General features: G+C 50.5%; 50 protein-coding genes (2 of these 50 only partly in view). 18 read left to right on the top strand and 32 right to left on the bottom strand.

Features of this window, described 5'->3' with window-relative positions:
* The 11 genes from B5D63_RS28545 to B5D63_RS28495 all read right to left on the bottom strand — a co-directional run.
* On the bottom strand, nucleotides 1–468 hold the 5' portion of the coding sequence (locus tag B5D63_RS28545; RefSeq protein ID WP_078672271.1) for a TonB-dependent siderophore receptor. Its footprint begins 1,818 nt before the window's first position; only the first 468 of its 2,286 coding nucleotides appear in the window; its start codon is at nucleotides 466–468; its stop codon lies beyond the left edge, outside the window.
* A gap of 16 nt (nucleotides 469–484) precedes the next feature.
* Entirely contained in the window at nucleotides 485–1,180 is a 696-nt protein-coding gene (locus B5D63_RS28540) for an ABC transporter ATP-binding protein (protein WP_078672270.1), read from the bottom strand.
* A 57-nt stretch (nucleotides 1,181–1,237) separates the two neighbouring features.
* Nucleotides 1,238–1,582, bottom strand: coding sequence for a hypothetical protein (locus B5D63_RS28535; protein ID WP_143313145.1), 345 nt, complete (start codon nucleotides 1,580–1,582; stop codon nucleotides 1,238–1,240).
* 92 nt (nucleotides 1,583–1,674) lie between these two features.
* Nucleotides 1,675–3,516, bottom strand: a complete 1,842-nt coding sequence (locus tag B5D63_RS28530) for a carbon starvation CstA family protein (RefSeq protein WP_078672268.1) — start codon at nucleotides 3,514–3,516, stop codon at nucleotides 1,675–1,677.
* A gap of 164 nt (nucleotides 3,517–3,680) precedes the next feature.
* Complete coding sequence (locus B5D63_RS28525; protein ID WP_200817116.1) at nucleotides 3,681–4,304, bottom strand: AAA family ATPase; 624 nt, start codon at nucleotides 4,302–4,304, stop codon at nucleotides 3,681–3,683.
* A complete protein-coding gene (locus B5D63_RS28520) occupies nucleotides 4,264–5,169 on the bottom strand; it encodes an ATP cone domain-containing protein (protein ID WP_078672266.1) in 906 nt (301 codons plus the stop codon). The genes B5D63_RS28525 and B5D63_RS28520 overlap by 41 nt, the downstream gene beginning before the upstream one ends.
* A gap of 118 nt (nucleotides 5,170–5,287) precedes the next feature.
* A complete protein-coding gene (locus B5D63_RS28515; protein WP_078672265.1) occupies nucleotides 5,288–5,959 on the bottom strand; it encodes a GDSL-type esterase/lipase family protein in 672 nt (223 codons plus the stop codon).
* 19 nt (nucleotides 5,960–5,978) lie between these two features.
* Nucleotides 5,979–7,382, bottom strand: coding sequence for a family 10 glycosylhydrolase (locus B5D63_RS28510; protein WP_078672264.1), 1,404 nt, complete (start codon nucleotides 7,380–7,382; stop codon nucleotides 5,979–5,981).
* Nucleotides 7,383–7,437: 55 nt separating this feature from the next.
* Nucleotides 7,438–9,114 carry a DUF5018 domain-containing protein gene (locus tag B5D63_RS28505; RefSeq protein ID WP_078672263.1) on the bottom strand — a complete coding sequence of 559 codons (1,677 nt, stop codon included), beginning with the start codon at nucleotides 9,112–9,114 and terminating at the stop codon, nucleotides 7,438–7,440.
* Nucleotides 9,115–9,144: 30 nt separating this feature from the next.
* Nucleotides 9,145–10,833, bottom strand: coding sequence for a RagB/SusD family nutrient uptake outer membrane protein (locus tag B5D63_RS28500; protein ID WP_078672262.1), 1,689 nt, complete (start codon nucleotides 10,831–10,833; stop codon nucleotides 9,145–9,147).
* A gap of 18 nt (nucleotides 10,834–10,851) precedes the next feature.
* Nucleotides 10,852–14,037, bottom strand: a complete 3,186-nt coding sequence (locus B5D63_RS28495; RefSeq protein ID WP_078672261.1) for a SusC/RagA family TonB-linked outer membrane protein — start codon at nucleotides 14,035–14,037, stop codon at nucleotides 10,852–10,854.
* Between the two features lie 590 nt (nucleotides 14,038–14,627).
* Here B5D63_RS28495 and B5D63_RS28490 point away from each other — a divergent pair.
* Nucleotides 14,628–15,821 (top strand): copper amine oxidase, encoded by a 1,194-nt coding sequence (locus B5D63_RS28490; RefSeq protein WP_078672260.1) that lies wholly within the window; start codon nucleotides 14,628–14,630, stop codon nucleotides 15,819–15,821.
* Nucleotides 15,822–15,949: 128 nt separating this feature from the next.
* Here the strand turns inward: B5D63_RS28490 and B5D63_RS28485 are convergent, their stop codons facing one another.
* From B5D63_RS28485 to B5D63_RS28460, 6 genes are all read right to left on the bottom strand, one after another.
* Nucleotides 15,950–17,650, bottom strand: coding sequence for a GMC oxidoreductase (locus B5D63_RS28485; protein WP_078672259.1), 1,701 nt, complete (start codon nucleotides 17,648–17,650; stop codon nucleotides 15,950–15,952).
* 30 nt (nucleotides 17,651–17,680) lie between these two features.
* Nucleotides 17,681–18,412 (bottom strand): glucosamine-6-phosphate deaminase, encoded by a 732-nt coding sequence (locus B5D63_RS28480; protein ID WP_159456201.1) that lies wholly within the window; start codon nucleotides 18,410–18,412, stop codon nucleotides 17,681–17,683.
* Nucleotides 18,413–18,436: 24 nt separating this feature from the next.
* The gene (locus B5D63_RS28475) at nucleotides 18,437–19,519 is read right to left on the bottom strand and encodes a Gfo/Idh/MocA family protein (protein ID WP_078672257.1); all 1,083 of its coding nucleotides are present in this window, start codon (nucleotides 19,517–19,519) and stop codon (nucleotides 18,437–18,439) included.
* A 98-nt stretch (nucleotides 19,520–19,617) separates the two neighbouring features.
* A complete protein-coding gene (locus tag B5D63_RS28470) occupies nucleotides 19,618–20,433 on the bottom strand; it encodes a glycoside hydrolase family 16 protein (RefSeq protein ID WP_078672256.1) in 816 nt (271 codons plus the stop codon).
* 39 nt (nucleotides 20,434–20,472) lie between these two features.
* Nucleotides 20,473–22,008 (bottom strand): RagB/SusD family nutrient uptake outer membrane protein, encoded by a 1,536-nt coding sequence (locus B5D63_RS28465; RefSeq protein ID WP_078672255.1) that lies wholly within the window; start codon nucleotides 22,006–22,008, stop codon nucleotides 20,473–20,475.
* 32 nt (nucleotides 22,009–22,040) lie between these two features.
* On the bottom strand, nucleotides 22,041–25,118 hold the full coding sequence (locus tag B5D63_RS28460; protein ID WP_078672254.1) for a SusC/RagA family TonB-linked outer membrane protein: 3,078 nt from the start codon (nucleotides 25,116–25,118) through the stop codon (nucleotides 22,041–22,043).
* A 184-nt stretch (nucleotides 25,119–25,302) separates the two neighbouring features.
* Here B5D63_RS28460 and B5D63_RS28455 point away from each other — a divergent pair, with 184 nt between their 5' ends.
* On the top strand, nucleotides 25,303–28,176 hold the full coding sequence (locus B5D63_RS28455; RefSeq protein WP_143313143.1) for a ligand-binding sensor domain-containing protein: 2,874 nt from the start codon (nucleotides 25,303–25,305) through the stop codon (nucleotides 28,174–28,176).
* Here the strand turns inward: B5D63_RS28455 and B5D63_RS28450 are convergent.
* From B5D63_RS28450 to B5D63_RS28440, 3 genes are all read right to left on the bottom strand, one after another.
* Entirely contained in the window at nucleotides 28,162–32,946 is a 4,785-nt protein-coding gene (locus B5D63_RS28450) for a RecQ family ATP-dependent DNA helicase (protein WP_078672252.1), read from the bottom strand. The genes B5D63_RS28455 and B5D63_RS28450 overlap by 15 nt on opposite strands.
* A 136-nt stretch (nucleotides 32,947–33,082) precedes the next feature.
* Nucleotides 33,083–34,462, bottom strand: a complete 1,380-nt coding sequence (locus B5D63_RS28445; RefSeq protein WP_078672251.1) for a SpoIID/LytB domain-containing protein — start codon at nucleotides 34,460–34,462, stop codon at nucleotides 33,083–33,085.
* A gap of 186 nt (nucleotides 34,463–34,648) precedes the next feature.
* Nucleotides 34,649–35,872, bottom strand: a complete 1,224-nt coding sequence (locus B5D63_RS28440) for a thioredoxin family protein (protein WP_078672250.1) — start codon at nucleotides 35,870–35,872, stop codon at nucleotides 34,649–34,651.
* A 396-nt stretch (nucleotides 35,873–36,268) separates the two neighbouring features.
* On the opposite strand from B5D63_RS28440, the gene B5D63_RS28435 reads away from it, so the two are divergent.
* Complete coding sequence (locus B5D63_RS28435; protein ID WP_078672249.1) at nucleotides 36,269–36,853, top strand: hypothetical protein; 585 nt, start codon at nucleotides 36,269–36,271, stop codon at nucleotides 36,851–36,853.
* Between the two features lie 66 nt (nucleotides 36,854–36,919).
* Here the strand turns inward: B5D63_RS28435 and B5D63_RS28430 are convergent, their stop codons facing one another.
* A complete protein-coding gene (locus B5D63_RS28430; protein ID WP_200817115.1) occupies nucleotides 36,920–37,546 on the bottom strand; it encodes a GrpB family protein in 627 nt (208 codons plus the stop codon).
* Between the two features lie 75 nt (nucleotides 37,547–37,621).
* A complete protein-coding gene (locus B5D63_RS28425) occupies nucleotides 37,622–38,488 on the bottom strand; it encodes a helix-turn-helix domain-containing protein (protein WP_078672247.1) in 867 nt (288 codons plus the stop codon).
* 97 nt (nucleotides 38,489–38,585) lie between these two features.
* On the opposite strand from B5D63_RS28425, the gene B5D63_RS28420 reads away from it, so the two are divergent.
* The 3 genes from B5D63_RS28420 (at nucleotide 38,586) to B5D63_RS28410 (ending at nucleotide 40,337) form a co-directional block, all read left to right on the top strand.
* On the top strand, nucleotides 38,586–39,413 hold the full coding sequence (locus B5D63_RS28420; RefSeq protein ID WP_078672246.1) for an alpha/beta fold hydrolase: 828 nt from the start codon (nucleotides 38,586–38,588) through the stop codon (nucleotides 39,411–39,413).
* Nucleotides 39,414–39,536: 123 nt separating this feature from the next.
* Nucleotides 39,537–39,833 (top strand): hypothetical protein, encoded by a 297-nt coding sequence (locus tag B5D63_RS28415; protein WP_078672245.1) that lies wholly within the window; start codon nucleotides 39,537–39,539, stop codon nucleotides 39,831–39,833.
* Between the two features lie 6 nt (nucleotides 39,834–39,839).
* Nucleotides 39,840–40,337, top strand: coding sequence for a YdeI/OmpD-associated family protein (locus B5D63_RS28410; protein WP_078672244.1), 498 nt, complete (start codon nucleotides 39,840–39,842; stop codon nucleotides 40,335–40,337).
* Between the two features lie 56 nt (nucleotides 40,338–40,393).
* On the opposite strand, the gene B5D63_RS28405 is transcribed toward B5D63_RS28410, so the two are convergent.
* The 4 genes from B5D63_RS28405 to B5D63_RS28390 form a co-directional block, all read right to left on the bottom strand.
* Nucleotides 40,394–40,966, bottom strand: coding sequence for a DUF4142 domain-containing protein (locus tag B5D63_RS28405; protein WP_078672243.1), 573 nt, complete (start codon nucleotides 40,964–40,966; stop codon nucleotides 40,394–40,396).
* A 64-nt stretch (nucleotides 40,967–41,030) separates the two neighbouring features.
* Nucleotides 41,031–41,741 (bottom strand): LytR/AlgR family response regulator transcription factor, encoded by a 711-nt coding sequence (locus B5D63_RS28400; protein WP_078672242.1) that lies wholly within the window; start codon nucleotides 41,739–41,741, stop codon nucleotides 41,031–41,033.
* Nucleotides 41,738–42,772 carry a sensor histidine kinase gene (locus B5D63_RS28395; RefSeq protein WP_159456200.1) on the bottom strand — a complete coding sequence of 345 codons (1,035 nt, stop codon included), beginning with the start codon at nucleotides 42,770–42,772 and terminating at the stop codon, nucleotides 41,738–41,740. Before B5D63_RS28395 ends, B5D63_RS28400 begins: the two co-directional genes overlap by 4 nt.
* Before the next feature lie 8 nt (nucleotides 42,773–42,780).
* Nucleotides 42,781–43,989 carry an acyltransferase family protein gene (locus tag B5D63_RS28390; RefSeq protein WP_078672240.1) on the bottom strand — a complete coding sequence of 403 codons (1,209 nt, stop codon included), beginning with the start codon at nucleotides 43,987–43,989 and terminating at the stop codon, nucleotides 42,781–42,783.
* Nucleotides 43,990–44,263: 274 nt separating this feature from the next.
* Between B5D63_RS28390 and B5D63_RS28385 the strand changes: the two genes are divergently transcribed.
* The 5 genes from B5D63_RS28385 to ric all read left to right on the top strand — a co-directional run bounded on the left by B5D63_RS28385 (nucleotide 44,264) and on the right by ric (nucleotide 48,481).
* Nucleotides 44,264–44,896: a DUF6000 family protein gene (locus B5D63_RS28385; RefSeq protein ID WP_078672239.1), complete on the top strand. Its 633-nt coding sequence runs from the start codon at nucleotides 44,264–44,266 to the stop codon at nucleotides 44,894–44,896.
* A 125-nt stretch (nucleotides 44,897–45,021) separates the two neighbouring features.
* Nucleotides 45,022–45,717 carry a GDSL-type esterase/lipase family protein gene (locus B5D63_RS28380; protein WP_078672238.1) on the top strand — a complete coding sequence of 232 codons (696 nt, stop codon included), beginning with the start codon at nucleotides 45,022–45,024 and terminating at the stop codon, nucleotides 45,715–45,717.
* 147 nt (nucleotides 45,718–45,864) lie between these two features.
* Nucleotides 45,865–47,163 (top strand): hypothetical protein, encoded by a 1,299-nt coding sequence (locus B5D63_RS28375; RefSeq protein ID WP_143313141.1) that lies wholly within the window; start codon nucleotides 45,865–45,867, stop codon nucleotides 47,161–47,163.
* A gap of 153 nt (nucleotides 47,164–47,316) precedes the next feature.
* Nucleotides 47,317–47,706, top strand: coding sequence for a group III truncated hemoglobin (locus tag B5D63_RS28370; RefSeq protein WP_078672236.1), 390 nt, complete (start codon nucleotides 47,317–47,319; stop codon nucleotides 47,704–47,706).
* 37 nt (nucleotides 47,707–47,743) lie between these two features.
* The gene (ric, locus tag B5D63_RS28365; RefSeq protein ID WP_078672235.1) at nucleotides 47,744–48,481 is read left to right on the top strand and encodes an iron-sulfur cluster repair di-iron protein; all 738 of its coding nucleotides are present in this window, start codon (nucleotides 47,744–47,746) and stop codon (nucleotides 48,479–48,481) included.
* A 100-nt stretch (nucleotides 48,482–48,581) separates the two neighbouring features.
* Here ric and B5D63_RS28360 read toward each other — a convergent pair whose 3' ends face one another.
* Nucleotides 48,582–49,118: a hypothetical protein gene (locus B5D63_RS28360; protein WP_078672234.1), complete on the bottom strand. Its 537-nt coding sequence runs from the start codon at nucleotides 49,116–49,118 to the stop codon at nucleotides 48,582–48,584.
* 59 nt (nucleotides 49,119–49,177) lie between these two features.
* On the opposite strand from B5D63_RS28360, the gene B5D63_RS35170 reads away from it, so the two are divergent.
* From B5D63_RS35170 to B5D63_RS28350, 3 genes are all read left to right on the top strand, one after another.
* A complete protein-coding gene (locus tag B5D63_RS35170) occupies nucleotides 49,178–49,339 on the top strand; it encodes a hypothetical protein (protein WP_159456199.1) in 162 nt (53 codons plus the stop codon).
* 104 nt (nucleotides 49,340–49,443) lie between these two features.
* On the top strand, nucleotides 49,444–50,307 hold the full coding sequence (locus B5D63_RS28355; RefSeq protein ID WP_078672372.1) for a ThuA domain-containing protein: 864 nt from the start codon (nucleotides 49,444–49,446) through the stop codon (nucleotides 50,305–50,307).
* A gap of 80 nt (nucleotides 50,308–50,387) precedes the next feature.
* Nucleotides 50,388–50,813: a response regulator gene (locus tag B5D63_RS28350; RefSeq protein WP_078672233.1), complete on the top strand. Its 426-nt coding sequence runs from the start codon at nucleotides 50,388–50,390 to the stop codon at nucleotides 50,811–50,813.
* On the opposite strand, the gene B5D63_RS28345 is transcribed toward B5D63_RS28350, so the two are convergent.
* Entirely contained in the window at nucleotides 50,814–51,668 is an 855-nt protein-coding gene (locus B5D63_RS28345; protein ID WP_078672232.1) for an AraC family transcriptional regulator, read from the bottom strand.
* Between the two features lie 107 nt (nucleotides 51,669–51,775).
* On the opposite strand from B5D63_RS28345, the gene B5D63_RS28340 reads away from it, so the two are divergent.
* The gene (locus B5D63_RS28340; protein ID WP_078672231.1) at nucleotides 51,776–52,525 is read left to right on the top strand and encodes an NAD(P)H-dependent oxidoreductase; all 750 of its coding nucleotides are present in this window, start codon (nucleotides 51,776–51,778) and stop codon (nucleotides 52,523–52,525) included.
* Between the two features lie 48 nt (nucleotides 52,526–52,573).
* Here the strand turns inward: B5D63_RS28340 and B5D63_RS28335 are convergent, their stop codons facing one another.
* The 3 genes from B5D63_RS28335 to B5D63_RS28325 all read right to left on the bottom strand — a co-directional run bounded on the left by B5D63_RS28335 (nucleotide 52,574) and on the right by B5D63_RS28325 (nucleotide 54,532).
* Nucleotides 52,574–53,323 (bottom strand): HvfC/BufC N-terminal domain-containing protein, encoded by a 750-nt coding sequence (locus B5D63_RS28335; protein ID WP_078672230.1) that lies wholly within the window; start codon nucleotides 53,321–53,323, stop codon nucleotides 52,574–52,576.
* On the bottom strand, nucleotides 53,307–54,131 hold the full coding sequence (locus B5D63_RS28330; protein WP_078672229.1) for an HvfB family MNIO-type RiPP peptide maturase: 825 nt from the start codon (nucleotides 54,129–54,131) through the stop codon (nucleotides 53,307–53,309). Before B5D63_RS28330 ends, B5D63_RS28335 begins: the two co-directional genes overlap by 17 nt.
* A gap of 65 nt (nucleotides 54,132–54,196) precedes the next feature.
* Nucleotides 54,197–54,532 carry a hypothetical protein gene (locus tag B5D63_RS28325; protein WP_078672228.1) on the bottom strand — a complete coding sequence of 112 codons (336 nt, stop codon included), beginning with the start codon at nucleotides 54,530–54,532 and terminating at the stop codon, nucleotides 54,197–54,199.
* A gap of 340 nt (nucleotides 54,533–54,872) precedes the next feature.
* On the opposite strand from B5D63_RS28325, the gene B5D63_RS28320 reads away from it, so the two are divergent.
* Nucleotides 54,873–55,598 (top strand): hypothetical protein, encoded by a 726-nt coding sequence (locus tag B5D63_RS28320; RefSeq protein WP_078672227.1) that lies wholly within the window; start codon nucleotides 54,873–54,875, stop codon nucleotides 55,596–55,598.
* Between the two features lie 119 nt (nucleotides 55,599–55,717).
* On the opposite strand, the gene B5D63_RS28315 is transcribed toward B5D63_RS28320, so the two are convergent.
* Nucleotides 55,718–56,701 (bottom strand): LuxE/PaaK family acyltransferase, encoded by a 984-nt coding sequence (locus tag B5D63_RS28315; protein WP_078672226.1) that lies wholly within the window; start codon nucleotides 56,699–56,701, stop codon nucleotides 55,718–55,720.
* Between the two features lie 149 nt (nucleotides 56,702–56,850).
* On the opposite strand from B5D63_RS28315, the gene B5D63_RS28310 reads away from it, so the two are divergent.
* Together B5D63_RS28310 and B5D63_RS28305 are read left to right on the top strand one after the other, a co-directional pair.
* On the top strand, nucleotides 56,851–57,300 hold the full coding sequence (locus B5D63_RS28310; protein WP_078672225.1) for a hypothetical protein: 450 nt from the start codon (nucleotides 56,851–56,853) through the stop codon (nucleotides 57,298–57,300).
* Nucleotides 57,301–57,390: 90 nt separating this feature from the next.
* Nucleotides 57,391–57,671: the beginning of an acyl-CoA carboxylase subunit beta gene (locus B5D63_RS28305; protein WP_078672224.1), read on the top strand. The gene runs 1,258 nt beyond the window's last position; 281 of the gene's 1,539 nt are visible here — the first part of the coding sequence; its start codon is at nucleotides 57,391–57,393; its stop codon lies off the right edge, out of view.

The raw sequence follows: 57,671 nt of genomic DNA, 5'->3' as shown, positions 1-57,671 counted from the left end.
AGCGCTGGCGGGGCCTTTGATAACTTCCACGCGTTCCAGGTGATTGGTCAGCGGCTGGGTAAAAAAGTACTGGCGGGTACGCATCCCGTTGATGATGGTACCTTCTTCGTTCTGACTGATGCCGCGGATGGCAAACTGGTTATAGAAGCTGCTCTGTGAAACGCCCGTTACCGTTTTAACGGCATCCGTCAGCGTAAAGGCCTGCCGGTCGGCCATCAATTCCTTCGACACCGTCGAGATGGCCTGTGGGATGTTCTTATTTAATGTGGCAATCTTGGTAGCAGAAAAAGAATAGTCGCTGAAATATTTACGGGTGCGGGTGCCCATCACTTCTACTGTTTGCAGTGCTTCTTTTGAAGTGGTGACAATAGTGGTGTCCGCCGGTTGCTGCGCATAGGCAGACAGTACGGACAAAAATCCCGCGCAGCATAAACCGGTCAGTTTATACTGGTATGGCAGTGTGAACATCTTCACGGAAAAGTGTTTAAATAGTTTGCAGATACAGTTGTTGCAGGTCGTTAGCGTTGATGTCGGCGGCTTTTACAGTGTATACCAGTTGTCCCTGGCGCATGATGCCAATGTGCGTTCCTAAAGTGACCGCGTTAAATATATCGTGCGTAGCCATGAGTACCGATTTCCCCTGTTTTCCCAACTGCAGCACCAACGTGGTAAACTCGTCCGTCGCTCTCGGATCGAGGCCACTGGTGGGCTCGTCCATCAGAATGGCTTTTGCGTTTTTGGCCAGGGCGATGGCGATGCCTACCTTCTGGCGCATGCCTTTACTGAATCCGCCCAGCGGCCGGTGATGGGCGTCTGCCTGTAAGCCGCATTGGGAAAGGAAAGCGGCGAGTTCATCTTTATGGCAGGTAACTCCCGCCAGCCGGCTGAAATAATCCAGGTTTTCCATGGCAGTCATCTGGCCATACAGCATCACCACCTCCGGGATATAGGCTATGTCCCTGCGGGTGGTTACAGCTCCGGGAACGACTTCCCTGCCGTTAACCAACGCGCGGCCGGAGGTGGGGGCGGTGAACCCCAGGAACAGGTTGATAGTGGTAGTTTTGCCGGCGCCATTCTGGCCGAGTAAACAAAAAACCTCTCCGGGCTTTACTTCGAGGTCCAGGTTTTGCAGCGCCTTAAAGGAATTATATTCTTTTGATAATGAAATAGCTTGCAGCATAAGTCTTGTTATGACACAGGTGAGTACATGCCCCATAGCGGTACAGGGCCGGTGTTGTCAATGAAATAAGGAGGATGGTACAAAGGTAGCTGCAAGGCCGGGGGGACCTTTGTTCGTATAGGCTAATGCGTAAGTAGTATACAACGGTGTGCAGAGACACTCAAAGGGAATAAAGTGGATGGTATTCAGCAGGGCCGGGAGCTGCCCCGGTAAGAGGAACGGCTCGTGGCCGTGGTGGTTGACAAGTTCGCAGATATGACATGCCTTTACGGAGGCATACACTTTTGCCGTCCCGTTCGTAATGGTGCAGTCATTCACCTTCCGGTAATGATGATGATGCAGCAGTCCCACTGCCTGCGGCGCTATAAATAATAGCAACAGCAGGAGCGCTCTTATTCTCATCAGCGATATGTCCCGGTTCCGGCGCATTCTGTGTAAACAGCCCGCAAATTATACAATAATTTTTAAATCGCAACATAGTTGCAATTTTAAAATTACCGTTCCACCAGTTCCTTCACCTGATCTCCATAGAAATCAGTTTGCACGGTATCTATTTTCAACAGCTTAAACCAGCGTTTAAAAGTATTGATGAAAACCAGCAGCATCAGCAGCATGGCCAGTATGGCCAGGACAGCCAGCAGATACTGCCCTTTGGGCAGATACACATGTTTTACCTGTTCATATCCTGCCCAGAAGGTAATGATGGCCATAAACACGCCTGGTATGGCGGCGCACAGGGCATACTTCTTTCTGTTCATGCGGATCAGCATGGTGGTACATACGATCAATCCGCAGGCGGCCAGCAACTGATTGCTGATACCGAACAAAGGCCAGATACTGCTGACGTTTCCAGTATATACCAGGTATCCCCAGGAAAAAGTAAACAACAGGCTGCTGATGATGATACCCGGCATCCAGTTTTTATCGTTGAACTTCGGGACCACACTGCCCAGCATTTCCTGCAGGAAAAACCTGCCCACCCTGGTACCGGCATCTATCGCCGTGAGGATAAATACCGCTTCAAACATGATGGCGAAATTGTACCAATACGCCATCACATTTTCCATGAAAGGAATCTTGTTAAAAATATGGGCCATTCCGACCGCCAGCGATACTGCGCCGCCGGTCCGGCCCTGCAGCTCCACGCCTATTTTCTGGCTGAAATAGTCCAGCTCTACCGCATGTAAGGCAGGGTTGTTGGCCAGGAAACCGGCATAAGCGTCAGCAGGGGTATTGATCGCAAAATAATCGCCCGGCGCCAGCGTGCAGGCGGCTATCAACGCCATCAGCGCCACAAAGCCTTCCACCAGCATTGCGCCGTAGCCCACAAAGAGTATTTCTCTTTCGTTGTTCAGCATTTTCGGGGTAGTACCTGTAGCAATCACCGCGTGAAAGCCGGAGATAGCGCCGCAGGCGATAACGATAAAGATAAAAGGCAGTACCGGTCCGCCGATCACGGGACCGCCGCCGTTCACAAAACTGGTGATGGCCGGCATCTGGATGGTGGGATGTACCAATATTACTCCTATCGCCAGCATAACGATCGTTCCTATTTTAAGGTAGGTAGATAAATAATCCCTTGGCACCAGCAGCAACCATACCGGCAGTATAGACGCGAGAAATCCGTATACCGTAATAGCGATGGAGATGGTCCCTACTTTCCAGTGAAACAGGCTGTTCAACGCTTCAAATTTCATCAGCTCATGTCCACCCACAATAGCAGCGATGAGCAGCACGCCTCCCAGGATGCTGGCGAAGGTCACGCTGTTTTTGCGGTAACGCATGATCAGGCCCATGATAACGGCGATAGGCATGGTGGCGATAACGGTGAACAAAGACCAGGAAGCCTCGTGCATGGCGCTGATACAGGCCAGCGACAGCCCGGCCAGCGTAAGGATCAGGATGAAGAGCACTGCCACGCCGGCTATCAGCCCGGTACCCTTACCAATTTCTTTTCCGGCAATGGTGGCCAGGCTCTGCCCTTTATGCCGCACGGAAGCAAACAGCACCACCATATCATGTACCCCACCCGCCAGCACGCAGCCGATTAAAATCCATAAAGTGCCCGGCAGGTAGCCAAACTGGGCAGCCAATACCGGCCCTACCAATGGCCCCGCTGCCGCGATTGCCGCAAAGTGGTGCCCGAACAGTACATTCTTGTTCGTCGCCACATAGTCTTTTCCGTCTGCAAACTCAACAGCGGGTGTCAGGTGTGCATTATTAAGCTGCAACACCTTATTGGCCATGAAGATGCCGTAGAACCGGTAAGCAATCGCAAAAATGAGCAGCGCCGCAAAGACAAGGGTGAGCGCATTGGCGCCGTTTAAAAAATCCATTGGTGTTCTAAAGTTTTCTTGATTGATCAACAGGTATTGACAAAGGCCGCATAAGCCTGTCATCTGACAGGACTTTAAGATAATACCGATTTTTTAAATCTAAAACAAAATCTCCTGCGGTAGCGCGATTTCCTGCTAACGCCAAGTGAAGCTGTACCTTCTATTTATTGTGGAATATTGTCCTGACTTTTTATCTCATGGCCTCCTTCATCGGAGCTGATATTTTTCAGAATAAAATCCACACGTTCTTCCGGCGGCATAACCGGTACCTGTACTACAGGGAAAGGCAGCGATGAATAAACGTCGATCAGGAGCTGGTGTATTCTCTTTTGGGCCTCAGCATCTTCACTGCGGGCATAATCATTCACTAACGGCAGAATATCGAGGATAAACACCTTCTTATAAGAGACGGTTTTTAAAGCATTCATTAGTTTTTCGTCAGGCTCCAGCCCCATGAAGCGATAGTAAGCCAGCGAATCAGGAACGGCCCTGTCAAGGAAAACGGTGTCGGCCGGAGACATCGACCGCTCCTGTTCAAGCTGCATGGCAAGCACTTTCTGTTGAAATTCCCGTTGGTTGCTCCTGATCTTACTGACCGACTTTCCACCAATGCGTTGTGTGTCTATATAGTGTCGGGCATGTTCAACGGTAACATGGTAATTTCTCCCGGCCAGGATATTGATAGTCGTGGTTTTACCGGAACCCGGACCGCCGGTAACCACATACCAGTTGGTTGATGACTGTCGATTACTCATGGATGCGATCTTTTGGAGTCTTTCTTTCATCATGCATGGTCATGTTTTCCCGGCAGATATTCACCGCCTCCTCTGTTATTCTTTGGGCCCGGGATGCTGAGACACCTATTTTCCCAAGCACTTCCGGAGCCTTAGCGAGTTCCTTGCACAATACAACATCTGCCGCCAGCAATTTTTCTTTTTCATCACGGCTGAGGGAAGTGATACACGTTACCGGATAAAGACCATTGGCATCGATCCTTTCCCGCAAGCTTTGCCCGGCCGGGAAGTTCCAGCTCATCAATGACAACCCTGAACAAGTGCCGTATTGCTCAGCGTCAGTAGTAAGGCGGGTATTGGTTACCAGCCACCCTTTAAACAATTGCACGTCCGTACCCTGCTGTGCCGGTAGTTTTTCCTCAATATCCCAAAAACGGGCACGCACATACAAAGCAGTTTTAACATCGCAAACCGTACCCGAACTACTGTGAAACTTGCATTCCATCATAAACAGGTCCTTTCCGTTTTCTGCTATCACGTCAACCTCATGTTTGACGCAATGCCCCTCCACCATTTGTCCGGTTACGACCTGATAACCAGCTGCCCTGAACAACGAAGCGATAAAACTTTCAAAAGGGAAGCCGGTAGGGCCAAGTTCCATAATGGCATTCTTGAGATGGTACTTACCCGCCGCAGGGCGTCTGCGCTTCTGCAGTTCATTAAAAACTATTTTATATAGTTTTTTGGTGGTGATGTTATCATACACCTTCTTCCCCACCTCTCCGATGATAGTATCCACCATGTCCGGAGCCGTCCCGGACCTTATTAAAGAGCGACGGATTTTATCTTCATCAAAGGGTTCGGTATCGCCATTGGCTTTGATGACCGAAATTATTTTGCGATCCTTCCGTTTCCGCATATTGATCTGCCTTCGTTTCTATATTAAATTTAATAAATATAGTTCAACGGGCCGGTAAGAAAGAATGACGGCAGTCAGGGAACCGGAATGATTGTCATCATCCTGCCACACCGCGGCATTAAATGAACCGCCCTTGCTTCAGCACCTGTACCCATTTCAGATAACCTTCCCCGGAAAGATGCAGCCCATCGTAGGTATAGCGTGCATCCATCTGCCCGGTGTTATCCAGCAGCGACGTATACACATCCACAAAGGTCACATGCTCCTCCGCCGCCATGGATTTGAGCAGGGTATTCAGCGCTATGATCTGTTCATTCGTACCGCTGTAATATTGCCGCCCGATAAGCTGGTTATTAATCGGCAACACACTCTGTACATAAATACGTGTATGGGGCGATGCCTGCTGCACTGCGCCGATGATGCGCCGATAGTTTGCTGCAATAGAAACTGCCGGCATCTGTTTGTTGAGATCATTGGTGCCCACGAGTATAAACAGTCTCGCCGGCCGATGCCGGGCCACCTCTTCTACCCGCGCCAGCAGGCCGTTGGTATTATCGCCGGCAATGCCCCGGTTCAGTATATTCGCTTTTCCAAGAAACTCACACCAGTCGCCCCATTGCGTAATGCTATCCCCAAAAAAGACGACCGGATTCCTGGCTACCGGTAGCTGCCGGAAATAAGCAGTACGGCTGTCATACAAATAATTATGATAGCTGGAATCCTGCGCCTGCAGCGAAATAATACTACCCAGGCATCCCAGCAACAGCAAAGGAATATTTTTAAATGTCATGGTGCAATATTTTACAGATCTATGGTTGCAGTCCGGCCTTTACCTCATCCCACAACGGCACACCGAGACGATTATATTGGGGCGCATACAGGTGCACGACATCAAAAATCATCACACCGGAGGTTTTGGATAAAATAAGCTTTATGGCTTTACGGATATCTGACTTATTGTTCCAGGGCGTGTTACCGGCATCAATACTGCCTACCAGCGGTACCCTGTTTTTGGTCACATAACGGCCGCCGTTCAGAGAGCCTTCCAGGCTCCACCAGTTGTAGGTCAATCCTGCTGTAGCCGGATTGTCGGCCAACATAATCTGTGCAAAGTAATTGCCTGTCATCAGCAGCCCCAGCTCTTCGGCATAACCATAGTCTTTCGTTTGAGGATAGGCCCAATCCATACGGATAACCGGATCATTGAACGGATCATATTGCTGGCTGGCCCAGTTAACCCCCACGGGATAATAATCGCCATACCAGCCCCCCACATAAGCACCGAACAGGGCATCGGCGCGGGTAGCCTTTATGGCGGCATGTGCTTTCTTCACAAAGTTGTAGATAACGCTCATGCGCCAGGCCAGCCAGCGTTTGTAGTATTTACCGGTGGCAGCGGGTGTCACCTGGCCATTTTCCTGTTTCCAGGAGGAAACAACATCTGTCGGGAAATTGATGAAATTGGCGTTCTGGTCATTAAAAACCGTTTTCAGGTATTGTACGAACTGTGTTTTACTGTAATCGGAGAAATCCGCGTCGATATTGGCGTAACGGGCATAATCAAGGATAACGCCATCAACTGCGTATTTCGTCACTATTTCTTTCAGGATATTGATGATACGGTCCTGTACTTCCGGATAAGCGGGATTCACAAACCCGGGCCTGCCGGTTTCCGTGATGGGTACCCGTTTGCCATTAACATCACATACAACCGACTGGTATTTGTTTTTAAAGGTAGCATCTTCGAAAACAGCACCGGATTTTCTATCGTTGTCCCCCTCCACGAAAGTCATCACCGAGGCGTACACTTTCATATTCCTCGCTTTGGCAGTCTTCACGATAAAGTCGAGATAATCAGCATTGGATGGCAGCGACTTGCCGTTACGACTGGCCACCTTGCCGGTAAAGGCACTGGGGAAAACGGTATGGCCGGAAGACTCTTTTACATCCACCACCAGGGCCGTGATGCCGATCTGCTGCAGTGTGTCCAGCGTTTTACGGATGGCCGGCGTATCATTGAAACGGCCATAGGTCCCGAACACGTTCGCGTTGAGGTCTATCCATACAATCGCTTCCTTTTTACCACCGGGCGTCACAAGGGTATCGGTGCCTTCTTCGGGGCCGGGAACGGGCGAGCTATCATTATTCTTTTTACACGCGGCCGCTGCCAGCAGCAGCAGCAACAATGCGGAAAAAAACTGTATTTTTTTCATAAGGCAATGCTTTAAAAAGCCGGCGCACAGGATGCGCTATGCGCCGGGCAGGTGATTAATAGGTGGTAAGTTCGTATCCGATGATCCCCACGTTGGTCAGCAGCATATAGATATAGGCGCTGGACCTGTCCGGGGCAAAAGACACACATACATCACCGGTACCGTTGCCGTTGTCAGCAGCGCCGGCTATCGTTTCCGAATTAAAGACATTAAATGCACCATACGCCGGGTTGGCGGGCGACATGCTCACGGCAGACGGATCGGTCACGTCAAAGAGCGCTATATTACCGTTATTGAGGCTCCAGGAATTGTATTTCAGCAGTGCCAGGTAGCTCGCCCCGTTAAAGTTGAAGTATACAGAAGGTGCATGAAAAATATAACCGGCGGCATCTGCATGGAAAGCTGCGACACGCGCGTTGCTGCCGCCATTGACCATAGCCACTTCGCTTCCGTAGTTCATGAAATAGGTGCCGGAGAAAGATACCGCTGTCGGCAAGGCGTCTGCCAGGTAGCCGATGTTGCTCGTACCTTTATAAGTAGCTACCACAGGTGCGGCATTCATATCCGGCGTATTGGCAGCGTTGACGATTTTTCCGTTATGAATACGCCACTTGTAAATGTCGGCTGTTTGAGACGCCGTCGCATAAATCACCGCATCTTTGTTTAAATCACCGTATATGCGTACCCGTCGGCCTATCCCGGCCCAGGCGGTCGTGTTGTTCCATTCCAGGATTTTTTCCGGCGCCGGGTCGGTGGCGTTCTTCCAGCGGTACAGCGTAAACTTATCGTTCAATGCCGCGAAGCTGGCGCCTACCAATGCTCCGGCCGTATCGTTCTGCATCTGGAAGGAATAGAAATTACCGGCAGGCAATGGCATATCCTGTACATAATTGCCGGTGGTGCGGCTAAAGAGGCGCAGCCTGGACGGGTTCGTGTTGCTGACAATCACCAGGTGATCACCGCTCACCGCCATACTGGTTTCTGTATAATTGGTGCTGATCCCGCCACCACCGGAAGCAGCGCCCAGTTTCACAAACAGCTTACGTGTAATACCAATGCCGTAGGGCTTTTTCACCGGTGGCATTACTTTCAGCGTATATTGTTTGATAATGCCGTCTATACTTTTTACGGTAAACGGTACAGGGTTGGAGAGGTCGACGGTCGCGCCGTCAGCCACCGAAGCAGTAGAATGGCTGTTAACAGTCACGCTGACCTGTGCCTGGGACACATCTACCCCGGGCAATACATAGAAGATGACATCATTATCTTTCACAACGGCCTCCACGGCTGTATTCACGCCATCCAGCAGGTAGTGCATGGTGGCGTTCTTCACGCTTACATCCCCCACTTTTTTCGCTACGACGACCAGTTTACTTTTCTGGCCGGTACCGCCTGTAATTTCCAGGCCCACCGGCTTCGACATATCCATGAGCGTACCGATGGCCGGGCGCATGACAGCATCCAGCGGCAGATTGGCCCTTAATATCAGCTTGCTGATATCTGTCTCATTATCTGATTCCACCGGGTAGAAATAAGGCACCTCAATGAAAGCGCTGTCTCTGGCAGCATTGTATACCGGCTCAAAAACAGCATCTTTTACGCCGGGCAACTCCAGCCAGATCGACTGAGGCTTGCTGTCTTCCTTCGGAAAGATGGCTTCAGGCTTGTGGCAGGACGTTATGGCCGTGAACAGCCCCATGATAACGGCGGGTATGATATATATGTTTCGCATGTACAGATCATTTATTGTTACGCATACTGATTACCAGCCCTGAATTTGTTTCATGGCGGGATTGGTCACAATTTCGTTTTGGGTGATCGGCAGATAGTAGAAAGAGGCCGGGAAATAACGGTTCTCTTTATCGCAGTCCACTTCCGTATAGTCGAATCCGTTACCATTAGAGGTCACCTTATGCCCGTGAAAACGTACATTGTTCAATACAATATGCGCTTTACGCCAACGGCGAAGATCCCAGTAACGGTGGCCTTCAAATGCCAGCTCCACTTTACGTTCATGCTCTATGGCGGCCATCATGGCTTCCGGTGTGGCGGCAGGCGTACCCGGCAGGTTCACCCGCGCCCTCACTTTATTAAGGGAATTTTTAGCATCTCCTATTTTGCCTAGTTTGGTCAATGCCTCTGCATGTATCAGTAATATCTCCGCATAGCGCATTTCTACCCAGGGCTGGTTACTGTTGAGCACCAGGATGTCGGTGTTGGTTTCATCCAGCATTTTACGCCGGTAGTAACCGGTGACTGTTTTACGTGGATCGGCGGTGACTTTAAAGTCGATGTATCCTTCCTTATCGTCGTCCGGTGTGGTATTGATGGTCCGGCCTTTCCAGGAGGCGCCGTTATAGATCATGGAAGCGTAGAAACGCGGCTCTCTGCCGGCATAAGGATCGGCTTTCATGTCCGCTTCTGACCAGGAGAATTTCCGGCCGTCCGCCATTTCATATTCATTTACCAGTTCAGCAGTGGGCACGCCCGTAGCGCCGCCGCCGGCCACGTCTGCCGGAGGCGCGAAGTAGAAGTCCAGCTGATGGGTAACGCCCGGGCGCTGGTAATACAAGGCGAAGATGGCTTCTTTGCTGTTATTGTTTGAAAACGCTTTGGCATAGTCGGCCTCCAGGTCATATATACCCAGGCCGATAACGGCGGCCGCGGCATCAGCGGCGTGCTGGTAGTATTCCGTTTTTTTGGAGGACGGTACGCCGGTAAGCGGGTCCTTATTGAACTGTTTGTTATCGTATTCGGCTATTGAAGCTGCGTATAACCATGCCCGTGACAGCAATCCGTAAGCGGCGCCCTGGGTCACCCTTCCTTTCTGCGCAGCCGGCCATTGTTTCGGCAAATGCTGCGCGGCAAAACTGAGATCGGCCGCAATGAAGTTCCACACGTCATCTTCGCTGGAACGTGCCTGGCTTTTATCTACCGGGAGCTTATCCATGATGATCACGCTCCCGTTGACACGCGCCAGCCAGAAGTAGTTGTAGGCCCGCAGGTAGCGGACTTCCGCTTCGAACTGCATCTTTTGCTGGTCGGTGAGTTTGGCATACAGCCGCATCCCGTTCAGAAATTCATTGATACGGCGGATGTTTCCATAAGCGTTGTCCCAGACAGAGATGCCCGGTGACGCGGCATTCACCTGTCCGGGATTATAGGCCAACCTGTTCACCGTCCCGTTGCCCATAGAATTGGAAGTATATTTTTCAATATCGGTAAAGGCATCTGTTGCATTGCTGTAGCCGATAGGAAACTGCCCGAAGGTATAAGGCTTAAACTGATCGTATAAACCGTAAACGTACAGGTCAACATTGGCGGCATCTTTCCAGATAGCCGCATCGGTATACCGGTCGCCGGGCATACCATCCAGTTTGCAGGACTGTACACCACCTGCCAGCAGCAACAGTAGTAAAGCGGTTTTTATATTAGCGCGTAATGTGGTCATAAGTAATAGCTTTTCCGTTTAGAAAGTAAGGTTAGCTCCGAAAGACATCATCTGTTGCTGCGGATAGAAGCCGTTGTTGGCATTGGGCATTTCCGGGTCCATGTACTTCAGATGATCGAAGGTGAGGAGGTTGAAGCCGGCCAGATAAAAGCGGCATTTTTCTACGTTCAGCGCCCTTAGTATCGACGCCGGCAAGGTGACGCCCAGCTGCGCGGATTTGAGCCGCACGTAAGCGCCGTTCCTTACCCATTGGGAGTTGGCCCAGCCGTTGTGGTTCGGAAATCCCGCCCTGTCGGCTGTTAAACGGGGATAACGCGCAGTGGGATTGTCCGGGGTCCAGGCCTGCTCTACCAGGTAGTAGGGGCTGTTGCCACCGCCATAAAATGGCCGGGTAAACGGTGTATTGTCATTGACGCCCCAGGTGCCGGAGGAGCCTTCGTATTCACCACCCAGCGACACGTCTCTCATTCCGGCGCCCTGAATGAGGGCAGAAAAATCGAAGATGCCATAACGCAGCTCCAGGTTCAGTCCATACATCAGCTGTGGAATGTTGCTGCGGCCCATATACGTAATATCGTCGGTGGTAATTTTACCGTCGCCATTGATGTCTTTATATTTGATGAACCCCGGTGCGGCGCCACCGCTGGGAGAAGAAGCCCAGTTATTCACTTCCTCCCAGTTCTGGAAGAGGCCTTCTGAAATAAAACCTTTCTTTTCGCCGATGCTTCTGCCCGGACTTCTTTGCCAGGCCGGCAACCCGTCGGGATCATTCTTCACCAGAATCTTGTTGCGTGACCAGTTGAGGTTACCGGTAACGGCGTAGTCAAATCTTGCATTTACCTTATGGCGGTGGGTCAGTTGCAGATCGAAACCTCTTACGTCGGCCATCCCGCGGTTGACCACCTGCGGGTAGTAGCCTCCCATAGAAGGGGGAAACAGGTTACCCTGCAGGTCCAGGATATCTTTGGTGAGCTTATAGAAATATTCCGCTGATACACTTAAGCCGCCGTGGAAGAAGGTAGCATCTACCCCTACGTTGGTATTATAGGCTTTCTCCCATGTCAGGAGTGTGTTGGGAATAGCGCCGGAGTAAATACCGGAAACGGCTTTATCGCCCACCACCATCACGGGTTTGGAAGACAGGGAGAACGTCTGAAGATATTGGTAATCGCTGTATCCCTGGTCATTGCCCAGCTTACCGTAGGAAGCTCTCAGTTTCAGGAAATCGACTTTTTCTTTCAGCTGGCTGAAGAAACCTTCTTCGCTGATCACCCAGGCGGCCGAGGCAGCCGGGAAGAAACCCCAACGGTTATGCGTAGGGAAGTATACAGATCCGTCGTAGCGGGATACCAGTTCCAGCAGGTATTTGTTTTTATAGGCGTAGTTGATCCTCGTCACGAGGCCGGCGCGGGCGTTGGTACCACTGTTGCCGGTAGGCTGTACAATGTATTTATTATCCTGGTCACGGAAATCAATTTCTTTCAGCTCAGTAAGGGGCAGGTTGGCGCCGCCGGCGGAGAAACCGTTGTTATCGCGGCGGGAGTATTCGTACAAGGCCAGCGCTTTGATGCTATGGTGGCCAATTTCCGTGCTGTAATTGATGCTGGGCTGAAACGTTTGCCGCGAGTTGTTGGCCTGTGACTGACGGATGGTGTTGATGGTGATTCCCGGTGGCGTGGATTGGTTCCAGTACCATCCGGTGCTGCCTTGTTCCCTTACCATCAGGGTGTAGGGCGCTGTCCATCCCCTGAATTCCTGGAAAGACTTGTCATAGGCCGCCATCAGTTTCAGGTCCAGTCCTTTTACATAAGGGATATGGGCGGTAAAGGTGATAGCACCCTGAAAGGTACTGGTAATGTACCGTTGCCAGCCCGAGTTTTCTATCGCCGCGATGGGGTTCACAATGCCGGAGTTGGAGCGTGTGGCGGCAGGTATATCATTGTAGGTGGCCGGGATGTTCGGCAATGTTCTCACTGCCTGGTAGAAGGGGTTCATGTATTCGCCGTCATCAGCAGGAATACCGGTACTGTTACGGGTTTCCTGGCGGGCGCCGAGGTCCAGCGCTACCGAGAGAATCTTATTTATGTTGGCATCAAGGTTGGTGCGCACATTGTATCGTTTGTAGTCGGAGCCCTTTACCACCCCTTCCTGGTCGAGGTAACTGGCATTGGAGAAATACCGTACTTTATCGGAGCCGCCTCTTACGCTGACGCTGTGGTGTTGCGCCATTGTTTTCCGGCCGGTGAGCATGCCGGTCCAGTCTGTGTTGCCGAGAAAAGGATCTTTATTGGTCCCGTTGCGCAGCGCAGCGATCTGTGCATCGGAATAGGTATAGGGAATAGGATCACCTCCCGTAGCGGTGAGGTAGTCGTTATCCATTTGTTCTCCTTTCTTCAGCCAGTACATATAGTCCGGCCCGTTCAGGAATTTAGGAAAGCGGGTGAAGGCAGTACGGGTCACTTCTCCATCGTAGGACACCACAGGTTTGCCGGAGGCGCCCCTTTTGGTGGTGACGAGTATGACGCCGTTGGCTCCCTGCACGCCGTAGGTGGCGGCAGCCGCAGCATCTTTAAGGATAGAAATGCTTTCCACTTCCGAAGGGTCGAGGTTAGCGAAAGAGCGTTGCACGCCGTCTACAATCACGACAGGACTGTTGTTATTGTAGGTACCTTGTCCGCGGATGAGCAGGGAAGCATCATCAAATCCCGGCCGGCCGGAAGTTTGTGTGGCCACCAGCCCTGGTAGCCGGCCTGCCAGCATATTGGTAAGGTTCATGGCGGGCGTTTTCTTCAGTTCAGCAGAAGAAATCTGCGCCACGCTGCCCGTCAGGGAAGACTTTTTCTGTGTGCCATAGCCTACGACCATGACTTCATTCAGGTCTTTTGCATTCTCTTTCAATACAGCATTTAAAGGTATTCCGGGTGTAGCCGCTACCGTTAGCGGTGCAAAACCGGTCATGGAAATCACCAGGGTAGCAGGGGCGTCGCCGGCATTGAGACTGAAGCTACCGTCTGCATTAGACACCATTCCTTTCTTTGTACCTTTTACGAGGATGGTGGCGCCCGGAAGAGCGTTCCCTTTTTCATCCCTGACGGTGCCGGTTACATTTTTCTGTTGCGCTATCGCCAGCGCATGCTGCATGACAAAGGCTATCATCAGCATCAGTGCGCGCCACATCAGCACATTTAGATTTGGTTTACTCATAACTTTTAATTTACAGGAAGGATACAAGCATTATTTATCTGTTAGTGTTTTGCTGATCTCAGGCTGTATACATTCGTGCAGGGAAGTCTCCACGCTGTTTACCGCCTTGTTGTTGCCATATTATCCGCTTATGCTGTCGCTCTCCGCTGGCAAAATGTTATCTAGTAGCGTTTTATGTATAGGGTGCCATTACTGACTTTATGCAATGCCGCCGATGTTTTGCGCTCCATGGCCGGGCCTATCCGCTACTTTTGGCTGATTTCTTTTTAAATTATTTTATTTATGACCGACAATTTATAATAAATTTAATTACAAAGAAACAAATACTAAATAATTTTATTAATGTTATTTTCTACGAAGACAACCCGGTTGACATAATATAAACACCTATTCAGCAGGCATTCTAAGCAAAATCGATATTGCCGGCAGCGCGGGCAAATGGGTTGATCCAACAATATGCTAACACCCTATAGTACGCACTCTTGCGTGTCTTCACCACCATTCATCATCATCTTCTATTATTTTTTAAATTATTTTATTAAGTTTGTTTTAATTGAAAATAATATTAATTATATATTATCGTAACCAATATGAACATCTTCCCTACACGCAGAAAGACTTTACTCGTCGGCTGTGCCCTGATAACGGGCTTCCTGTCGCACGCACAGCAGATGACCACCGCCCTGAACGATGTAATTACGCATACTGCACAAGGACATATCATGCAGGTGCCCGGCTTGCTCAGCGGACAGATACCGTCGCTCTCCTATCAGAAAATTGTGCTGCCCGGTCCCCAGTACCTGATTTCAGACGACCCGGAGTATATTCGTGTACCCGAAGGCGTAGCGCTGAGAGAACCGGTACAACCAGGATCGGTAAGGCTGTATCTGTACAATGTAAACGGCGTACAGCAACCGGAGAAAATGGACCGTAAAATAGCGGCAGTGATTAAAAACACGGGAAGTCAGCCCATGCATATCCGTATGCTGAAATACTCTTCCCAAAAACCCACCACGAATTATTTCTTTGCCGGTAAACAGGGATTGGCGGACTTCTTCAGCTCACAACCGGAAACGGTGGCCCGTGAAGTGAAACCCGGCGCCTCCCTCTGCCTGGACCCCAAACAGGATAAAGCGGTAGTAAAGTATGATGAGCTGGTACATGGGTTCTACGAATTTGTCATCGATCAACCCGGCGAGATCAGCATTGTGCAGACGGACATGAAAACACCCGCCACGATAGCATCCGCCCGCATAAAAAGCCCGCTGGACACCAAACAGTACGCAGGCGCAGGCCGCGGCACCTATGGCGTCAGCAATTATCGTATCATCGTGGACGATACCCTCGACACCCGAAACGGTATGACACAACTACTGGTGGCCGACGGTAAAAAAGATCCCTGGGTGATCGGAAAGGAAGCTTCTACCGGCGAACTGAAAAGTTTGGCCGGCAACTATGGCGTTCTTTATAACATAGAACTGTCGTGGAAAAGTACAGACGGAAAAGCGCTCGCGCTCGTAACATGGAACCCGCATGGCGACAACAGCCAATGGTGCGGCGGTATGGCCAACTCCATGATCGTCAGCGGCGGCAAATTCAAAGAAGGCATTATCCAGTTGCCCAGCAATCAACTGGTCACCACCAAAGCACCGGAAGCTATCCTCGTTCAGATATTTACGCCATCCGCCGGAGGGGGTATACAGAAAGCACACTTCACCTACTCTCCGCCGGGAGCCTCCTGTTTACCGACACCACTGGTATTAGTGCCGGTAGACCTGAAATAAACCTGTCAGGCATAAGAAAAGCCGGCGGGGATTACACATTCCCGCCGGCTTTTATATCCCTGTTATCGTCCACACCCGTGATAATCATCGGGCACGCCGGTTGTTTTTATCAGTTTCCTGCATACTATCTACAACGCTCCTTTTTTTAGTTGTTCCACGGCATAGTTAGCAGCCCTGGCGGTCAACGACATATACAGAATTGAAGGGCTTTGATTACCGGTGCTGGTCATACAGGCGCCGTCGGTGACAAACACGTTTTTACAATGATGCAACTGGTTCCATTCATTAAGCAATGAACTAGCCGGGTCCTTGCCCATGCGCACTCCGCCCATCTCATGAATGTCCAGCCCGGGAGGCTGACGGTTGTCGTTCACAACGATGTTCTTCGCGCCCGCCGCAGTCATCATGGCCGTTCCCTGTTCTATAAAATCCTTTACCATCTTGTCGTCGTTGTCATCATAATCTACGGAGGTGATCAGTAACGGAATGCCCCATTCATCTTTTGTATCTTTGCTCAGTCTTACATGATTATTTTCCTTGGGAATGGTTTCGCCCTGCATATACATGTAGGCGCCCCATTTGCCGGGCTGGCTGACAGCCTCCTTCAAAGCAGCTCCCAACGGGGCCTCAACGTTTTCACCATTCAATTTCTGCCGGTAGGCAGCGCTGAAAATCACATAACCGCCCACAAAATCCGTATCCTGCTGATAGACGTTCCTGAAATTAGGCATAATACACTCCGAGGGTTTCGATACCTTATAGTATTTATCTTCAAAGCCATCAAATTCACCGCTGACAGACGCGCGGTAGTTATGAAAACAGATAAACTTACCCAACAAACCGTTGTCGTTGCCCAATCCGTTCGGAAAACGTTTAGACGTAGAGTTGAGTAATATAAGATTGGTATTTAAAGCAGACGCATTCAGGAAAATAATTTTCGCGTGATAAATGATCTCTTCTTTTGTGTTGGCGTCGATCACTTTTACGCCGGTGGCTTTGCCTGACGGCTCATCATAAATAACGGAATGCACCACCGAAAAAGGCCGGATGGTCAGGTTGCCGGTTTTCTCCGCCCACGGCAGCGTAGCGGCATTGGAGCTGAAATAGCCACCCAGCGGGCAGCCGCGCATACAAAGGTTCCGGCTCAGGCATTGACGGTGCTGCGCTTTATGGATTTCCTGGGGCTGCGTCACCTGCGCCCATCTACCGGACACGTAGTGCCGATTGAACTTTTCCGCCAGCACGTCTTTCAGATGCTGTTCCACGCAATTCAGTTCAAATGCAGGCTGGAACTCCCCATCCGGCATCGTGTCTATACCATCCTTGTTACCGCATATGCCAATGAATTTCTCCACATGGCTGTACCACGGAGCGATGTCATCATACCCCACGGGCCATTCAATGCCGTAGCCGTAGCGGTGGGGCGCGGTAAAATCCATCTCACTCCAACGGGCACACGCCCTTCCCCATATCAGTGATTTACCGCCTATCTGGTATCCCCGTATCCATTCGAAAGGTTTCTCCTGTATATACGGGTGATCCGCATCTTTTACAAAAAAGTGCGCGGTAGTGGCATCATAACCAGCAGCCCTGCTGATGAGAGGATTGGCGTCCAGCACTGATTTCGGCAAAGCGCCCCGGTACTTAAATTCCCACACCGGCGTGCTGGCAGTAGGATAGTCTTTGATATGTTCTACATTCCTGCCCCGCTCCAACACCAGCGTTTTCAGTCCTTTTTCACACAGTTCTTTGGCTGCCCATCCCCCACTGATGCCACTGCCTACAACAATAGCATCAAAGTGCGTAACGGCATCTTTTTTTTCGGCCATACACAAAAGTTTATTTCATTGTTATTCTGCTTATCGTTGCTGAAGACCGGAAGCGGCATCTTCATCCAGAAAGATCGTTACCGCCGGATGCTGCCGCAGCAAGCTTCCCGGCACTTCGCTGGTAACGGGTCCTTCCAGCAGTTTGCGGACAATACAGGCTTTGTGTTTACCGCTTACCATCAGAATAATATGCCTGCTTTCGAGTAAGGTGCCCATGCCCAGTGTAATTCCTTCTTCCAGCTCAAGGTGCTGCTGAAAGTATTTCTGGCCTACCTGTTTGGTCACGGGGTGCAGCGCTACCACCTGCGTCCGGCCATCTATCGCAGAACCGGGTTCGTTCATGGCGATATGCCCGTTCATTCCCAGGCCCAGGATGGCCACATCGATACCGCCCTGCGCTTTGATGAACCGCTCTGCCACTTCGCACTCCTGCGGGAGGTCGGCAGAACGGCCATCAAAAAAGCAGATATTTTCTTCGCTCACCTGCAATGGCTGAAACAATGTTTTATCAATGGAATACCGGCAGCTCCCCTGATCAGTTCCGTTGAGCCCTACCCATTCGTCCAGTCCCACATAACGCCAGCAGGCGATATTACCGGGCTGTTGCCGATATCTTTCCGCCAGCACTTTGTATAAGCCGGCAGGCGTATCGCCGGAGGCGGGACAAAGCAGGGGTTTATCACTGGCAGCCATCAGCTGTATCACCTGTTCGGCCACTTTTTCAGAAAGCGCCTCGTAGGTGCTATAAATCTTTACTTTCAAGGTTGCCATTTTTTTAATGATGACCTATGGATTCAACCATAAATCGATAGGTTTTTCCACCTTCGGTGCAAACGGGAGCATGATCTTTTTACCCTGCCCCGCGGATGCATAAGCGGCGTAAATAATCTCCAGGACTGCACGGCCATCTTTACCGGTTACCAGCGGCTCACGATCATGTATCACGCAATCAATAAAGTGCTTTAGCTCCTGCGGATATCCCTGGTTGAAAGCCTCTTCGAATATGCAGAAACTCCAGCCTACGGTGGTGTCGGTTTTTTCCATGGCATAGCCATAACCGTTCCGGCTATACGCCAGTACCGAGTTGCCGATGAACAGGTCGGCATAGGCTACGCCGCCGGTACCGTAAATTTCGCTGCGATCGTCCATACCGCCGTGTTTGGCCCATGAGTTTTCCACCACGCCGGTCACGCCGCCTTCGAATTCGATGATGATGATAGAATTATCCTCTCCTTTTGTTCTTTCCTTGTGAAACACGGTACTCATCGAGGCTGTCACACTCAGGGCTTTCCGGTTTTTCAGCATCCACCTGAACCATTCGATGCCATGGCAGCCCATGTCCATCAGCACGCCGCCGCCGGACTGGTTCACGTCATAAAACCAATCGGAATGCGGACCGGAATGTTTCTCTGACTGTTTCAACATGTAGATGTCACCTACGCCGCCTTCTTCCACCAATGCCCGGGCCCGCTCGTATTTGGGCGCAAAACAAAGCTCTTCCGCATACATCAGTTTCACGTTGGCTTTCTCACAGGCAGCAATCATCTCGTCCGCCTCTTCCAGCGTCACCGCCAGCGGCTTTTCGATGATAATGTGCTTACCGGCAGCAGCGGCTTTTAGGGTTGCCTCCTTGTGCAGGAAATTAGGGAGGCAGATGTCCACCACATCAAAGTCTGCATTTTTGATCAGCTCATCAATAGAAGAAAAGGATTGAGCGATATGATGTTTCGCAGCAAAAGCCTGCGCTTTTTCCGCGTTACGCGCATACACCGCCACTATTTCCGCTTCCGGTACAAACCGGCTATAACTTTCCATGTGGATATCTGCAATAAATCCGGCGCCCAGGAGGGCTACTTTTACCTGTCTCATGTTATTGGATGTTTATTAAAGAATGTCAGTAATATATACAATTACATAGTTTCATGCACTATGGAAACGTATATATTCTTCACTGCGTGGCTGTACGGCTATTCCACGTAATCGTACATCCGTACATAGTCCACCTGCATGGCTGCCGGGAACACGGTTTCATCCACCCCTTCCTTTCCGCCCCAGTTGCCCCCTACAGCTACGTTGAGCAACAGGTAAAACGGCTGGTCAAACGGCCATCCCTCATGCCCTTTGTGTTCATTGGCCACCTGGTAATACACCTTCCTGTTCAGCAGGAAGGTGATATGGTCCGGTGTCCACTCAATGGCATACACATGAAACTTATCGTATGGGCGCTTAATAAAAACACCTTTTGTTTTCTGGGTACCGATAATATGGTTGTAGGTCTTGCTGTGCAGGCTGCCGAAGATACTGTCTTTCATATACCCCACATGTTCCATCACATCGATCTCGCCGCTTTCCGGCCAGCCGCCGTACTTATTGCCGGCAGACAGCATCCAGATGGCAGGCCAGAGCCCTCTGCCGCCGGGCAACTTGGCCCTCACCTCCAGCTTTCCGTATCGCCAGTCGCCTTTGTTTTTGGTGATCATCCGGGCGGAAGTGTATTGACGGTCGCCGCTGCCATTATTTCTGGCCGTAATGTACAGCCTGCCGTTTTCTACTTTGGCATTACTGGTGTCCGCGGCGGTATAAAACTGCAGCTCGTTGTTGCCCCAGCCGGACCGGCCGGTCTGGTACCCCCATTTGCTGCTGTCGGGCAGTCCGCTGCCATTAAATTCATCACTCCAGGCCAGTCGCCATTTTTTGTGGCGCTTGATGGTTTGGGCCTGTGCATCGGCCATATAGCAGCAGCTGGCCGCTATCAGCAAAAGACAATAAATACTTTTTTTCATCTCCCTAAAATATCGTTTACCGGTTTATATTATTATACACTATTTAAGTCTTGGGTTGACATCCTCCTGCGCCTGCGGGATGGGGATATATTCACTCTGTCCCTTTACAAAACCCGGCAGTACGGAGGCTGCCTGATCGGTCCTCACCAGGTCGTTGAACCGCTCGCCCCACCATTCGCAGATCAGTTCCGCATGGCGCTCGTCCAGCACTTGCTGCAGCGTAACATTGGCGATAGACGCCAGCTTCACCCTGTTTCTGACCAGGTTGACAGGCGCGTCCCCGTTCTGTCCTTTACGGATTTTGGCTTCCGCATTCATGAGCAGCACTTCTGCATAACGCATGATACGCACATTATTATTGGCGCCATAATAATCGATTCTGCCGGGCGTCATCTGGGAGCGGGGAGAATAGGCTTTCCCGTTAAAGTACTTTTTCCTGGACGCATTGCCGGAAATGGTATCCCCGTCAGGCGTTACGGCATAAGTGCCGGGAGCGCCGTTCACACCACAGTACTGGATCGTGGTTTTCAGCCGGATGCTGTCGTTACGTGATGTCAGGAAATCGACGGCTTTCTGGGTGGGCACCATCCAACCCGGGCCTGTGATGACAGGACTGTAGGTATTTTCAGGTCCCTGGAAGAAAAAGAAGTTGCCCCATTCTTCGCCCGGGCCGCCGGAGATAACGACATCCCCGGTAGATTTTCCGAAATCGGAATATTGTAATTCGAGGATGGATTCGTCGCATAACTTACCGGGCTTTTTAAAGAGCTGGTAGTAATCGCTGAACAGTGAAAATTTACCACTGTTCACGATCTGGTTGGTGCAATCCAACACTACGTCCCAATAAGGGCTACCGTTGTTGTTACCCGCCAGGTCCATAGCGGCTTTCGCTTTCAGCATCAGGGCCGTGTATTTCGTCACCCCGCCGATATGGTTGGCGGCATTAGGCCGGGCATCTTCCAGGTTGGCAATACAGAAATCCATTTCGGAGATGACGTGTTTCTTTACCTCCTCCACGCTGCTTTTGCTGGCTTCTCCGAAGCTGGCGGGGTCATTGCTTTCTATGCCAAGGATAGGCACCGCGCCATAGGTCCTGCAAAGCCAGAAGTGTGCCAGCGCCCTATAGAAGCGGACTTCCGCCTGGTACCGGGTCAGCAGCTTCATTTTTTCCGCGTCGTTGGCGGGAATGTTTTTACCAAATTTGTCCAGTTCGGCCAGCGCGCTGTTCGATGCCAGCACTACGGCATACATACTGATCCACATATCGTTGATGCCCCAGTAACTTTTTACGGTGACATCACTTTTGAAGTTATGAATGGACACCTGTCCGGCGTCGTCATTGCCCGGCGCCACGTCGTCGCTGTGCGCAGACCGGATGGCGACGCTGATCCATTTTGCAAAGGTGCCGCTGGCCGCAGTCCTGTACACGCCCGATACCGGCTGGTACATCAGTGATAAATCAGCGTAATTGATGCTGGAAGATTGTGCCTGGTTTTCCTGCGGGCGGTCTAAAAATTTGGAACAGCCCGTAGCTATCAGTATTGCCAGGAAAGAGATGGATATATAACTTCTCATGATTTCATTTTTTGTTGACGGGAAACATTTCCTTAAAAAGTAGCGGTAACGCCTAAGCTATAAGTGGAGGAAACCGGGTACACATTGGCATCGTAACCGGAAACCGAAGCGCCATTGCCGGTATAAGTACCTACTTCCGGTGTAAAGCCATTGTAACGGGTAAACATAAACGGCCTGTCGGCAGTGGCGAATACCCTCATACCAATGGGCGACTGTTTGCCCACCTTAAAGTTATAACCCAGCTGTATATTTTGTACCCGCAGATAAGCGCCGCTCTCTACAAAGAAGGAGTTGCTTACTTTAAACCACCCCTGTCCCAACGCATAGGCAGAAGGGTAAGCATTCGTAGAGCCGGGACCAGTCCAGAGGCTGCTGGCAAATTTTTCATCGATGTTTAAAGACGTGGACGCTTTGTACAGCCGCCCCCTGTTCAGATTAAATATTTTATTGCCCGACACGCCCTGGAAAGCTACGCTGAAGTCAAATTGTTTATAGTTCAGCGCTATGTTAAAGCCGTAGGTGAATTTAGGGAGATAGCTGCCCATATTGATACGGTCTTTATCATCGAGGACACCGTCGCCATTCTGATCTTTATATTTCGGGAATCCGGGCACAATCGGCGATGAGGCCCCCTGGTTGTAGTGTTTCGCTATCGGGTCGCCATCGATCTCCTGTTGGGTCTGGTAAACGCCGGTGAATTCATAACCGTAGAAATAATTGATGGGCTCACCTACCAGTATCCGGTTGGGGAATTCCGCTGTCCATTCAGGGAAGCCGCTCGTAGAGCTGGGCAATGTGCCCAAACTGGTGACCTTGTTTTTCAACGTGGACACGTTGCCGCCGATCTGGTATCCTACCTGGCCGATTTTATCGCTCCAGTTCAGGGCGATGTCCCAGCCGCTGTTCACCATATCAGCCCAGTTGCCGTAAACGGTGCGGTAAGTAAAGGAGAACGGCCGGTAGAATGCAGCCCTGGTCGTTTTCCTGTTGTAGTAGTCAACGGAACCTTTTAGTTTGCCCTTAAACATTTCAAAATCGATACCACCGTCCCACTCCGTCACTACTTCCCAGGTAACATCTGTAAAAAACCGGTCTACGGTGTAACCCGGCACGTACAGTCCGTTAGCGCCGGCGGTGCTGCCAAAGACCGCGGAATTGCTGTTGCCGGTTTTCACGATGGCATAACCGGCGTTGCTGTTCACCCCGTCATTACCCAGCCGTCCCCAGCTGCCCCTGATTTTTAAGAAATCAAAAATTTTCTGGTTCTTCATAAAACCTTCCCTGCTCAGTACCCATCCAAGGCCAACAGAAGGGAAATAACCCCATTTGGTCTGGTACTTGGAGCTGCCGTCGGCGCGGAAAGTGGCCGTGAGCAGGTATTTATTATCGAAGTCGTAGGTAGCCCTGGTAAAGTAAGAAAGTCCTGCATTACGGGTACCATTCTCTCCATAATAAGTGGCACTGGACGTATACTGGCCGGTATACCAGGATTCTTCCACATTGGGAACATTATCGGCTTCGGTCCGTGTCTGGCGCCAGCGTTCTTCCCTGGTGGACTGTCCCAGCAACAGGCTCCAGTGGTGGGCGCCTTTACCGTCTTTATAGGTCAGCAGGTTATCTAATATGTAATTAGTAGTGCGCTCCTGGATGGAGGTGAGGTGAGATACGGTGGAACCGGCACCGGGGCCCAGGTTCATTTCCGGCCGGTATTTTGTGCCGAGCAGGGAGCCATACACCTGGCTCAACTGCGACCGGAAGGTGATTTTATTTTCCCAGAAGCCTGCTTCCGCGTATAAAGTCGGCAAGATCTGAAATGCCTTCGACCGGTCATAATTATAATACGCGGAGGCCATCGGGTTTTTATCGTCAGACCTTCCTATCACCGAAGGGGCGGTGAATTTCACCGGGAACGCGTTGACGTTGGTGCTGTCATACACCGGGAACAGCGGAGAGGCCGTATAAGCGTCCAGGAAGGCGGCATTATTGGGATTGAAAGTAACGGAGTTATTAAAGATGGCGGAGAAGCCTACTTTCAGCCAGGGGAAAGCCCGGGCTTCCAGCTGCAGCCGTCCGTTGTACCTTTTGAAATTGTTCAGCGCATTTAAAATACCATTCTGGTAGGTGTAGTTGAGCCCCATGGAGTAGGTGATCTTCTCACTTCCGCCCTGCACATCAATTCCGTGGTTGGTCAGCATGGCGCTTTTCCTTAATATAACATCGTACCAGTCCGTGCTGGTAGTGGGATTCAGGCCGCTGCCGCCGTATTTCTGAGAAGATAACAACACGGTGCCGCTATCGGCCACCGATCCTCTCTGCAGGGAAAAGGAAGTATATTGTTGCCCGTTGGCCATTTTCAATACATTCGTTGGCTTCTGTACGCCCACATACCCGGTGTAGGTGACACGGGTCTTCATATTCGTTTTTCCTTTTTTGGTGGTGATGAGCACCACGCCGTTCGCGGCACGTACGCCATAGATGGCGGCGCCCGACGCATCCTTCAGGATGGACATGTCGGCAATATCGTTAGGGTTCAGAAAGCTGATGTCATTCACAAACATTCCATCCACCACGTATAGCGGATTTTCATTATTAAACGATCCTACGCCCCTGATGCGTACATTGGGGGAACTGCCCGGGGCGCCGCTGGTAACGACCTGTACGCCAGGCACACTTCCCTGCAGCGCTTCCATGGGCGTGGCCGTGGTCCGCTTCAGCATATTTTCCGTGTTTACCGTAGTGATCGGCGCAGTGAGGTCGGCTTTTTTCTGCGTACCATAACCGACGACTATCACCTCATCCAGTTTGGTCCTGGAGGGCTCCAGCTGGACATTGATCACCGTGCCGGCGATGGCGACCACCTGCCTGTTAAAACCTATTGCCGATACAACAATAGAGTCTGCGCCCGGAGGCACAGACAAGGTAAATCCTCCCGCTTCATTCGTGGAGGTACCGATTACCGTACCTTTTACCCCAACGGAGGCGCCAATGACCGCTGCATTTTTGTCATCCGTCACGATGCCTTTTACAATTTTGTTTTGGGCGTTGGCAGTAAAATGGACGATGACAGACAGTACAAGGAGGAGAAAAATTCTGGAGAACTTTTTTTTCATACGTAAAATTTAAATTTTGGCTTCATTCCTGAAATGTGGATCGTGGAAAAACAAAAGTAGGGCAGCCCGTCAGAAAACAGGCAGAAAACACTACTTCATTACTACGTCTTATCCCGTAATTCTCTATTTTTATGGGCAAACGGACTACTACAATACTACTACATCCACGTGTGGGGGCTCTTATATGAATAAGATACTGCTTAATATCCTGTTGTTTATGGGGCTGTTGTCAACTGGCGGTCATGCTGTTTACGCACAAAACGGAACCGGTATTCCTGCTGTTATCAACTACACCAAATTTGACTATCACAGCGGCAGCCAGAACTGGGACATCGGGCAAGACAAACAAAAAGTCATGTATTTTGCCAACAACGAAGGTTTGTTAAGCTTTGATGGCAGTCACTGGAAATTGTACCCGCTGCCCAATAATACCGTTATATGGTGCCTCGCCATCAATGACGACGGGAAAATCTACGTGGGCGGCCAGGATGAAATAGGGTACTTCTCTCCCGGCCTCAATGGCATTTTGACCTACACTTCCCTCAAAAACAAAATTCCGCAGTCCCATCAGCGATTTGCCGATGTGTGGCATATCGCCTTCCTGGGTAACAAGGTTTTCTTCCAGGCTCATGACCGTATCTTTGAATATAACGGTCAGTCCGTTCGCGTTCACCTGCCTGGCTCCCAATGGACGTTTATGGCACGTGCCGGTGACCGGATCTACGCAGCCGACCGCAATGCCGGCATGCTTCAGCTGAATGACTCCCAATGGACGCCTGTTAATGAAGGCAAAAAACTGGCAGGTGTACTCATTGCCGGCATGTTCCAAATGAGAAAAGATAGTATTTTCATCATCACCAGAACAAACGGCACTTTTTTATTACAAAATGGTACCATTTCCCTGCAACAAAACAATCCGCAACACGATCTGTATATCAATTCCGCCACGAAAATAAATGATGATGAATTCGTCATGGCCTCCTCCGCCGGCGGTTGCCTGGTGGTGAATATCACAAAAAAGTGGTGCGAGCATTTTTCTGATGAACAGGGCCTTCAGCATAATAATGCCCTCAGCGTTTTTATGGATGCCGATAAAAATCTGTGGACAGGTCTTAACAGTGGCATCAGTTATATCAATTACAATTCCGGTATCCGGTACCTACAGATTGGCAAAGCCAATAACCTGCCCACTTACACCACACGGATTTTCCACAACAGGTTATATGTGGGTACGTCCAACGGGTTATACAGCGCCGGGTTGCCAGACAACAACACCGCTCATCTTACCAAAAATGACTTCGCACTGGTGAAAAACACGGAAAACCGCGAAGCCTGGAACCTCCATGAGATCAATGGCCAGCTGCTGTTTGGCAATGACATCGGCGCCTATGACATACAGGGAAACGATGCCCGGCTGATTTCCGGTGGCGATGGCAGCTGGTATTTCCTGCCCCTGTCATCCGTCTATCCGGTGCAGGATATCGTTGTCGGCACCTATAACGGCCTGAAACGGCTCCGTTTTGAAGACAACCGCTTCAGGGACGAAGGCAAAATAGAAGGTGTTCCCGACTCTTATCGCTTTATGGCGCAGGACAACAACGGCGATATCTGGGCCTCCCATCCCTATCGTGGCATTTACCGTTTCAGCTTATCACCGGACAAAAAGAAATATACCACGCACCTGTACACCACAGGGGACGGACTGCCATCGGCTTTAAACAATTTTGTTTTCAAAATAAAAGGCCGGGTGCTGTATGCCACCACCAGCGGGCTTTATGAGTTTGATGCCCACACTAACCGGTTTTCTCCTTCCCGCTTTCTGGCTGCTGTTTTCGGGAAGATGAAAATGCTGTACCTCACCGAAGACAAGGAAGGAAATGTATGGTTTTGCAACGAAAAAGGCACAGGCGTGGTGCATTTCTCCCCGGCCGACGACGTTAGTCAGCCCAGGGTTACCTATTTCCCCGAGCTGGCGGGCCAACTCCTATCCAGGTTTGAGAATATCTACCCCTACAACCGGGAAAACATCTATATCGGCTCAGAAAAAGGGCTGATACATCTTGATTACAAAAAATATACAGCGGCCCAACCCAACGTAACGGTCCGCCTTGGGATGGTTAAAACCACCGGAAAGTCCGACAGCACCATCTATGGCGGCTACCAGGACAAACGCAGCGGGGAAATACCCTCCTTGTCGTCCGCTTACAATGCCTTTCATTTTGAGTACAGCGCACCTGCATATGAATCCCACAAGCATATCGAATACAGCTATCAGTTGGAAGGATACGACCGTGAATGGTCTTCCTGGGATACTAAAACGGAAAAAGACTACACCAACCTGTCCAACGGCACCTACACCTTTAAGGTAAAAGCCCGCGATAACCAACAGCATGAATCAACCGTAATGTCTTACCGCTTTGCCATAAAAGCTCCCTGGTACAAAACCATCTGGGCCATCCTGGGCTACCTGGCCCTTTTCGCCGGCCTGGCGTACCTGATCCAAAAACGCCAAAAGCATAAACTGCTCGTACAACGGCAAAAGTTCGAGGAAGAACAGAAAAGACTCAAATACATTCATCACCTTGAGCTGGAGAAAAATGAAAAAGAGATCATCAAGCTTCAAAATGAGAAATTAGCACAGGAAGTGCTGCTGCAGAAAAAAGAACTGGCCAATACCAGCATGCACCTGATGGAGAAAGCGGACACCCTGACAAAAATCAAGGAAAAGGTATCGCGGCTCAACAGCGAAGATGACATTAAAAGCATTACGGACCTGATCAGGGACACTGAAAAAATCAACGCCAACTGGGACGTGTTTGCCGCGCATTTCGATGAGCTCAACGATGGCTTTCTGAATAAGTTAAAAAAAGAATATCCGCAGCTGACCAAAACGGATTTAAAAATGTGTACTTATATCAAACTGAATTTAACGACCAAGGAAGTGTCTCAACTGCTCAATATCACTGTGCGGGGCGTGGAGGTGAGCCGGTACCGGATCAGGAAGAAGATCGGGTTACCAACGGAGCAGTCGTTGGGCAATTTCTTAAACCGGATTTGAAGCGGGTCTGGTTTCCAATAATAATTCGGGCAGAATGATCAGGAACGTCTGCTGCGCTTTTTTCCAAAGGACGATAAAATTGATGCGCGCTTTTTTGGGAAAATATCCTTTCCCTTTCCATTCGTTTATCCGACCAAGGCAATTGCTTGAAAACTTTACTATCAGCCGGCCATCGGGTGTCTGGCAGCCGTTATCGCATACCCCCAGCTCATCTCCGCTTACCAGCGTTCCAATAGCCGCTTGTTCAGAGATAAAAGAATCGAGATGAACATCTTTATAAGACAAACACCAGACTATCTCAGGTGGTGCCGTATAAGACTGGTCGTCAAAGACAACCGATGGTTGTCCTGCCGTAAGCCCATCGAAAGTAACATCATTTGTATGAATGCTCAGATGATACCGCGACCTGGTAATACCCACGAACAGCTGCCTTTTCACTTCATCTGTGGTGGCTCTGGCGCCGGCAAGCAGCAGAAAGGTATTATCGAATTCTTTTCCTTTTGCTTTATGAATCGTGGAGACGAGGATCCTCTGCCCCTCCTGGTAAAAATCGGCCAATGAGGATTCTTTCAGCAACACTTCCAGGTCCGAGCGGTATTTAACACGGGGATAGGCGTGCTCAAAACTATGGATCATCGCAAGACAAGCATCGTAATGTAAGCTTCGTCCATAATGGCGGACCAGCGCATGTTTGGCTTCGGCCCAGCTCTCATCGGAGATCCTGTGGTCAGCTTCCGCTTTTGACAGGCAGCTCATAAAGAAATTCATTTCCGCCAGATTCAGCAAACTGAATCCTTCATTATCCTGGATCAACCGGGCCGGCATATTATTCCGAAGTAGAAGTCCAGTGATCTGCATCGCCTCTTCGTTGGTGGTGGTCAGCACGCAGGTGGTACCTTTCAGCCCGGCCCGGAGGATGTCATTTACCAATGGCATAATGAGGTGCCGTCCGGTATAGCGGGTAATACGGAGTTCCCCGTTATGCTGCTGATAAGCTGTCAACGGGCGTTGTTTCAGCCGCCGGCTGATCGTTTCTGCAAAGGCGTTCGCAAACGCCACCAGGTTGCTGCAACTGCGGTAGTTTTCCGTCAGCTCATATTTTACGGCTCCCTGCCGCGAAAGTAGCCGTTCCAGGTATTCAGCGCTAGAGCCTCTGAAGGCATAAATATTCTGGTCATCGTCTCCGACAGCAATCACGCGCATGTCTTCGTTGTGCTCCAGCAGGGCCTCTACCAGCGCAAATTCCTGTTCATCCATATCCTGCGCCTCATCTATCACCAACACAGCTTTTGTGATCCTGCTGGCTTCCACTTCTCCGCTTTTTATTTTCTCCACTGCCTCGCGGATGACCTGCCCCGATTTTTCCAGCGTTCCCATTTTTCCCAACAGGTCGAAACAATAAGAGTGGAAGGTTTTGATTTCGATAAATCGGGCGGCACTATGAATCAATGAAGTGAGCCGCTGTTTGAACACGGTTGCAGCCGCGCGCGAAAATGTCACCATCAGTAATTGCTCATACTTAATATCCTCCATCAGTACCAGCGAAGCTAACTTATGCGCCAATAGCTTAGTCTTTCCGCTGCCCGGCCCGGCTGCTACTACAATGTACTGCGACTTGTCATCGTCGAATATTTCGCGCTGTTGGGGAGAGAGCTCTCCCATCAACTGACGGTATTTGGCGGGGGTGATGTTCCGTTTGAGTTCCTGTTGCCGGTGGCCCTTGAAATATTTCTGTATGAAAGAGGCATAGTTCATCTCAAAATAATCGGCTACAAACTGCCGGGCCTGTGCAGGAGCCTCTATCATCAGGCGGGCATATTCGCCGACGATGTGGACCTGCTGCATCTTACCATGATAAAACTGCTGCAGTTTCTTATAATCATCCTGTTTATAGCGTCGTTTATTGTCCAGTTCCAACCGTTCGATACACAGACGATTGTACAGTACCAGGAATCCGCCTTCCATTTTAATCGATTCGATCCGGGAGAGATAAAACAAGGCATTTTCGATGTCTTGTGATGAAACCGTTACGGGAAAGAGTCGTGGCACCTTTTCAAAAGCCGTTTTTAGCTCCTGTACCGAAAACTCCACCAGCACCTCTTCGCGGGTTTTATCCGGCGCCGCTTTTTCGTACAGGTACTGAATGATAAACGAAGCGAGAACGTGCTGCTGTTCAAGCTTCTGCTCCAATGTCTCCTGCGGCATCATACACTGTACCGTGAACTGATGGCCGTGATGCCCCTGGTGTTGTCTTTTTATCCAGCCACGGATCGCCCACAAGTTGAGCAACTTTTTTATCCTCGCCGGCGTCGCGTCAGGTATTCCTTTGAGGCCGGCCTCCTCACTCAGCTTTTTCATATGCAAAAGCTGTTCTTCTTCATTAAACGCCGATAAAAGGTAATTCTCAAGGCTGGCATACGATTCTGCGATGGCTTGCGAACGGTTCCGATGGTCACGGCTTCGTACAAATGCGGTCAGGTCTTTGGCATCTGCTAATATTTTTTCCTCGCGCAACAGGTTCACCACCTGTATCACGTCTTCCTTCCGAATACCGAGGCGGTCGGACAAGTAGTCTATACGTGATTCTGTTTCGTCGTTTATATGGCTGCGGCGGTGTTTACTACCAAAGAGATTGCGCAATATGCGGGCGGCCCATTCTTTCTCTTTCACGTCGAACCTTGCCGAATGGTTTACCTGTTCAATCGCCTCCTGTGCGGACCGCGACAGGATACTATTAGCGAACACTCTAGGCATATTCTGCTTCCGTTTTAAATAGGCAGCTTCCTCCAGTGCCGCTATACCGGTAAGCACCCGCGTCTCTACGTCACGTACATTCTCATCCCAACCTGCCTTACGGGCCAATTCAAGGGGCGAGGTAAAAACAGTGGGCCGATAGTAGGTTAATTCTTTCATCGCCTTCCACAGTTGAGCAATCTCACGGATATGCAGTTTGGATTGGTTCAGCATAGTGAAATGCCGGTCAAGGTCGGTTTCGCAAAACAGTACGTGGCACTCCGCTGTCAGATGCTCATCCCGGCCGGCTCTTCCTGCTTCCTGTACGTAGTTTTCGAGCGAGTCGGAAATTTCGTAGTGGATAACCATCTTAACATCTTTTTTATCTACGCCCATTCCAAAAGCAGAAGTCGCGACCATCACCTTCACATCATCATGCATAAATGCATTCTGGTTCGCGATCTTTTCATGCTGTTCCATCCGGCCGTGGTAGGGCAATGCCTGGAACCCGTCTTTACTCAGCCGCTCCGCGAGCTGGACTGTGGTCTTTGTCCGGGTAGTATACACTATCGTCGGGTATGGCTTATTTTCGATCAGGTCGCGTAGCATCTGGTACTTTTCCTGGTCGCTCTGTTTATACCACACCATGAATTGCAGGTTTTTCCTATCGCCGCCGGCACGAAACAACTTCAGGTCCAGACCCAGCTTTTCTTTAAAATAGTGACGAATATCCGCTATCACGTTTTGTTTGGCGGTGGCCGTAAAACAGGAAACAGGAATGGCTTCTTCAGTCCCTCTTTTCCGCTGGAACTCCCGGATGAAATCGCCGATATAGAGGTAATCAACCCGAAAATCCTGTCCCCATGCGGAAAAGCAGTGTGCTTCGTCGATCACGAAGCGATCAATCTTCCGGCCGAGCAACAGGCGCTCAATCGTTTTGGAGCGCAGCGATTCCGGTGAAATATAAAGTAGCGAGGCACTCCCGTCTTCCACCCGTTCGAAGGATTTGGCCCTCTCCACCGGGTCAAGTAAACCGTTGATCGTAACCGCTTCAGTAATATGTGCTTCTTCAAGTTTATCCACCTGGTCCTTCATCAGTGATTGCAGCGGAGATATCACTACGGTGAGCCCCCGCACGTTTTCTCCCGCCATCAGTGCCGGCACCTGGAAAGTGATGGACTTTCCGCCCCCTGTGGGAAATATAGCAAGGATAGATTCCCCCCGGATAGCAGCCCGCATCGCCTTTTCCTGGAGCGGCTCCCCATCGAATACCCTAAACTCATTGCGCAGGAAGCGGCGTTGCAGGGTAAGAAGCGGATCCTGTGCCCGATTGCAATAGGTACAACCATGTACGCATGGCCGGCCACGCAACAGGTACATCACCCGGGTCACCGCGGGAAAACGAAGCAGCACCCATGGCGGCGTAATCGGGAGGCTATTGCCGGCACGCACCAGCGCCAGACCATAAGCCAGTTCCACAGGGTGCTCCGCAACTAATCGCCGCAGGTCCGCCGCTGCACAAATATGGCCGTTGAATGTTTCCTGCACCAACTTATCTACTGCCATTTCCACCGGAGCATGATATTCCAGGAACTGAAAAAAAGCGCCAAACCCGGTGTTATTGCCCAGCAGTTGATAGAAAAGCTGCTGCATTTTGTTATCGAGTTCCCTGAAAGCCTGCGTCTCTTTATCGAAGAGCTCTTTAGCTTTGATGGCATCCGCCAGGGGATTATTGAGCTCCCCTTCCTTTAATTTCTCATCTTTTAGCAACGCGTGATGCAGCTTTTCCGGAAACAGCAATGGTGACCAGTACAGGGTATCTATTATCGCCGCTCCGGCCACTGCAGAGCGGATGTACCGGAGATCATGATGAAAAATATTTTGTCCCACCACGTATTCGCAGCCTTGTATAAAATGGGCAAACTCCCCGGGAGAAGCAGCATGAAAAGTGGCGCCATTGTTTTTAATGGCGCCAATATCCGATACCTTGAGGGGAATGCGAGTTACTTCAGTATCAACGAATACGACTGATTTCATGGAGCTGCCTGGGTACAATGAATATACACTTTAGTAATATCGGGTCTGGCCGGTCATCAACCGGTGCGTGACCAAATATAACAAAAAAATACCCATGCCCCTCATCACCCGCCCATAAACGGTGGCGATATCTTCACTACTGCACCACCACTCCTCCGGGATTATAATAATGATTCAGAATCCACCGGTAATCTTTATCGCTTGCCCAGAAGCTGGAGCCCCATTGGCACATACCTCTTCCGTGACCGTTGGTGGCCCGTCCGGCACAACGTGCGTCGGAAATGCAGGGCCACGTGCTGCCGGTGCCGCTGTATCCGTTGCCGCAACCTGCGTTATTGTTTTCCGCAGAATATTCTGATCTGAAAATGGCGCCGCTCTTGGACAAATAAACGCCTGCGGTAGCATTGGCTGCATTGATGGTAGAGGAAGCGGTTTGGCTGCCCCACGCCTGTGAACAGGGCGTGCTGGAAATATCGTAGTTGGACCTGATCGGATGCAGCACATGCCATGCTCCATAGGAACGGTAGGCCACCGCACCTGCCTGCAGCGAAGCCGCCTTCCAACTGGAGATCCATTCATTGTCCAGCCCTGAGGCGGTATAAGATTCGAGGCTCATTACCTGAACAGAGCTACAGGTAAGACAGGAGCAGTTGAGCCCTACCCGGATACTGGAAGGCAAGGCTAATGCTGCTGTTTTAGCATACGTTGCAGCATTACTTTCGGCCGCAACCGCGGCTTCCTCCCGTTGTTGCAACTCTACCGCTGTTCTGTCCAATAGTCCCTGACGCAGGTATTCCACCTCTTCAGCCCCTGTTCTGCTATTGGCAGAAGCTGTCATCGCACCGGCGCTACGAAGCGCTATTTTAAATGTATAGGCCCCAGGTATCAGGTAGAAATTTTTCAGCACATGGCTGACATAACCTGACTTGGCAGCACGGAGCATAATAGTCGCTGGTTTCACGGATAAATCGGCGCTAAGCGCATCAACAGGGAAACTGGCCGTGAAATATCCCCTGCCGTCCGTCCGGGCGGTATGGGAGCCTAAACTGAGTTCCACATCTGCCAGCGGCCCATGTTCCTCTGCATCACTTAAGTACCCGCTGATGGTAATGGTATGAGGGTCTTCGGCACTTCTCCCGGATGCTACCGTGGGACTGGCCTGCGGGTCCAGATGGACCTCAGCGCGGATGAGCGAGTCTTCGCCGCCGGAGAAATAGGTTTCCAGGGACTGGTACCCCTGCCCCTTTATTGCGAAGGTGAACCTTCCCTTTGTAGCAGGAAATGAGACCACACCGTTTTTCCCGGCGGTCAACCGGCTTTCCTTTCCATCGGGAGATGTAACGCTGATGGTAGCTCCCGGAACAGCGAAGCCGGTAATGCCATCTGTAACAGTGAATTCAATACGGGTAGTTTTGGCATCTGAAGAATTACGGGGCTGGCCGGCGGAGTCCCGTTTTTCACAGGAACTGGCAACAACGCACCCTGCAAGGGCGAGCATCAAAAATTGTCTTTTCATGTATTTGGTTTTGGGTTAAAGGTTTTTCAGGATGTCGGTTTTAAGATCGTGGAATATATTGGTCGTGTTGCGTCTATTGAAACTACAACCTGTTACTGCAATGGCATTTCCGTGCGGATATAACAAACAAAAAAGCCGCGCCTTTGACAGGCACGGCTCTTTCTTTACTTTTATACCAGATGGACTTTAGTTCCAGTATTTCTCTCCTTTTTTCATTTTCTCCAGGGTAGCCTCATAGTTCTTTTTCTCGTCTCCCTCTGCCTTGTTCATGGCTTTCTCTTCCCAGGCCAGCGCTTCTGCTTTTTTACCGGCTTTGTAAAGCAGGTTGGCATAGGTATCCATGAAAGCGGGGTACTCATTGTCTTTGAAAGAACGTTTGCTCCACTCCAGCGCCTCCTCTATACATTTCTGGTCGTTGCATTTCTCGAAGATGGTCCATGCATACTCGTTCAGTACCTGCGGGTCAGCTTTATGGCCGTACTTTTTCATATAGGCGACAATGTTAGCCACCGCGTTGTCGGCATCTTTCACATAGCTGTAATACTGTACCTTGGTTTTCAGTATCAGTTCTTCAGCAATAGCAGGGTACTTGGCTTTCACATTTTTTTCGATGCCCGCCCAGTCCGGCGCACCTTCCTTAGGCCGCAGTTTGGAAAACACCTCTTCTTTGGCGGCGATCTCCATTACTTTCGCTTCTGCTTTACCGGCGCCCAGTACTTTATTCACTTTGTCTGCATGATGCAGGAACATATCAAAGCCAGGATCTTTTGAGGTCTGGGTGAATTTCTCTACAAAGTCAATATTGACAGGGGTATACAGGTCTTTTTGCTGATTGATGTATTCTTTGGCCACGGCGTTGGCGTTGGCCTGATCGTATTTATCCAGGGCGAGCAGGGCCAGCTTACGCAGGAATGCCGTGTCTTTCTGGCCGTTTTTATATTTCGCCAGCTGCGGATAATATTGTTTGGAAGGCTCGAGGGATTCGGCACATCTTTCGATGAACCTGTCCGCATCAGCACCGCCTACCTGCCGGTCCACGATCTGGCCGTCGGGCGCAAAAACGAGGAAGGTAGGATAAGCACGAATGCCGTAGTCCTTGTCTATCTGCGCTGCATCGGCATACCATTTTTTCACGTCTTCCCCGTCCTTATCGGTTTTGTCCATCTGCACCTTTACGTTGAGGTATTTATCATTCATAAAGTTCCCTACTTTTTCCTGTGGGAAAATGTTGGCGGACATGTATTTGCAGGGGCCGCACCAGGTAGTGTAGCAGTCTACAAAAATGTACTTGTTCTCTGCTTTGGCCTTGGCTTTTATTTCAGCCCAGGAGCCATGTTCGAAATGCATGCCTTTGTCCTGCGCTATAGCCATCAGCGGTAAAAAAGCGGCTAACAACAGTAATTTTTTCATAATGTGTTGGTTTAAGTTATGCACCAATTTAAGGGAATTTCATATATGGCAAGGGGTTATATCATACATTCTTATCTAGTCAAAATAAAGCGCATTTACCTGGCAAAGCTCCATTTTTCCTGTTTCCACGGTGTTAAAAATCCATCACATGTAAAGAACGACCAGTTTACCAGATAAGCCTCCGTCCGTGTATGAGGAAATTCTTGTCAAGCGCGCAGGGACACGCAATCACAACAGCAGTAAGATGACGCACGGTCCTCACCGCCCGCAGAAATTATCCTGACAAAAATATTTCCGTATCCCCGTGCCACCACTTCATTTTTTGGTACACATTTTACACTACACTTGCACAGGCATTTTAAAAATGCCTTTTTTCTCACATAATCGTTAAACGAAATGAAACCATTAATTGTACCGGCATTCATGCTTATGCTCGTGCTGTCGTCCTCATGCAAAAAAGACAGCCATGACAGTCAACCGGAACCAACTGTCGAAAAAAAACCATCTGTCGAATTTATCAGTATGAAAGTGGATGGCGACTTCTATGTGGACTCACTGACGTCCAAAAGTTATTTTCAAAAAACCAATGTGGACTTTTCCATGCTTGAACTGAAAGGGACAGACCCTGCTGTCGGAAAAGCCGGAAAAGACAAGAAGGTAAAGCTCTATGTAAGGATCAATTTCCCCGGACATGAGATCAAAACAGGTGTCTACAGCACTGTTCAGGCCGGCATTGACAATGCCTTCGACTGGCAGACTTTTATCGATGGCTCAGGCCTGCAGGACATCTACCACGCTTCGGGCAATAACAACAAACATCCGGACGCTCCCTTCCGGATTGAGATCACCCGCAACGACGGAGTTTTCCTCGAAGGCACTTTTAGCGGAACAGCTTTCGGAGGTGACTTAAATGTATCAGGACAGAAAGAGATTACAGAAGGCAAATTCAAAATTGCCAAAGTGAACATGGTCTTTTTCTAATAATCAATCCGGAAGTAGTGGTAGCCGGTATGAAGTGTGCTTTCATACCGGCTATTTTTTCCGCCTTTATTCCACCAGTCCCAACGCCCGGTACATCCGGTCATAAATAGCTTTTACCACAGCGTTCTTTTTCTTATTGTAGTCACCCGCGTTCTCTACTCCACTGGCCGCTTCATACTTAATGGCAGCATAACGCTCACGGTCCTCCGGATGCTGGCGGAGCCAGTTGCGGAACAGGATATGCCGCACCGCCTCAGGACACTCGGGACTGAAAACATGCAGGTTCACCCGCGGATGCTCCAGCCGGAACATACGGTGCTGATACCACGTAGGCTCCCGCACCTCCAGCCGGTAGCCAAGCGCCTCCAGCGCCGGAGCATAGGCGGCTTCGTCAGCTGAATCAGCCACTATCACATCTATGTCTATCACCGGTTTGGCAGGCAACTGCTCCACAGCGGTGGAGCCAACATGTTCTATATGCAAGGCGGTATCTCCAAGTGCCTGCTGCACCCCGGCTTTCAGCTGTTCAAATAATACCGGCCATTGCGGTTGATAGGCTTCGATATGAATCTGTTCCTTTACAGGAACACCGTTTACCCACGGCATTTCATCCGGGTCTGATTCCGCCTGATGAATGATATCATGTACAGAAAGAGAAGCGGGAATATAATACAGGTTTTGGTCTACAGACACCTTCTTCATTTTTACGCAAAAAATACAAATAACGTCCTGCGAAGCAGGAATGATACTTCTTCTGATAAGCTACGATCAGGCAACAACTCCTTTCACCGCCGGTTTACGGAAAACAGTAGGACTCACGCCATGTTGTTTTCTGAACACCCTGTTGAGATGGCTCTCATCGGTAAACCCGAACTCATCGGCGATCTGCCCGATCGTCAGCGCGCTGTTGAGCAACCGCTGTTCCACCAGCTTCATCCTGTATTGGCTGATGTACTGCTGCAGCCCCACACCGGTAAACTTCTTGAAGTATTCACTCACATAGTTGGCCGACAAGTGAAAACTGGCGGCCAGAAACTCCATCTTTAACCGGTCCGGCTCACCTATGTGCGTATGGATGTGCACCAGCATTTTGTTGATCAGCGGCTCTTCCGCATCACGGGCTCCTTCCCGGGTGCTGTCGGCCACATTGCGGGCCAGGATGTTAAGCAACAGGGAGATAAAATGCTGCATGTTTTCCTGGTAGTGGTCTTTCTGCTGGTCATGCTCTTCTATCATACTGTGGATCAGTTGCCCGACAATACGATGGTCGCCCGGATCGGTAATCTGTATACACTGAAAACGGTTATGCTGAAAGAAAATATGCTCCAGTTGCTTCAGCCACCGAAGCGCACGCTCCTGGTCCTGCGCCTGTTTATATTGGGAGATAAATATTTCCGAGAAACGGATCGAACAGAAACGGGTGGGCGTTTCACTGAGAAATCCCCTGCAGTCCAACGGGGTAAAAAGAAAAGTATCTCCTTTGGCGTAAGACAGCTTATTCAGGTTTACTTCCCGCGAGCCACTGCCTTCCAGTATATGCACAATCTCAAAAAAGTGATACACCAGCGGGCGCTTCTCCCACTGCTCCTCTGCTGACACCTGTAAATCAAACGGCCGGTAAAGTAATTTTTCCATGCCTGTAAATATACTGAATAAACCCGGGGATATACCTCCGCCGCCAGTTCCGGCCGTCCTAATTTTGACTTGTCAATAACACAAAAAACATACAACGATGAACAATACACTTAGCACAGCCGCCGGCGTCATTACAGGCCAACAACAATATTTCACTACAGGCGACGGCGTACACATTGCCTACCGGCTGGATGGCGACGCCGGCAGCCCGGTACTGGTATTTTCCAATTCCATTGCCACCAACTATCATATGTGGGACACACAGATAGCAGCCTTCAGCCCTTATTTCCGGGTACTGCGTTTCGATACCAGGGGCAACGGCGCTTCCGACGCTCCGGCCGGCGATTACTCCCTTAGCCGTATGTCCCTCGACGTTATCGAACTATTGGACCACCTCGGCATTGAACGGGTGCATTTCCTGGGTCTCTCCCTCGGCGGGTTTATCGCCCAGTATATTGCCACACATGCACCGGAACGGATAGATAAACTGATATTGGCGCATACTGCCGCTCATCTCGGCCCGCAGGAAGGTTTTAATAACAGTATCCGCTCCCTGAGACAGCAGCCGGACATGGCCGCATTTGAAAACATGTTTATCCACAACTGGTTTCCCACCGCCATGATCAACGCCGAAGATCCCCGCATCGCACCATTCCGGAAAGTGATTCTGGGCATGTCTCCGACCGGGCTGGCGGGCTCTTTTGCCGCCGTACGCGATGGCGATCTGCGTACAACAGCGCAGCTGATCCACCATCAGACGCTGGTCATCGGTGGCGATAATGATACGGTGACATTACCGGAGCACAGCGCCTATCTCGCTGAAGCCATCCCGGATGCCCGGCTGGTCATGCTGCCGGCGGTACACCTGTCCAATGTGGAGCTGAAGGAAACATTTAACCGGAAGGTGCTGGAATTCCTGCGGTAAAACCTTGTCACCTCTCCACCACGCCTCCCCGCTGTTGACACATCGGGGATTCTTATCGTGTTACTGTACCTATCGCCTGTTAACCAATAAATCAGTAAATTTAGATTCCCTCAAATTATTGTTATGGTAACTACAATTGCTATCTTGCTGATCATTATTGGATTGTCCGCGCGGTGGTACGTGGGACGGAACCGGTTCAACAGGCGCGGCCCGGGTGGGCTGCAACACTATAGTAGCTACAATAAAGCACTGGCTACCAGTTTTTTTGAACGCATCGTTAAAATCATTGGAACGCTACTACTCTTATTTGGAATACTACTTTTGCTGGCAACCTGGATTAACAATAAGGCTGTCAGGGAAGCACAGGCCGACAAGGCACGGTCGTCCCGGATAAACAGCGCCGCGGCCAACAAGAGATAACAAAATATGGAAATTTCCCCCCTGATCGATCAGGACCTCTTACTCGAACGCTTCGACGGCAAAGGCGGATGGACTTTCATCCGCCTGCCGGACCTGCCCAAAAGCGGCAAAGGCTACTTTGGTATGCGCAAGGTCCGTGGCTTCATTGATCAATATGAACTGCCCCCGTGTAATCTCATGCCCTTCAAAAAAGGCGTGATGATGCTGCCGGTAAAAGCGGCCATCCGCAAACAGATCAAAAAAGAAGCCGGCGAACAGGTCAGGCTAATATTATATCCCGTGGGTCAGCAAACCAAAGAGATCATCCCCAATGATTTCCTGGAATGCCTGCATGACGAACCGGCCGCCCTGCGCAATTTTCAGGCGATGCCGGCAGCTGAACAGGAAAAGTGCCTGCAGTGGCTGATGGAAGTCAGTGTGCCCGATGCCCGGATTCAACGGATGGCGGACGCTATCAATCATCTCGCCGAAGGCAGAAGTTATCTGGGTACCAAAATGAAATAAGTTAATTCACCGTAAACCAATATATACCGGATGTGAACTCCTGACAATCTCTTCCGTCAGTCGTGGGAGATATCTCTGTTGTTCATCTGCTTACGCATATCTTCGAGGATCTGGATTGCCTCGTCATAACGGGCACTGGCCACTGGTAACGTTCTTTTAACATAAGCACTGATGGCGGTGTCTTTTGCATTGGTATATTGTTGTAACCGCCGGACCGTCCGCTTCTGTTCCTGTACCATGCGTTTAATATATGCCCGGTCCATATTGTCACGGTCACGCAACAACGCTATTTCATCCTGGTCGTCCCGGCTTAGTTCAGGTGCCAGCGCAGCCCCTTCCTGACGGGCTATCTCCTGCAGCTGTAAGGTGGAAGCGGTGCGCTCTTTGACAATATCAGCACCGAATTTTTTCACCCTTTCATTTTTTGCTTTCTGAGCAGCCAGTTCTCCCAGCCGGATCTCTTTAAGATCAGACGCTGCCATGTGCCCCACAAAACTCCGTTCATCCACCGGCTCAACTGTTTCCGGTGCCGCAGCGGTACTGTCATGTTTTTCTTCCTGTGCCGGTTTCGACTGTTGCCCGCAAGCCATCAATATAATAGCCAACACAGGGATACAAAGCTTTTTCATAACCCTTTTTAGGGAAAAGCCTCAATTGCGGTGCCAGTTGTAACAAGGTCAGTCATCCGGCGGTCTATTTCCGGAGCAGCCGGTTGTTGATAATCTTCTCCAGCACTTCTTCTTTCTGGTATTTACTGATAGGCACCTGAAAAGGACCCACGTGCAGGATATTCCCTTCAATAGCGCCGATGTGTTGCATATTGACCACGTAGGATTTATGCGGTTGTATAAACTGCTGGGCCGGCAGCATCTCTATGACGGACTTCAGCGTGGCATGGGTGAGTATTTTTTTGTCCGTCGTATATACGGCCACGTAGTTCTCCAATGCCTCCACGAAGAGGATGTCCTGGTACAACACTTTCTCCAGCTTTTTTTCTGCCTTTATAAAAAAATAGGGAGACAGCTGCGTGTGCTGCGCTGCAAAATAATCGTACGCTTTGTTGGCCGCCTTGAGAAAACGCTCAAAAGAGATAGGTTTCAGCAGGTAGTCCAGTACATCTAGCTCAAAACCCTGCATGGCATAACGTTCATAGGCGGTAGTGAAAATCACCTTCGGCGGCTGCGGGTAATTTTTCAAAAATTCGATACCGGAGATATAAGGCATTTCAATATCCAGCAGCAACAGGTCTACCGGCTGTTGTTTTAATACGGCGTTCAACTGCACCGCATCTTCACAAACAGCTACCACGTCCAGGAAGCCTGTCCGTGCTGCATATCCCATGATACCTTTGGCAGCAAGCGGCTCATCGTCCGTGATCACACAACGTATGGTTACAGGGTTCATGGTGGTAAAGTAAGTTTTAATTCAGCTACAAATTGTTGTTCTTTTATGCCCGCAGAAAAATAATGCCTGTCCTGATACAGTAGCTCCAGCCGCCGCTGCAGGTTCTCCAGCCCGATGCCTTTTTCCCGCGCTACCGGCAGCCCCTCTATCTCCGGCGCTGCGGCAGGGATGGAGTTCTGCACAAGAAAACAAATATCCGCTCCTTGCTTGCGCAGCTCCAGCTGCAAGAGGTAATCGCCGCCGATGTATTTAAAAGCGTTCTCCACCAGCGGAAGGAACAGTAACGGATACACTTTTTCGTCCTGCAACTGTTCGTCGAAATGCAGCTGCAGCCGTAACCGGGGAGAGGAACGTATCTTCTGCAGATCGATAAACCGTTGCATATATTGTATCTCCTGTTGAATACCTACCATCTCCTGCTGGTCGTACAGCTGGTACCGCAGCAGGTCTGCAAACTGCTCCACTGTTTTTTTGGCGGCCACTACATCGTCGTCCATCTGAAAATAGATGGTGTTCAGCGCGTTGAACAGGAAATGCGGATGATATTGCGCCCGCAGGAATTTCAGTTCTGTCTCAAGTTTATCGTTGGTGATTTTCTCCAGTTGCAGCCGGTTCTGCACATAGGCCTGAAAATAAAGATGGCTCCTCCTTACGCCGTAATAAATCAACGCATAAAACAGGGGGATCAGGTTCACATCTACCAGGTCGTACCATTGCAGCCCGTCGTCCGTCAGCGCTACCATGGGAGTCAGGAAGATATTCTGTACCAGCAGGTTGATCAGAAAAACGCCCAGCACCTCCTGCCCGATCCGTTTGGAAGAAAAATCGTGCTGCCAGCGCCTGTCATAATAGGCAAACAGGCGATTATATGCCCAGATGAACACATAGCCCATGATGGCACTGAACGCCATCTCTATGCCGTTCAACGTCCAGGACCGCCGCCAGAACAGCATCCCCGATACAGAATCCGCCAGCAGGCGGATGGTAAAATACGCCAGCAGTCCATATAACGGGGGGAATATATATTTCATAAAGAACCTCATGTCAGCGGTACTGTGTGTGGTTGTAAGGCGGGATTATCCACCGTTTCCGTTGTTGTTTTGACCTGCCGGCCAGCGGCCGGCTTCATGCCGAACAGAAAGCGCATCGGCGCGTAAGGCCGGATAAACAGATGAAAGATACTCATACTTATCATGAAAGTCACCACGACGGTAAAAATATATTTCAGCCCGATGTCTTCCTGCAAGGTGGACAGGTAGTAGGTCAATATGACGATCACCGTCTGGTGCAGTATATAAAACGGGTACACCGCTTCGTTGGCATACGCCAGCACCCGGCTCTTCCGGTTGAGATACCGTTTGCCATACCCTACAGCGGTAAACACCCACATCCAGGCACTGACCACCGCCAGCGCGGTATAACACCAGCCGGTCCATCCCGGCCAGCCGTGTGCCGGCTCCAGCCCGTTCCACCGGAAATAGTTAATGATGATAATGCTCACGAACGCCACGGCAAAAGAGCTCCGCCGGTTGCGTTCCAGGCTGTCCATCAGCAAGGGATTGGCGATACAGACAAAACCGGCTATCAGGTATAACATCCAATAAGGGAAATAGGCATAATCGTGGACCAGGTCGTTGGTAGCACCGAACATACGGGCCAGAAAAGCGTGTGAGATCGCACTGGGCGCCATCAACAGGTAGATCCATTTGCCGGAGGCCAGCCGGTTGAGCTTTTGGAGCCATTTTTTCCCTGCGGGAGATGTCCACCAGACAAACAAAGGAGCACACAGGATATCATACACCAGCAGGTAACAGATAAACCAGAGATGATGCCAGCTCATATTGCCTTTGGGATAGGCGCCGGTACGGAACATCTCCGCATAAAACTGCCAGAAATTGCCCTTATAGCCCTGCGTCACGCGCTCCAGGTACACCTGTGGCGGCACAATCACCAATATACCCAGCAGCAGCGGAACAAAAAGCCGGCGGAACCTGAGCCCCAGGAAACCGCTGCCGCTGCGGCTTTGCAGCATGTAATAGCTTACGGTACCGGAGATAAAGAACAACAGCGGCATTCGGAACCGGTGCAGGAAATCATTCATTTCCAGTAATACGTGACTGGTAGCGTTATTTTTGATATGCCATTCCCAGTAAGCCACATAGGGCATGGCGGAATGAAAAATGAGCACGCCGGCGATGGCTATGATCCGCAGCCAATCCAGATAAGTTTGTCGGGAGGAGGTTTGCATGAATATCAATTTTACACAAACCTAGCCGCTGACGGCGCCCTGGTAAAAGATATTTGACGTGTGGACAGTTTCGGGCGGTCAACAGACAATGTGTCTCCAACGCCCGGTACAGCACTTAAAGGTCTTTACCACTCAGGGGAGTTTTGACAACAACCTGCCTCTTCATCGCCTGCGTATGGGGGTATCCGTGAAGTAAAGCAGCATACCGTCATCTTGTCACTTGTTATTTTAACGCAATCCCTGTAAATTACCCCCAATTAAGCTATCCTATACCATGAATGACTTGCAGCAAGTGACCGACCTGCACGCGGCCGGAGCTATTATCAGACACCTGTCCCCCTTTGCCAGCCTGACTTCACACGAAAATGGCTTTGAGTTGCCCGCTGCTATCTACCAACAATGGGTGAAGCCTTACTACATGAATGTCTGTTCCGGGAATGATGAATGGATCGAACCTTTTTACCGGGTTAAATCATTGATCACACATGACTTGACAACTTTATTACTGGGAGATGCCCATTGGCCGGCCAAAAAAGTAGGCGCCTACTTCGCGGCGATCAACCAGTATACCGACCTGGTGGATATTATCGGTACACACTTCCTGAAAAGCGAACTGTCTTGCGTAGGCAGTACATACACACTGGTGCTGGCCAGCTTTAACAACGAAAAAAGTGTGGCGTACCTTGACAAATACCTGCACTATTACCTGAAAAGGCCCGACCTGCATTTCGACCAGCAGGCTGCCATGGAAGCCTCCCTGTACCTGGACGCCATCAACGGCACCAATCATACCAGCCAGCATTTCCCCAACTGGGAAAAACTACGCCAGCAGTGGCTGCATTCTTTCGGGCTGTCCCTGCATCCGCTGGAAGAACAACTGGCAGTGATCAAAAATCTGCGAAACTGATGTTATGAAATACATTTTCCTGACCCAAAATCCGGGACTGGTTCCAGGGAACAATTGGATTTTTATAACGCAGTGTCTATTTTTATCGGATGGCTATGACCACCCGATAAAATAAAGATGCCGTTATGAAAACATTTTCACTTTGCAAATGGCTCACCGGAGCCTTTCTGAGCCTTACGCTCTACACCGGTAACCTACAGGCGCAGGCGCCTGCGTGGGACAGCACCCACCGCCCCGGTAAATACAAGGAGCTCGTGGCGAAATTCAACGCTGAAAAAATCACCCGGAAAAATTTCGTCTTCCTGGGCAACAGCATTACCGCCGGCACCAACTGGGCTAACCTCCTGTCGCTGCCCAATGCGGTCAACAGAGGCATTTCCGGCGATATTACCTTCGGGGTACTGGAACGGCTCAACGAAGTCATTGCCGGCAAACCCGCTAAAATATTTGTACTCATCGGTATCAACGACGTATCCCGGAATATCCCCGACAGCGTGATCCTGCGTAATTACAAAACGATCATCAGCCGTATCCGCAAAGGATCGAAGAAAACACAGATCTATTTTTATACCCTGCTGCCGGTAAATGCCTCTTTCAATAAATTCAAAAATCACTACGGCAAAGATGAACACATCCTCTGGCTGAATGAACAGATCAGGCAGCTGAAAGGCAGTCACGTCACTATCATCGACCTGTATCCGCATTTCCTGGACGCCGACAAACATCTGCGGGCAGAGCTCACCATGGACGGGCTTCACCTGAAACCGGAAGGCTACGCCGTATGGGCTGATGTACTGCAGAAAGGCGGATACCTCCGTTAATTAATTTCCTGTTCCCGGGCTGATACCTGCCCGGGAATTCCATTCTCTTCCTCCCTGTATCGTTGTTTTAACGTACCTTCCACCCCGGAACTTTTCCCCTTTTCTTTCAGTTGCCAATACCTGTCCTCTTTAACGAACAAACGCAATATGAAAACTTTCCTCATGGCCGGCCTGTTGCTGGGCTGCACCGCCGGCGAAGCCTTATGCCAACAGTCCGATACCGTTATCACCCTGGCACAGCGGACTTTTCAGGACGCCGCCACCGCCACCAAAAAACAACAACGCCTCTGGGGGACTGACCTGTACGGCCCTATGCTGCTGGTGAATACTTCCACCCGGGAACTGTACGCCAATATGCCCGACAGCTCCGGGCTGCTGCAAAAACAGGGCGCCGTTTACATCGGCAAACTGCCTTCGAGGATCAATATCGCCAACACGTCGCTGCACTGGGAAGGCCGTCACTGGGCGATGGTACAACTGCCGTTGCCTGCAGAACAGGATGACCGCATCAACCTGATCGCGCATGAATTGTTCCACCGGTCGCAACCCGCGCTGCACTTCCATCCGACCGATCCGACCAATAACCACCTCGACAAAAAAGACGGCCGTATTTACCTGCGGCTGGAACTGGCGGCATTACAGCAGGCCATCGCCGCTACTTCCGCAGCGACACGGCAGCAGCACCTGCTGCATGCACTAACGTTCCGCCGTTACCGTTATGAACTATACCCCGGCGCCGATACAACGGAAAATGCACTGGAACTCAATGAAGGTGTTGCCGAATTCACCGGCATGATGGTCTGCAACCGCGACAAAGCCGCAGCTGTAAAGCATTTCAACAAAAACCTGTACGACTTCCTGCACTACTACCCTACTTTCGTACGGTCGTTTGCGTATCAAACCATTCCCATTTACGGGTACCTGATGTCGCAGGTTAAACCAGGCTGGAACCGGCAACTCAACAGCCGGTCGCAACTGACGTCATTAATCATAAAGACGTTCGGCATAACTGTTCCGGCCGATGTAAAATCAGCTGCCACCAGCTATGCACAAGGATATAACGGGGACGCTGTCACGCAGGAAGAAACGGTGCGGGAAAAGAAAATACAGGAACAGATTGTAGCTTATACCCAGCTGTTCATCCACCAGCCCCATACCGAACTGCGGTTTGAAAAAATGAATATTTCTTTTAATCCTTCCAATATTGTTCCGATAGATGGCTACGGTACCGTATATCCTACCATGCGTATCTCCGATAAATGGGGCATCCTCACCGTGACCGAAGGCGCCTTGATGAGCAAAGACTGGGACAAGGTCATCGTTGGCCTGCCAGACACTTTCACGGACCTGCTGATCACCGGCAAAGGCTGGAAACTGGAACTCAACAAAGGATATCGTCTGGAAAAAGATGCCGCCGGCAATTACGCATTGAAGAAACAACAATAACACAGAAACGGCGTCCATGGCGGCGCCGTAAATTTTATCAAAATAAAAGATATTTTAGTCTTTTATTATGGTAATAATACCTACTTTTGTCCTGCATCCTTATGTCAGCCGTTTGCGCGGCGCCTTATTAAGGACAAAAATGTATTTATTTATATGGAAACAAAAAAGGACATCACCGATCTCACCGATATACAAAAGATGGTAGATACCTTCTATGGAACAGTGCGGGAAGACGAGCTGCTGGGGCCTATCTTCAATAACCTCATACAGCACCGCTGGCCGGAACATCTCGGAAAAATGTACCGCTTCTGGGACACCATCCTGCTGGACAGTCACACCTACCACGGGGCCCCTTTCCATCCGCATGCCACTATGCCGGTCAACGGACTTCATTTCGACCGCTGGGTGCAACTGTTCCGCGCCACGGTCAACGGGCTTTTTGCAGGGCCCAAAGCAGATGAAGCCTGCTGGCGCGGTGAGAAAATGGCGCAAATGTTCCTCTCCAAAATTGAATATTATCAGGGCCAGCCACCGCTGCGTTAGCGGCCACCGGCCTGTATACCTATAAAACAGCTTTAAGATGGAAATCACTGAAAACACCATCGTTGGACAACTGGTAGCCACAGACTACCGCACTGCCGACGTGTTCCGCCAGCATGGCATCGACTTCTGCTGCAAAGGCAACAAACCCATTGGCGACGTATGCCGCGAGAAAAAACTGGACATCGCTCCCATACTCCACGAACTGGAGGACATCTCGGCGGTACCCGCCTGCACTATGCAGCACTTCAATACCATGCCGCTGGACCAACTGGCAGACCATATCGTCCGCAAACACCATGGTTATGTGCGGGAAAAAATACCGGTGCTGCAACAATACCTGCGCAAGGTATGCCAGGTACACGGCGAGCAACACCAGGAATTATGGCAGATAGCAGCGCTCTTTACGGCATCTTCGGCTGAACTGTCCAACCACCTCAACAAGGAAGAGCTGATCCTGTTTCCCCGCATCCGGGAAATCGCCCGGAAACAGGCAGCCGGCGAATATGTGGACGACAACAGCATCAGCGCCGTCGAAAGACCTGTCAGCGCCATGATGGAAGAACATGACCACGAAGGCGACCGGTTCCGCCGAATCGCAACTCTCAGCAACGACTATACGCCGCCGGCAGAAGCCTGCAATACCTACCGCGTTACCTATGCTTTGCTGAAAGAGTTTCAGGACGATCTGCATCAACACATCCACCTGGAAAACAATATACTGTTTCCGCGTGCCATGAGCACGGAGAAAACACTGACCGGCAGCTGCCGGCTGTAAAACAGGAATGGCCGGCAAAGCTTCCGGGGGGTAGCTTTGACCGGCCATTTATCCAATTCTCACGATGGATCCGTTATTAGTTCGTTATCGGATTAACTGACTATTTATCGTGACCATGTCCATGTCCTTTACCATGGCCCTTGTTGCCCTTATCTTTATATTTATATTTTCCCTTGTCATTGCCTTTTCCATTGTTTCCCTTTCCATACATCGGATGCCCTTTCACCACATAATACCTGCTATCCCTGCTGTCACGGATGATGTCCTGTTTACCATACCAGCCTGGCCCCTTATAGCGGGCATAACGGCCCCGGTACACGTCGGGATGCAGCCATGGTTTAGGTTCATTGACCACCACCTTGTAGCCCCGGTACACGTCAAAATGATACCGGGCCGGCAAAGTCGGGCCAAACAGCCAGCTGTTGCCATTTAAATATACATACTGTCGCCGGGGAATGTCATAATACACGTCAATATCCGGGAAGTAATAGTATTGCGCATAGTCATATCCTACCGGCCCCCATACCGGCTGGTTGCCGATATTCACATTTACATTAAGCCTCACCTGTGCCTGTAACGGTTTAACAAACGCTAACGCACTGATAATCAACAAAGCAAGAAATGATAGCCTTTTCATGATCGTGTGTTTTTATCATGATAAAGACAAAGGTAGTGCCAGTTTGAAGTTCCGGAACAATGGTCAACCTGCCGACCATTTACCTGCAGGCAACCTTGCGCCATACCTTCTGTACTTATGCCATCGGCCCCGGATGGGCGAAAACCGATATGGGTACCGCCGCCGCTTTCCCGGAAATCGCGGAAGGCGCCAACATCATCGTAAAAACCGCCCTGGAGTAAGTGCTGCCAGCCGGTTCTTTACACACGGATGACAGGAGATACCCTGCTAGTTTCCTTACATCGAAATCTGAAAAATATAGGCTGCAGCGTTGTATTTTGTAGGCATGAAATTCCACGCTATCCGCTGCTTATTGCTGGCACTGTTATTTGGTAGCCTATGCGGTACCGCCCAGCCACCGGCCTTCCGGGTCATTGCTTTTTTCACTGCGGCGGAAGATGCCGCCCATATCAGCTTTGTCCGGGAAGCCAACCAGTGGTTTCCCAAAATGGCGATCCGCTGTCATTTTACATATGACACCACGAGCAACTGGGAGCACCTGAACGAAAAATTTCTCTCACGTTACCAGGTAGTGCTGTTCCTCGATACCAGGCCGGAAACACCTGCGCAACGGGCAGCATTTCAGCAATATGCCGAAAAAGGCGGCGCCTGGATCGGCTTCCATTTCGCAGCATTTGCGCTTACGCCCTCTGCCGTACCGCAGAACTGGGACTGGTACCACAACACTTTCCTTGGCTCCGGCTCCTATGTCAGCAACACCTGGCGGCCCACCGCCGCGGTGCTGCATGTGGACAACCGGCACCCGGTCACCCGCGGCCTGCCGGAACGCTTCCCCTCCGCCCCCAACGAATGGTACCGCTGGAGCGGCCCTCTCCGGCAAAACCCAGATATAACGGTATTGGCATCGATAGACAGCAGCAGCTTCCCGCTGGGCACCGGCCCCAAACCCAGCGAGATATGGCATAGCGGCGATTATCCCGTGGTGTGGACAAACCGCAGGTACAACATGGTCTATTTCAATATGGGACACAACGATATGGACTATGAACAGGGTACCCGGCAAACACTGTCACATACCTTCAGCAGCCCGGCGCAGAACCGGATGATCTTACAGGCGCTGTGGTGGTTGGGAACGGATAGGGGACGCCGACATTCTTCCTCAATTTGTTGCGGCACAAGGACAAAGTAAATGACGGATCACCCCTAAAAGCGGCCTTGCAGAAAAGGCATTCGCTTTGTAGTGGATAAAGAACAAACTTTTATCCTGACATGCAGACGCACCCACAGATTCTGATAGCCGACGACGACCCCGAAGATGTATTTATCATGGAAATGATGTGTAAAGAGCTTTCCTTTTCCGAGCATATTCATTTTGTCCAGGACGGCGTCACTGCCCTCGAGTACCTGGACAAGCTCACCGAAAAGCCGCTCCCCGCCCTGATCGTTCTTGACCTGAACATGCCCCGCCTTACGGGCACGCAGACACTGGAGCTGCTTAAACAACACGCACGGTACCATTCCATCCGGGTCATCATTTACTCAACTTTCCTGAACGAAATACAAAAACAACAATGCATTAACCTCGGAGCAGAAGCCTTTGTGATTAAACCGGATACCTACGAAGAAGGATTAGAGATCATGCAACAGTTCCACGATTGCAGCCTCGGCAATTACTCCTTTCCCATAGCCAGCTGATCAGTTAAGCACAAACTGTTTGCGGAAAGCAGACGGATTCATACCACGGTGTTTTCTGAATAATCGCGTAAGATGGCTCTCATCTGTGAAGCTCAGTTCGGCGGCAATTTCGTTGATACGAAGATCGCTGTGTTTTAAACGGGTCTCCACCAGCTTCAGTTTGTAATGCGTAATATAGTCCTGCAGGTTTTCCCCCGTATGTTTTTTAAAGTAACGCCCCAGGTAACTGAGAGAAATATGGAAATGTTTGGCGATGACCGCCGCCCGCAGTGCCTGCGGTGAATAGATATGCTCCTGTATATAGCCGATAATGTCCAGTACAGGCGTGGCCGTGTGATCACCTACCTGCGCCGGCAGCTTCATGGCAATATTCCGGGCCACCACGGTAATCAGGGTGTTAACCAGCTGCCGCACCACTTCGTTGTGATACAGCGGCTTGCCTGCCTGCTCCTGTATCAGTCCGGCTACAATGGCGGGCACCAGCTGCTTATCCGGCTCGTGATATACGATACAGCCCGGCCGGTGACTGGCATGTTCGAGAATAAATTCCATCCGGCGCATCCATTCCTGTGAGTATAACAATGCCGTCTCCTGGTTTTGCAGGTATATCTTGTTAAACCGGAGGAAAAAAAAGTGCGTCTCTTCTTCTACGTCCAGCAGATGTTTGTCTTCCGGCGTCACGAGGAACAGGTGTCCTTTACTATAGGAAAACTCATTATTGTTGATAAACTGCCGTCCGCTGCCCTTCACGATATACACCAGCTCAAAAAAATTGTGCCCGTGCTCATCCAGCGGACAACGGTCTGTGATCATCTCCACTATCTCAAATGGTTGGTGAATATTTTCCCTGGGCATTATCGTTGGTTTATTACAGAAAAATGGAAAAATTATACAATAAAACTACCATGTAAATTGTACAATTTTACGTCATCAAAATTACTGTAACAACAAAACATAAACAAATGAAAGTATTAATCGTATTAGCGCACCCCGAGCCCCGCTCCCTCAACGCCTCCCTGAAAGACGCTGCTGCAGGGATTTTACAACGCCATGGCCATGAAGTGGCGGTCACCGACCTTTACCGGCAGCAATGGGAGGCGTCCGCAGGCCGGCAGGACTTCCCGGCGCTGCCTGCTGATGAACGGCTGGTCTACAGCGCGGTTTCCAAAAAAGCCTACCTGGACAATGTGCAGTCGCCCGATATCAGCACGGAGCAGGAAAAAATAAAATGGGCAGATGTGATCCTATTGCAGTTCCCCCTGTGGTGGTTTGGCATGCCGGCGATCCTCAAAGGATGGATAGACCGCACCTTCACCAACGGCTTCGCCTACGGTACCGGCGGCCGCTACGGCAACGGCACCCTCAAAGGCAAAAAAGTGATGCTCATGATCACCACGGGCGCCACCGCGGAACAACTGGGGCCTCACGGCATCCACGGCGCTATCGAAGACCTTATGTTCCCGGTACACCACGGCGTGTTCTGGTATGCCGGCGCCGCCTCCCTGCCCCCGTTTGTGGTCAACAGCGCCAACCAGGTGTCTCCCGAACGGTACGCCACCATTCTGCAGGACCTGGAGCAACGCCTGCTCAGCATCCCCGACACCGCTCCTATCCGTTACCGGATCGGCAAACAGGACTATGATGAAAAAGAAGTGCTGCAACCCCATTTCGTAACAGGTAAAAGCGGCTTTGCGCTGCACCTGGCAGACTAGCAGGAACATGCGGCGCAAGATGAGCGGCGCACAAGAGAAGTACTGTTTTCAGGGTCGAAAGCCGAATACGAACTGTCGCCGTTGCATGTCTTCCAAAAATGCCACAGTATCGGCTTCCAGTTCAACCGTTACCGTTATACCCAGCTGCGGCGCATATTCCAGTATATCCTTTACCGTTATACCCGCCGCCAGCTGCTCTGTAACGAAGGCCAGCCAGGGAGAAAGACCGGTAAACTGTACATGGCCGGTAACCGGCTCCCGGTGCAGCAGCACAAACCAGGCCCCCTGCTGTTTCAGTAGCCGGGCCCGTTTGGCCTCCTGGTGAACGGGATATTTGAAAGAGAGTAGCCGGTACTCCGGATTCAGTACCAGCGGCGTTTCCCGCCAGTCGCCCGTAGCAACAAAAGCGGCCGGGGCCACATCTTCCATATTGAACACCTCTATCTCCGCCCATTCAAACGCCAGCAGATCGCTCAGGTAAGGGACGTCATACACTTCATCCCAGCTGTTTTCCACGGCATAGGTGTAAAACTCAAGCGGCAGTTTCCACACCTGGTGGGCGGTGCAGGCATGGCGGGCAAAAAACGTTTTGACCATATGGTCCCACTTCCGCCGGGGAATATTGGCGCAGGTAACCGGGTAGGCGCTTTCCATGGTGTCTTTGACCATGTGAAAGATAGCATGACGGTAGTGCGCCAGCCGGTCCGGGGCTACGCCGGGGATGGTAGTCCGTACACCGGTACGGAGATGCGTGGTAAACCGCTGCTGTAGCACGCGGCTGTCAGGCGACGAGTTCATGATGTTTCCATTGTTGGTGACAGATCGCTTTGAGCCGTGTCAGTTCCGCCTGCAGGTCCTGCATCTGCGGGATGTTGAAATCACGCTCCAGCAACACCGGCACAGGGGCTATCTGTTGGATGGTCCATTCAAACAGCGCATACACCGGATCGGCGATAGGGTGCCCATGGGTGTCGAGGATCATATCAGGGGCCACCTGCTCATGTCCCGCCATATGGATGTAAGCCACCCTGTCCAGCGGCAACTGCGCGATGAAGGCTTTGGCGTCGTACTGATGATTAAAGGCGTTCACGTAGATGTTATTCACATCCAGCAGCAGCTGGCAGCCGGAACGCTGCACCACCTCGTTGATAAAATCAGCCTCACTCATTTCCGGCGCCACCGGCGTATAATAGGAGATAATCTCCATGGCCAGCGGCCGTTGCAGGTAATCCTGCACCTTCCGGATGCGGGCAGCCATATGCCTGGCGGCGTCCATCCGGAAAGGCATAGGCAGCAGGTCGTACAGATGGGCATTGTCACATTTCGAATAACTCAGATGTTCAGAATAAATGCGGACCTTATATTCTTCCAGAAAGGATTTTACATAACGCAGAAATGTACTGTCCGGCTCTTCCGGGCTGCCGAGCGACAGGGAAAGCCCGTGGCATAGTACCGGGTATTTTTCCACCACCCGGTGCAACATTTTTTTCCAGTACCCGCCTATGTTCATCCAGTTTTCCGGCGCAAACTCTATAAAATCGGGGCTGATCAGCGTTCCGCTGATCATTTCTTCCGCAAACTCGCGGCGAAAACCTAATCCTACCATAATAAGCTGTTTGTGATGACAGGAAAATAGGAAAGACCGGAACACGGCCTTTCCTGTGGGAAAGATTACGAGCCGGATTTGGTCGTATCGGATTTGTGCTTGTCGCCTTTTTTACCTTTGGCTTTTTTGGGATCACCCACACATTTGCCTTCAGCGCATTTGCCTTGTGCACATTTGTGTTCTTTGGATTTAGCGGTGGAGGAGTCTTTGGAACAGGCCAGCTCTACGGTATTAACTGCAGATGCGGTGCCGGTCAGCACACTTCTGACAGCGGCGCCGGAACCCAGGTTGGTGTAGCTTACCGGGTTGGCATTTGTTTGCAGGGCAGTCAGGCCCAGGATGGCGCTGGCCACCAGCGAGCCGGAGAACAGCACTTTTTTGCTGATTGATTTGTTTTCCATTTTTCGTGAATTTTAAAACTGAGTGAAAAAAGTCGGAGCATATAAATGCAGCAGCAGGCGTTGCTGTCATGTTCTGAGGAGCGTCTTCATTCGAAAATGCCTATGCCGGCCTGTACCATGGCCGGTTCGTATAGCCTTGCTGTGTAGGTGAGGTCATCGGAAACGCGGAAAAGAACCCATCAATTACTGCACCAGTTTTAGCAGAAGCCGTCACTTTTCCCGTTTGCCTGTAGAAAGCTTACGGAAAATTAAATGTTTTAGTTTTACACAGCTGGCAAATATTGTTATCTAATTTATCCTATTTTTGGCCTGAAAGCGAATGCGCGAATAAAAAAGGCCCATGAAAGATAAGATGCCCCCTGTAACCTCTGTTTATTTTATTGGTTTGCTGAAGGCTTACTTACGCGGAACTAAAACTAAACAGGAAGTCCTGCAGGACCTGTACGGAGAAATAAACCTGCAACCCGCTGACCTGGACGATTCCGGCGAAGACGTTACCCGCATTTTGCTGAGAACAGCTACTGCCGTGCATGAAAACTATTATCAGGAAATAGTAGGGGCCCTCACGCAAGCGACCGATTCCACGCCTACCCGCGAAGGCGTGATTCATCAGCTGGAAGCGCTGCTGGCAGGCAACAGTACACCGGAAGCGCTCGTGCAATGGGCCACCTGGCATAACGACCCGGGTGAAGACAACGGCGTCAGCTACTTCGACGACCTGGCGGTAGACTACTTCTGTACACAGTTGTTGCCTAACCCGCCGGAACCGCTCTCCCATGCACACTATACGCAGGCGCTGAAAATATTCAAAAACCCGCTCCGCGACCAGTTAAAAGACAAAGTGGCGCTGGTACTACTGTTTGAAAAGGAAAGACAACGGTTTCTCTTCTATGTGGGTGATTATATACAGGGCCATACCGCTCCCGAACAGCTGGACGTGTACCTGCTGAATAAATTCGGCATGGACCACTATTCTTTTCCGTATATGACCTCTCTGGCCAGCATCATGTATGACCCGGCCAAACTGCCGGCACTACTGAAAGTGGCCGCCAATATCCCGGAATAATTTGAAAATTTTGAAATTTGGTTATTTTGAAATTTGGTTATTGGGTTATTGCCGCCCGATCATCAGCCAAACATCACAATACCCAAATTTGAAAATATCTAAATATCTAAATTCCAAAATTAAACGGCCATCAGGCTGCAACCGCGCAAGGCTGAATTGTCGAGGCGTCCCAGCACCTCAAAACGGCCGTCGGCATGAATTTTCCCGATATCTTCGGTAGCAATAAAGGCACAGGAATAAATATTGGCCAGGTCAATGACGTTCATCACCCCCGATCCTTTGCCGGCTGTCAGCTGGAAGGGATCATTTTCATCCCGCAGCAACACTTTCATCCAGGCTGGGGTTTCAAAATACCCCTGTCCCAGGGAATAAGCCTGCGACAACAGTTCAGTCATCCCATATTCGGCATGTACAACAGTAACGCCTAACCTTTCTTTGAGGAAGGCATGCACTTCGTCGCGGGTCCATTCTTCCCGGCGGCCTTTCATGCCGCCCGTTTCCATCACGATGGTATGCTGCAGGGACAATGTGTATTTCTCGGCAAAGTCAAGCAGCCCGAAGGTAACGCCGATCAGCAGTACTTTCTGCTGCCGCGCCTCCAGCGCCTGCAGCTGCTGGTACAGCGTATCGTGTTCGTACAGGTAAAAACCGCTTTCTTTATGGCCGCTGCGGACGATCATTTCCTGAACCATACGTACCAGCGAGGAATGCTGCCGCTCCAGGTAGGAAGGCAGCAAGCCCACCACCACGTAATCCGTTACCGGCCCGTAGAACTGCTCAAAAGCCGTCATAAAGCTGCGGGTATAAACGGCGGCGTCTTTCACCAGGTGCCGGCTGTTGACCGTCTGGGTAGTACCGCTGCTTTCAAATATCAGCTGCGGCTCAAACTGCCCGCACACCACGGAATGGGACTTAAAAAACTGGATGGGCAGATAGGGGATCTCCAGGAGGCTGGTTACCCTGCCCGGCTGTATCCGCAGGGCATCGGTATAGGCCCTGTAGAGCGCATTCTCCTGGTACTGGTAACGAAACAGCTCCAGGGCGGCGGTCTCCAGCTCTTCCGGCTTCAGGGAAAATATATAATCGGGCGAAACTACGCGCATGTATATCGGTCTTTAAAGATCACAAAGGTAGGGAGAAGAATAAATTTAGCCGAAGCAAGTAACAAATGTCCCAAAAAAAACGTTTTTCGTTGGAGAGACGGGGATAGCCGATTATTTGTATATTTCCTAAATTAATGTAGGTTTGTTTTATGAAGAAAATTCTCTATTTGCTCCTGGCCGTGGGTTTGCTCTATGCTTGTAAAAAAGATAATGTCGGCACTAAACCGCTACTGTTCTTCAAAAGCTATCAACCAGACAGCATCACGCCCGATACCAGGCAGTTTGTTCTTACCATGCGGGTGGAAGACGGAGATGGAGACATTGAAGACAGCATCGGCGTAGCGATGCTCAAAGACAGCGAACAAGCCGTTAACAAAGATACTATCTGGCAATTCTATAAAATGCCTAAAATCGGGCAAAACAGAGGCAACAGCATAAAGGCAGATGTGATCATGCCTTTCGAGGAGATTGATTTCGCGGCGGCCTACAACCCGGCGCCCGGCGACAGCGCGCATTATATCGTTTTCCTGCGCGACAATTCAGGTAATATCAGCGACACCGTGCCTACGCCAAAATTTCCGTTCCGCCGGAACAGATAGTCTTTCAAAAACATTACATTTACAACCGCAGGGATTCCTTAAAAGGAATCCTTTATTTTTTAGTTCAGATTTATCACTCATTTTCCGCATATGAATAAGATCGAGGAATTACAGTCGAAGATTAAAGAAGCCATGTTAGGCGGTGGAGAAGTAAGGATCGCTTCCCAGCATAAAAAAGGCAAGCTGACCGCCCGGGAGCGGCTTCAACTGCTGATGGACGAAGGTTCTTTTGAAGAGCTGGACATGTTGGTTCATAACCGTAACCGCGGCCTTACCACCGACCAGGAACAGTTTCCCGGCGATGGCGTGGTGACCGGCTACGGTACGATCAACGGCAGGCTGACTTATGTCTTCTCACAGGATTTCACGGT

Source organism: Chitinophaga eiseniae, from assembly GCF_900167135.1.
GTDB lineage: Bacteria > Bacteroidota > Bacteroidia > Chitinophagales > Chitinophagaceae > Chitinophaga > Chitinophaga eiseniae.
The sequence above is the reverse complement of the archived record's forward strand: the minus strand, read 5'-3'. Positions and strand labels throughout refer to the sequence as shown.

Excerpts from the sequence above, each read along its gene's own strand:
- B5D63_RS28540 (WP_078672270.1), bottom strand. The coding sequence starts at position 1,180 with ATGCTGCAAGCTATTTCATTATCAAAAGAATATAATTCCTTTAAGGCG.
- B5D63_RS28535 (WP_143313145.1), bottom strand. The coding sequence starts at position 1,582 with ATGAGAATAAGAGCGCTCCTGCTGTTGCTATTATTTATAGCGCCGCAG.
- B5D63_RS28530 (WP_078672268.1), bottom strand. The coding sequence starts at position 3,516 with ATGGATTTTTTAAACGGCGCCAATGCGCTCACCCTTGTCTTTGCGGCG.
- B5D63_RS28525 (WP_200817116.1), bottom strand. The coding sequence starts at position 4,304 with ATGATGAAAGAAAGACTCCAAAAGATCGCATCCATGAGTAATCGACAG.
- B5D63_RS28520 (WP_078672266.1), bottom strand. The coding sequence starts at position 5,169 with ATGCGGAAACGGAAGGATCGCAAAATAATTTCGGTCATCAAAGCCAAT.
- B5D63_RS28515 (WP_078672265.1), bottom strand. The coding sequence starts at position 5,959 with ATGACATTTAAAAATATTCCTTTGCTGTTGCTGGGATGCCTGGGTAGT.
- B5D63_RS28510 (WP_078672264.1), bottom strand. The coding sequence starts at position 7,382 with ATGAAAAAAATACAGTTTTTTTCCGCATTGTTGCTGCTGCTGCTGGCA.
- B5D63_RS28505 (WP_078672263.1), bottom strand. The coding sequence starts at position 9,114 with ATGCGAAACATATATATCATACCCGCCGTTATCATGGGGCTGTTCACG.
- B5D63_RS28500 (WP_078672262.1), bottom strand. The coding sequence starts at position 10,833 with ATGACCACATTACGCGCTAATATAAAAACCGCTTTACTACTGTTGCTG.
- B5D63_RS28495 (WP_078672261.1), bottom strand. The coding sequence starts at position 14,037 with ATGAGTAAACCAAATCTAAATGTGCTGATGTGGCGCGCACTGATGCTG.
- B5D63_RS28490 (WP_078672260.1), top strand. The coding sequence starts at position 14,628 with ATGAACATCTTCCCTACACGCAGAAAGACTTTACTCGTCGGCTGTGCC.
- B5D63_RS28485 (WP_078672259.1), bottom strand. The coding sequence starts at position 17,650 with ATGGCCGAAAAAAAAGATGCCGTTACGCACTTTGATGCTATTGTTGTA.
- B5D63_RS28475 (WP_078672257.1), bottom strand. The coding sequence starts at position 19,519 with ATGAGACAGGTAAAAGTAGCCCTCCTGGGCGCCGGATTTATTGCAGAT.
- B5D63_RS28470 (WP_078672256.1), bottom strand. The coding sequence starts at position 20,433 with ATGAAAAAAAGTATTTATTGTCTTTTGCTGATAGCGGCCAGCTGCTGC.
- B5D63_RS28465 (WP_078672255.1), bottom strand. The coding sequence starts at position 22,008 with ATGAGAAGTTATATATCCATCTCTTTCCTGGCAATACTGATAGCTACG.
- B5D63_RS28460 (WP_078672254.1), bottom strand. The coding sequence starts at position 25,118 with ATGAAAAAAAAGTTCTCCAGAATTTTTCTCCTCCTTGTACTGTCTGTC.
- B5D63_RS28455 (WP_143313143.1), top strand. The coding sequence starts at position 25,303 with ATGAATAAGATACTGCTTAATATCCTGTTGTTTATGGGGCTGTTGTCA.
- B5D63_RS28450 (WP_078672252.1), bottom strand. The coding sequence starts at position 32,946 with ATGAAATCAGTCGTATTCGTTGATACTGAAGTAACTCGCATTCCCCTC.
- B5D63_RS28445 (WP_078672251.1), bottom strand. The coding sequence starts at position 34,462 with ATGAAAAGACAATTTTTGATGCTCGCCCTTGCAGGGTGCGTTGTTGCC.
- B5D63_RS28440 (WP_078672250.1), bottom strand. The coding sequence starts at position 35,872 with ATGAAAAAATTACTGTTGTTAGCCGCTTTTTTACCGCTGATGGCTATA.
- B5D63_RS28435 (WP_078672249.1), top strand. The coding sequence starts at position 36,269 with ATGAAACCATTAATTGTACCGGCATTCATGCTTATGCTCGTGCTGTCG.
- B5D63_RS28425 (WP_078672247.1), bottom strand. The coding sequence starts at position 38,488 with ATGGAAAAATTACTTTACCGGCCGTTTGATTTACAGGTGTCAGCAGAG.
- B5D63_RS28420 (WP_078672246.1), top strand. The coding sequence starts at position 38,586 with ATGAACAATACACTTAGCACAGCCGCCGGCGTCATTACAGGCCAACAA.
- B5D63_RS28415 (WP_078672245.1), top strand. The coding sequence starts at position 39,537 with ATGGTAACTACAATTGCTATCTTGCTGATCATTATTGGATTGTCCGCG.
- B5D63_RS28410 (WP_078672244.1), top strand. The coding sequence starts at position 39,840 with ATGGAAATTTCCCCCCTGATCGATCAGGACCTCTTACTCGAACGCTTC.
- B5D63_RS28405 (WP_078672243.1), bottom strand. The coding sequence starts at position 40,966 with ATGAAAAAGCTTTGTATCCCTGTGTTGGCTATTATATTGATGGCTTGC.
- B5D63_RS28400 (WP_078672242.1), bottom strand. The coding sequence starts at position 41,741 with ATGAACCCTGTAACCATACGTTGTGTGATCACGGACGATGAGCCGCTT.
- B5D63_RS28395 (WP_159456200.1), bottom strand. The coding sequence starts at position 42,772 with ATGAAATATATATTCCCCCCGTTATATGGACTGCTGGCGTATTTTACC.
- B5D63_RS28390 (WP_078672240.1), bottom strand. The coding sequence starts at position 43,989 with ATGCAAACCTCCTCCCGACAAACTTATCTGGATTGGCTGCGGATCATA.
- B5D63_RS28385 (WP_078672239.1), top strand. The coding sequence starts at position 44,264 with ATGAATGACTTGCAGCAAGTGACCGACCTGCACGCGGCCGGAGCTATT.
- B5D63_RS28380 (WP_078672238.1), top strand. The coding sequence starts at position 45,022 with ATGAAAACATTTTCACTTTGCAAATGGCTCACCGGAGCCTTTCTGAGC.
- B5D63_RS28375 (WP_143313141.1), top strand. The coding sequence starts at position 45,865 with ATGAAAACTTTCCTCATGGCCGGCCTGTTGCTGGGCTGCACCGCCGGC.
- B5D63_RS28370 (WP_078672236.1), top strand. The coding sequence starts at position 47,317 with ATGGAAACAAAAAAGGACATCACCGATCTCACCGATATACAAAAGATG.
- ric (WP_078672235.1), top strand. The coding sequence starts at position 47,744 with ATGGAAATCACTGAAAACACCATCGTTGGACAACTGGTAGCCACAGAC.
- B5D63_RS28360 (WP_078672234.1), bottom strand. The coding sequence starts at position 49,118 with ATGAAAAGGCTATCATTTCTTGCTTTGTTGATTATCAGTGCGTTAGCG.
- B5D63_RS35170 (WP_159456199.1), top strand. The coding sequence starts at position 49,178 with ATGGTCAACCTGCCGACCATTTACCTGCAGGCAACCTTGCGCCATACC.
- B5D63_RS28355 (WP_078672372.1), top strand. The coding sequence starts at position 49,444 with ATGAAATTCCACGCTATCCGCTGCTTATTGCTGGCACTGTTATTTGGT.
- B5D63_RS28350 (WP_078672233.1), top strand. The coding sequence starts at position 50,388 with ATGCAGACGCACCCACAGATTCTGATAGCCGACGACGACCCCGAAGAT.
- B5D63_RS28345 (WP_078672232.1), bottom strand. The coding sequence starts at position 51,668 with ATGCCCAGGGAAAATATTCACCAACCATTTGAGATAGTGGAGATGATC.
- B5D63_RS28340 (WP_078672231.1), top strand. The coding sequence starts at position 51,776 with ATGAAAGTATTAATCGTATTAGCGCACCCCGAGCCCCGCTCCCTCAAC.
- B5D63_RS28335 (WP_078672230.1), bottom strand. The coding sequence starts at position 53,323 with ATGAACTCGTCGCCTGACAGCCGCGTGCTACAGCAGCGGTTTACCACG.
- B5D63_RS28330 (WP_078672229.1), bottom strand. The coding sequence starts at position 54,131 with ATGGTAGGATTAGGTTTTCGCCGCGAGTTTGCGGAAGAAATGATCAGC.
- B5D63_RS28325 (WP_078672228.1), bottom strand. The coding sequence starts at position 54,532 with ATGGAAAACAAATCAATCAGCAAAAAAGTGCTGTTCTCCGGCTCGCTG.
- B5D63_RS28320 (WP_078672227.1), top strand. The coding sequence starts at position 54,873 with ATGAAAGATAAGATGCCCCCTGTAACCTCTGTTTATTTTATTGGTTTG.
- B5D63_RS28315 (WP_078672226.1), bottom strand. The coding sequence starts at position 56,701 with ATGCGCGTAGTTTCGCCCGATTATATATTTTCCCTGAAGCCGGAAGAG.
- B5D63_RS28310 (WP_078672225.1), top strand. The coding sequence starts at position 56,851 with ATGAAGAAAATTCTCTATTTGCTCCTGGCCGTGGGTTTGCTCTATGCT.